This window comes from Protofrankia sp. CiP3, from assembly GCF_917627345.1.
In the GTDB taxonomy this organism is placed as follows: Bacteria; Actinomycetota; Actinomycetes; order Frankiales; family Frankiaceae; genus Protofrankia.
In genome coordinates, this window is record NZ_CAKJTM010000015.1 from 11,948 (window position 1) to 61,620 (window position 49,673).

Sequence of the window (49,673 nt, forward strand, 5' to 3'; positions counted from 1 at the left end):
CCCGCGCTGGCGCCGCTGCCGTGGCGAGTGCCTGTGGTGGGCGTGGGTGGCCATGTTGACGACCAACCGCCTGGGTGCCGCCCGCTTGGAGCGGGCCATGTCCGGCTGCGTCGGCGGACTGGGTGTGCCCGCGGACTGCTGTGCCCGCGGACACAGCCGGTCGTCAGCTATGCCGGGTGGTCTGCCGGGCACGCGAGTTTCATGGGATGATGTCACTCTGTAGTCAGTTTTGTACGGAGAGAACTGATGGGGGGTGTTGAGTCTCGTTGCCGCGCCCGTCGGAAAAGGTTGCGCGACGGTTGTCACCTTCTGCGACAGGATGACCGGGTGCCGATCCGACGCCAAACCTCGTCAACCCGCACGCCGCGGCGTGCTCAGCCGATGCTGCCACTGCCGATCCGCAATGCCGGCCAGACAGCCAGGAGCCGTGATGTACCAGCGCCGGCATCATGCGGTGGCTGTAGCGCCCGGTGGACCGAGCCGGACGCCACACATTGCCGGATCTGTCATGCCACCTGGCAGGACCTGCAGGGGTTCGATGCGCATCTGGCGGAATGCCAGCCAGGACTCGTGATCCGTTCTGGTCGGGCGCCGCGGCGCTGACCATCGGATCACCTGCCGGGGCGGCAGCCCCGCAGGGCGTCCCCTGTCAGGGCCGACCGCTTCGCTGAGGAGTGGACGGCTCGACCGCGTCCGAAAGAGACCTCATCGACGTGACCCGCGGATGTTTTGTCCGTACCAGGGCGGTTTTCTGTCGCATCCAGGCCGGTTGGCTCGCCGAGCGCGTGGAAAAGGCGCTATCCGCCTGCCGGCCCGGTGCGCCGGATGGCGAATTCTGGCTCGTCGGCGCTGCCTGTCCTGCCATTGTCGGATGTGGTCGACAAGCGGCCGGCAGTCATATTTGTAGCATTTTGTCCACCGCTGGTGAATGAAAGGGCTCGTTGGCGGCCAACGGCTGGCGGCCAACGGCTGCGGTCGTGATTCCTGCGCGTGCTTGGCGGCGCCTGGATTCTGGCACCCCGTCACCAAGGGTCACAGCTGGCGTGTCGACCCGCAGCGAGAAGCAACATACGCCCATCTGGAGTTGGTCAGTGCCACAACTGTCCAGCGATTTGACGTGACTCTCCGTCGTTGTTCGTCGAGGCAGCTGTAGCGTCCAGCGATCACCTCGTCCACAGTTGCGTGGGCGCAGTCCGGGCTCTGATACCAGCACCAGGGTCCGTTCTCGCAACTGGAGAGGCGGATCAGGAGCTGGTAGCCAGTTGCCGGGCCGGACCGCAGGTTGAGGTGGCAGCCGTTGGCGGCGGTGGGGAGCGCATACCAGTGCGTCGCGGACAGCGGGATACCTGCCCGCCGGCTTTCGGCGGTCGCGGGCGAGCCCCAGGACACGGCCATGGACGAGAGCAGGAGGCCTAGCGCCAGTATGAAACTCTGGGCGAGCCTGCGTCCGCCGAGCTTGAGCGGCTCCGGCAACAGGACTGGATTGCCGGGCGCTCTTACTCCGCGAACCGTGAGTTTGACCGTCTCGGGGCGGAACGCACCGACCGGGAACATGACACCTCCAGGACCATGGATCATTCACATGCCGATGGAGGAGGTTCTATCGTGGTTATCGCTCTGTGTAGTGCTACGGCACGCCGTGTGCTCTGAAAAGAGCCTGGTCAGCGTGCGGCCTCGGGCAGCGGGCCCACTCGCTGCTCACCTATGGCGAAGGCGGCGAAGTCGATGGTGGTGCCCGTCTCGGGCGCGAACGACCGGTCCCCGCCGCCGTACACGGCTGAGAACATGATGCCGCCGATGCGGACCTTGTCGGAAATACGTGGGTTATAGCCGTGTTCTTTGACGGTTTCCTTGTTGTCGATCCAGACATCCAGCAGCCCCTGAGAGAATGTCTCGAAGTTCATGCGGACACCCTGCTCGACACAGATCCACTTGTTAAGCTCCCATGTCCATGACTTCTTGCCGGAAACTTTGACCGGTGCGTCTGGGCGGGCGGTGTTCGAGTAGACGATCCCTTCGCCTTCCTTGCGCCAGGCGAACCGGCTGGCGAAACCGCTCCGGTCGGAGTCGGTACGTTGATCGTTTCCTTTGTTGTAGATGACTCCGTAGAACCCGGGGAGCTTCCCTCCTTTTCTAAAATCAAAATCATGTGGGAAGCGCACATAATAGCGCAGGTACATTTCGAAGGTCGGTCGGCCCTCCATGGCGACGAAGAGCTGGCTGCCGCCGTAGGTGTTGCCATCGTTGTAAACCTGGGCCTTGGGATCGTTGAACGTGTCGCCCGCCGGTAGTGAGACCCGGACGATCTGCTGGAAGCGGGGGTCGTCGGAGGGCAGTATCTGCGCCCGGTCCAGGCCGAAAGTCGCGCGTTGCTGCGGAGTGAGGCCCTTGCCGAAGAAGTCCGCCGCGCCAGTGTCCAGGAACCGCGGTGCCGCGCTCGCGCTCGGCGTCACTGAGGGGTCCGGCGGGAGGGTCTCGCTGGCCGGGTCGAAGGGGCGCTTGGGTTTCGAGCAGCCCGTCGCGGCCACGCCCAGCAGACCGAGTGCCGAACCGAGGACGGCCCGTCGGGTCCGGGCCGGTGGTGACGGAAGAACGATCGTGCTGTCAGCGGACCGGACGGCTGGCGGACCAGATGTTCCAGGCTGGCAAAATCCGTTCTTGTCGTTCATTTGTCGACCCCCGGCGGTCCGCCACTGAACTCACAATTAAGTGTGACTGATAATGGGGGATGCGGTATTGCGGGGCTGGGGCGCGCGGCTCGCGTTATCGCTCTCTGGGCATCGCCGCGTGGTGCCCAGGCGCCCCGCCTCGTCGGTCGACGCCCAATACCTCCGGCGCATCCTCCGCCGTCTCGCGATGCACGCACCCCAACCCCGCTCTTTGATTCACGCCTCTGTTGCCGGGCGCTCTAATTCCGGAATTATTTTACCAATTATACCAGTGTGGCGAACTCATCAGATATCGGGTCGCGGGGGCTGCCTGCTGGGCGGCGATCTCAGCATGCCGATCTGGGATTTTATGAGCGCGACCGGCAACAGGGGATGCGGCATCGCGGGGCTGGGGTGCGCGGCACCGGGTGGGAATCCGCGGCGCGGACCGCGGCTGGTCGGGATCCGGGTAGGTATCTCGCGGCGGGCGCGGGCGTCGCGCCCTGTCTGCCGGGCAGCCAGGCCGGAGCGCCGTTGCGGTCATCACATGGCGCTCCGGCTGGTGCCGACAGACCCGCCGAAGGGGCTTGAGGTGGAACGGGCTGGGGTGAAGCGAGCCTACGGCCGGCCGAGCGCGTGGTAGTCCCACCCGGCGGCACGCCACTGGACGGGGCTGAGGGCGTTACGACCGTCGATGATGACGCGGGCCGAGACGACCGCGGTCAGCGCGGCCGGGTCGAGCTCGCGGAACTCCATCCATTCGGTGAGGTGCAGGACGATGTCCGCGTCGGTCGCGGCATCCACGGCGCTGTCGGCGTACGTGAGATCAGGGTAGGCGCGCCGGGCGTTTTCGATGGCGGCCGGGTCGTGCACCGCGACGGTTGCGCCAGCCTGGTGCAGGGCGCTGGCCACGGCGAGGGCCGGGGAGTCACGGATGTCGTCGGAGTTGGGCTTGAAGGCCGCGCCGAGGACCGCGACCTTCTTGCCGGTGACGTCACCACCCAGGAGCCTGGTGGCGAGCGTGACGGTGTGACTGCGCCGCCGCAGGTTGATGGCATCCACTTCGGCCAGGAACTTCACCGACTCGCCCGCGCCGAGTTCGGTCGCGCGCGCCTGGAAGGCACGGATGTCCTTGGGCAGGCAGCCGCCGCCGAAGCCGAGGCCGGCGTGCAGGAAGCGGCCGCCGATCCGGGTGTCGTAGGAGATGGCTTTGGCCAGGTGGGTGACGTCGGCCCCGGTGACCTCGCAGACTTCGGCCATGGCGTTGATGAAAGAGATCTTGGTGGCGAGGAAGGCGTTGGCCGCGACCTTGACGAGCTCGGCGGTCGGGTAGTCGACGACGACAAGGGGAGTCCCGGCCTCGAGTACCGATCCGTAGACCCGGCGCAGCGTCGCCTCGGCCGTGCCATCGGCTGTCACGCCGAAGACGAGCCGGTCCGGGCGCAGGGTGTCGTCAACCGCGAAGCCTTCCCGCAGGAACTCGGGGTTCCAGGCGAGCTCGACCCCGGGCGCCTCGGCGGCCAGCCAGTCGGCGAGACGGGCAGCGGTTCCGGCCGGGACCGTGGACTTGCCCACGACCAGCGAACCGGGGCGAAGCCCGCCCGCGATCAGCCCGCTGACAGCGGAGTCGACGTAGCGCATGTCCGCCGAGTTCGAGCCGGGGTGCTGCGGTGTCCCGACACAGATGAAGTGGACGTCAGCCCCGGTGGCAGCTTCGGCGAGGGAGGTCGTGAATGACAGCCGGCCGGACTCCAGGTTCTTCCGGAGCAGCTCCTCCAGCCCTGGCTCGAAGAAGGGCACTTCACCAGCGGCGAGACGCGCGATCTTGTTTGGGTCAACATCAACGCCGATGACCTCGAACCCGAGCTCCGCCATGCAGACCGCGTGGGTCGCGCCCAGGTAGCCGGTCCCGATTACGGAAATTCTCAACGGACTAACAACTGTTGTCTCTTCCATGATATAACGTAAACCCCCAGCTGGCAGTAATGTTACTTTGGGTGTCGCGGATTTGACATGATCCGTTAACGTTAGGCAAGTCCGGGTCATGTGCCGCGGAGAAGAAAGATTATGCTTGCATCTGGTGGAGCTAAAGTAAAACTACTCAACGTGATCGGCGTTTTTTGTAGCAGGGCAAGTGCGTTCGGTAGCAACGAGACCCCCGGTGTGTCTGCGATTTGCATCACACTGCTAGCGTCCTTCCAGCACTGCTATGGGGGGTGGGGGTTGTTTGGCCCGCACACCTGACGACCATTCTTTTGGCCGACATGATGAGGGCGGGCCGGCGGACATCTACTTTCTCGGGTAGGTCTTTCGGCAAGCCTCCGGAGGGAAACCGTTAGGCAATGGACGCGCTCAGTTCCGTGATCGACCGCATCGGATCGTACTGGGGGCTTGTTCCTCTCGGGATCGCTGGAGTGATCTCGTGGTCGGTGTGGTTGTTCCGACGGGTATTGTCTTCTCGCTACAAGCCGACCGAGAACGACTTCCGCGCCTCGACGTCCGTCGTCGTCCCCTCCTTCCGGGAGGACCCTGACGTCATTGAGCGTTGTCTCAAGACGTGGCTCGACCAGGATCCCGATGAGATCATCATCGTTCCAGACGTCGAGGACACCGAGCTCATCAGGCGACTGACCAGACACGCCCGCGACAATCCGGTCATGCGGGTGATTCCGTTCGTGCACGAGGGGAAACGATCAGCGCTGGGTGTCGGTATCTCCGCGGCAACCAAGGAGATCGTGGTCCTCTGCGACTCCGATACCGCCTGGGAGCCGGGCCTGCTCGCCGCCGTCCAGATGCCCTTCGTCGATCCCAAGGTCGGCGGGGTCGGTACCCGCCAGAGCGTCTACAATGCGCGTACCAGTGTCTGGCGCAGGGTAGCGAACTGGCTGGTCGACATCCGTTACCTCGACTACGTGCCGGCGCAGGGCAGAGCCGGGGCCGTGGCCTGTCTGTCCGGCCGGACGGCGGCTTACCGCCGCGAGGCCATTCTCCCCGTGCTCCACAATCTGGAGAACGAGTTCTTCCTGGGCCGGCGCTGTATCGCTGGGGACGACGGCCGCCTCACCTGGCTCACCCTGGCATCCGGTTACAAGACCATGCACCAGGATTCGGCCCGCGCGATTTCGATGTTCCCGGACGGGCTGAAGCCGTTCATCAAACAGCGGGTGCGGTGGAGCCGTAACTCCTACCGCTGCTATCTCACGGCCATCTACAAGGGCTGGCTGTTCCGGCAGCCGCTGATCTGCCAGATCAGCGTTCTGCAGATCCTGCTGACCCCGGTCACCATGGGGGTGGCCATGACCTACCTCGGGTTCTGGATAGCGCGCCCGCAGGCGAACGCTCCGCTGATTGCCATCGCGTGGCTCCTGGGTGGACGTGCCGTCCGTGGGTTCTCGCACCTGCGGGAGCATCCGCGGGACATCTTCATCCTCCCGGTAGTTGTTTTGATGATCGTAATTGTCGCCCTTCCGATCAAGACATGGGCGTTCATCTCCATGAACAAGCAGGGCTGGCTGACCCGCCGCGCCGACCTGATCGGCGGCGAGGGGCAGTCGGACGCGTCTGTTCGGATGAGTCAAAAATGATCGGAGTTTCATGATCACCCCGATGTCCGGACTCTCCGCTGCTCGGCGTTTGCTGCCCGATGCCCGTCGCCGTCCGCGGCACGGCGCGCACGCGCGAGCCGGTGGCGCGCTCGTCGGGATGTTTATGGCGGTAGTCTCAGGTCTCGCGTTCACTCCTGGCATTGTGGGCACCGCGGCAGCCGCGCCGCTGCCACCGCTGCCACCGGTCACCTCCGCGGATGCCAAGCAACAGTCCAACCTGGTCGATACCGAGGACCTCCGGCTGCGGTCGATGTTCGCGAAGTTCGGCGTGCTGAAGGCGCCGTCCATCGTGCAGACCCAGGGCAGCCTGCCCACCCTGCTGCTGCCGGGCCGCCCGGCTCCCTACACGGTCGAGGACGTCGTTGCGGCCGGTGGCATGCGCAAGGACGTCGACGGCGCGCTCCTTGAGCTGACCAGCATCGTCGTCGGGCCGAACGCGCGCTTCATCATCGACCAGCGCTTTGGGACGCTGCGGCTCGCCAGCAGCGCGGCTGGGTTCGTGGCGCTGACCAGTTGGCGTGGTGCCATTGAGATCAATGGTAATCCCCAGCAGCCGATGAATGTCATCTCCTGGGATGTCAAGGAGCTCAAGCCCGATCTCAATCCGGTTGACGGGCGTGGCTACATCCGCACGATGGGTGGCGAGCTTGTCGTGCGTAATGCGCGCGTGGCCAACCTCGGCTTCTGGAACGGCCGTACCGGTGGGCTCGCCTGGACGGGCAGCAAGGGGCAGCCCAGCACCGGCGGAGCGGCCAACTCCACGTTCATCAACAACGTCTGGGGTGCCTACATCTCCGGTAGTGAGGGCATTCAGATGATCAATGTCCGGCTGGAGGGCAACGACCGGGCCGGTCTTGCCGTTCACCGGGACGCGGTCAGCACCCTCATCTCCGGCAGTACCGCCATCGCGAACCACGGTGACGGCATCACCATCGACCGTGCGTCAGGCTCCCGGGTGATGCGCAGCACGATCTCTGGCAACAGCGGTGACGGCATCACCTTGGACGGCCGCGGCATCGGCCTTGTCGCCACCGCCACCGGGGTACAGATCAATCAGGTCAAGGGCACCGTCATCGAGGCCAACAAACTGACCGACAACGGCCGCTACGGCATTCGCGTCCTCGGCGGTGAGGATGCCTCCGTCCGTGGTAACACGGTCGCGGGCAGTACCGTGGGAATCGTCATCAAAAGTGGCGCGAACGGCACTCAGATCGTCGACAACACGGTCAGCGGTGTCACCGAGTCCGCGATACAGGTGGGGCCGGACGCCAAGCGGACGGCGATCACAACCAACAAGTTGTCCGACGGCCGGATGGGGATCATCACCCAGGACGCGCCGACGAATATCATCAGCCGGAACACGATATCGGGGGCGACTGAGTTCGCTGTCTCGATCCGGGGCCAGGCCGACGGGACGACGATAGGTAACAACACGCTGTCCGGCCGAGGCTGGCGTGCGGTGGACATCAACAAAGCTACTGGGATCACCGGCGCTGCCCTTACCGGTAACGATGTCTCGAACTGGATTCCACGGGTCGAGCGGCCCTGGTATTCAATCTTCGAGCGGCACCCCGCGTTGTTTGTCTGGTCCTTCATGGCGCTGCTGCCGATTCTGGGCTGGCGCATCCGGCGCCGCTGGCGCAAGCGGGCGGCGGAGCATCCCTATCCCGAGTCGGATCTGCTCGTGCAGCGGATGAACAAGGTGAGTGATCCGAAGAGATCCGCATTGGCAGCCGTTGGCGTCAAGGATGCGGCGGTGCCCGTTGGGGCAGCAGCTGCCATGCCGTCCGCTTCGCCGCCGGTTTCGGCGGATCCCGAACGGATGCCGATGGTTCCGGGGCAGGCCAGGCCCCGTGTGCCGAGCCACCGCGGAGCGGCCGCGGAGCAGCGGCCGGGGGGCAGCCAGCCCCGGCCCGCCGACGCGCCCTGGTTCGATCCTGGTACCTCCGCTGCCGATCCCGGCGCCGCACTGGTGCCTGCGGCCCTGCGGACACCGCTGGACGGCCCGACGGAGACGTTCCAGCGCCGGATACCGGAGCGGGCGCATGCCCCGTTCAGCCAGGATGACAACCCGACCATGGACGTGCGGTTTCAGCGTGACCGGATCCGGGGGTACCAGGACGACCCGTTGAACGGGCACGGGAATGGGAACGGGAGTTTTTATGGGAACGCTCATGGTTACGACGACGACTTCCAGCCGGCGATCCGGCCGGAGCTCGCTCCGTCAGCTGACCGATTCCCGCAGTGGAACGCTCACCCAGCTGAACCGCAGGGCTATCCGAATGCCGTTGATGAGGACACCACGACCATAGTCAGTGACGAAGGCGTGTCAGTGGTCAAACTCGACGCCGTCGGGCCGGCTCGGGCGATGATTTCCTACAACAATGGCCGGAGCCGCGACCGTCATGGGCGAAAGGACCCGGAGTGACGCCTGTCGCCATACGCCAGGGGCGGTTGCGGCTGTTTGCCACGGCCACCGCGGCCGTAGCGATCGCCACGGCGACCGCCTCCTGTCATGGTGACGATGCGAAATCGGTCGTGCCGGAGGCGCCCACCGCGCTGGCGGACGGGGTCGCGCTCTCCGGCCAGGCGCAGCAGGCTGTCTGCCCGCCGGGCGCTCCCACCGTCCACGACGCCGCCGACCTCGAGAGCGCACTGGCCTCGGCGGGCCCAGGCGCTGTCATCCGGATGGCCGACGGGACGTATACCGGCAGGTTCGTCGTCACAAAGGCCGGTACCGAGGGCGCGCCGATCTGGCTGTGCGGTTCGACCAACGCGGTGCTGGACGGCGGGGATGACGCCGACTACGTTCTGCATCTCGATCATGCGTCTTTCATCCGGCTGGTCGGTTTCAGCGTCCGCAATGGCAAGAAGGGCGTGATGGCGGATGCCACCCAGCACAGCGTCATCGCCGGGCTGAGCGTCAGCGCTATCGGGGACGAGGCCATCCACCTGCGTGACGCCAGTTCGGACAACCTGGTGACCGGAAACACCGTGCGCGACACCGGGCACCGGTCCGCGAAGTTCGGTGAGGGTATCTACATCGGCAGCGCCAACAACAACTGGTGCAAGATTTCGAACTGTAACCCGGACGCCAGCGACCGTAACTTCATCATCGGCAACAACATCGCTGGAACGACCGCCGAGAACATCGACGTCAAGGAGGGAAGTACTGGCGGTCTTATCTCGGGGAACGTGCTGTCCAGCGACAGGATGACCGATGACGGCGGTGACTCGTGGATTGACCTCAAGGGTAACGGGTGGATCGTCGAGAAGAACACGGGCAAGGGCGGCGGGGCGCTCAAGGACGGCATCCAGGAACACGTGGTGAAGGAGGGATGGGGCCGCCGCAACATCATCCGGAACAACACGCTCGTGGTGAACGCGACCGGCTTCGGAATCTACCTCCATGACAAGGACGTCGGGAACGTGGTCGGCTGTGACAACCAGGTTGTGGGCGCGGTCGCGGGTTTTTCCAACGCCACCTGCTCCTGACCGTGGCCCCGGCTGACCGTGCCCTTCCCTGCTGCGCCCAGCCTGACCATCTCCGGTCCGCGGGCTGACCCCCGGATTCACCGCCAGGACCGGACGCTCAGGGGCAGGACAGCTGGCCGTCAACTCAGCTGGTTCCGCCTCCCAGCACCTGCCGGGTGACTTTTCGCTCGGCCACGAACGACAGGAACGGCACGGTTCCCGCAATCATGATCGCAAGAGTGTGGACGGGGCGAAACCGGCAGCGCGATGCCAGGTCCACGGTCAGGGCAAGATAAATCATGAACAGGAACCCGTGTAGCGGACCCACGGTTTCGGCCACGACCGGCGTGCCCGCCAGGTACTTCAGCGGCACGCCGATCAGCACGAGGGTGATCAGCCCCACGCCCACCACGTATGCCAGTACCCGGAAACGCAGCAGTGCGCCACGGATCGCCTGCTCGCTGTAACGGCCTGTCCGGCCGCTGGCTGTCGACAACGTGGGCGAAGCCCGGAGGGCATCGAGCGCGGTGTCATCGGCCGGGCTGCTCACCGCGTCCTCGGCCCTGATGACGTGTCCCGTTCGTGCAGCGCGGCAAGATAACGGTTGTACGAGGCCAACTCCGCTTCACCCTCCTCGTCGTCGATGGTGCTCTCGGTCATGTCGTCGATGGTGAGCCGGTAGGCATCGGCGCGAGCCGCGCCATCCGCTCCCAGCGGGGGCGCGCTTCTCGGTTCGGTTTCCGGTGCCGGCGTCGGGTGAAGTTCCTCACGCAGCATCTGCCACCAGCCGAAGACCACGGCAGCAGCGAAGATCGGCCACTCTACTCCGTAGAAGAGGTTCTGCAGCGTACCGCGTGCGGACTGCCCCTTCTCCCACTGCCACCAGCCGAGTCGGGCGAAAAGGCCGATCAGGAAGAGCGCGAGCGCATGGCGGAACAGCCACGAGGGTGAGAAGAGGACTCGGCGCACGTCTGTGACGCTACCTCCGGTCCATGCCCGGTGGGGCGGCCTGCTCGCCCCGGCTGGGGGGGGTTAGCGAGGAACGAGCAGGCCGAAACGCACGGAACGGCGTTCTGGTCGATCATGAAGATCTCCAGGGACGAACCATCCGTACGTTCACATGTCCAGTCGCTCCAGCTCGCTGGATGGTTGCCGCGTCCGGGACATCTCTTTGCGGTTGTGGGACGGGCCGGTTCGGCCACTGTTGCCCGGCGCTCCTAATCCTCGAGGAGTACGGCCGCGGCAAGTGCGATCTGTCCCGAGGACGCCGCTCCTGACGGCCACCGGGACGAGGTCCCGCCGTCGCGTTGGAACCCCTGGAACTGGCCATCACCGTCCCTGTCCCCGGCCGCGGCCGACACCGTGACCGTCAGGCTGCGCGGCCCGGTGACGGCGCCGAAGCTGATCCGGACAACCGTGTCGGCCCAGCGGCCCGCCGGAGGTGCCGCCAGCGACGCCGGGGGGCCGGGCTGTCCGTCGAGGGTGGCTTGGACCTCGCCGCGGACTCCGAGGGTGCCGAGATACAGGTCCAGGTGGCCGTCCGCGGCCGCCGCCAGCGAGACGGTCAGTTTGAGCTCACCGGAAGCCGGTACGGCCAGGCGGCCGGTGTAATCCCTGCCGGTCGCCTGCGGCCTGCCGCCGCTCCAGTCGAAACGGCCCCTCGTTCCGGTCACCGCCGTCGGGCTGGCCCCGACAATGCCGAGCTGGCCGATGAGGGGGTTGCGAAGGTCCGCGCGCGCTTGTTCCCGGACGGGGAAAGTGTTCCCGAGCCCGTAGAGCACCCAATCTCTACAGTTTCGCAATGGAAGGGTGATTTTTTGTGTTGGAATTGCGAATGAGGAGATTTCGATCTGTTGATCGTCGGTGATCGATGTCGTTGCCGTGGCCCGGGGGGCGGCGGGCGTTGTGGTATTTGTCGCGAATGGCGCCGCGGTCGGCTCAGCCTGGTCCGGCCCGTCCAGGGGGGAGTTCGTGGGTGACGCTGGCAGCGCCGGGGAGTGGGGCGATGCTGAGGTCGAAGGCACTGGTGCCGCTATCGCGGTGATGGGTCGGCGGTCGTCGAACGGTGGGATGGCCCGTGCGCCGATCAAGGTGATCGCGGCGATGCTCAGCATGCCGGTGGCCATGCCGATGACGATCATAGTTGGGCGGCGCGGAAATGGCCACGCGGAGCGGCTCAGCCTCGATCGCCGGCCGCTGCGTGGCGCTGAGCGCGCGCGTTGCCGGCTGGTGTGGGGAGCACGGGCGCGATCGCCTGGCGATGGCGTGCCGCCAACCGCCCTGGCCATGCGTCCGCGGATTTCGGCGGTGTTCGGCTCGTGCGTCAACGCCGCTCTGGTCAGCGCGGCCGGCAGCCATGACTCGGCCTCGATGTGGGCGTGGCTAGCGCGGTTGGCGCGGCTGCCACCGTGCCCGCGACGGGCGCCTGTCACGTGGCTTCTCCTCCCCGCAATCGCGCCGGTGGGTCAACGTCCCGCCGCGGGCGCGACAGCCCCTTGCGCGCGCCTGTTTTCGTCCCTCCTCTGGCCGGGGGGGTGGCCACCGGTGGGGACGGCGCCGCCCACGCGGTCTCATGGGCGCTTGCCGCCAGCAGCCGTTCCAGCTCGCCCGCGCCCTTGGACGTCTGGCTCTTGACCGTGCCGACGGATATTCCCAGGGTGCGCGCGGTCTCATGCTCTGACAGGTCGAATGCGTAACGGAGCACCACGCATTCCCGTTTGCGAGCGGGAAGCGACATCAAGGCGGCCCGGACGTCGACGACGGCCGGTACGTCGGTGTCGACGCTGTTGGTCTCGGCCATGTTGCCGAGCATCCCCAGACCGCGCCGTTCGCGCATGATCCGCCGCAGTCGGCTGGTTGCCATGTTCGCGACGGTACGGCGCATGTATGCCAGGGGATTGTCCACCTGCCGCACCCTGGCCCAGTGCCGCCAGGCCGCGGTGAAGGCGTCGGCGGTGATGTCGTCAGCCGCGTCGTGATCGTTGGTCAGCAGGTAGGCGAGCCGCGCGAGCTGGCGATGATGCTGTTCGAAGAAGACGTGGAACTCCGCTTCCGGGCTGGCGGACCTGTCACCATCGGTGTAGTTGTCCCGTTCCAACCGGAGTGCTCCTGTAGCTCGTCCGATGGCCGACGCGTTCCCGGCGGTTCGATGATGATCGAGGGGTAGCCCCGCGGGCAACGCAGTCGAAGTATGTCTGACCGCCAGGGCGCGGTCTCGATCGGGTTGGCGTAACTTGGCAATCCGACAACATGGTATGATCAAAATTTTTCTTATATAGAGCTACGTGCCGTAGCTAGATGTTTACTTTATGTAGCTACATGTAACGTACGCTCGTTCGCCGCCGCGGTGAGCGGGGTCCTGATGAGTGGGCCGCGGCCGTTTTTGGATCTCGATGGTGATGTTTCCTCGCACCGCCGGCTAGGGTACTCCCGCGCATATGGTTGCGCCGCGCGTCAACGTTCAACCCAAGCAGGCTGTTCGTCCCCACCAGCCTGGCACGCCACCCCCGCTTGATCCGGACGTTCCCGTTCCGGACGATCCGGGCCCCCTGCTGCCGGACGCCCCAGACCTCCCGCCCGCGCCGCACGAACCGTCGCCGTACACCACGCCCGCTCCGGCGGAGCCCGAGCCCGAGCCGGCATGCTTGCCCGCGCGGGATGCCCTCGGTATCCCGCGCGGGCCCTGGCCTCTGGACTGGTTGTGGCCTGGGTTTCCCGCGGCGTAAGAGCGACCGGCAACAGGGGGCGCTCTTATCGCGGGGCTGGGATGCGCACCTCGCGTCATTCAGCGCCATGAGCCCCAGCCCCAGCCCCAGGCTGCGGCGCGCGGAGGATGCCGGCGGCTCGTGCCCAACCGCCGGGTGTTGGGATGATTCGTCGTCTGTTACTCTGGGTACAGTATTTATGTTCATAGAGTAATGCCATGGGGTGCTGGAGGTTCACGGATGTCGATGGTGAAGATTGATCCTGTCGGTACCGGCGAGAACGGATACGCCTGGCGCCTGTTGGCCGCGGCCAGCGACGCGGCAGGTATTCCGGTCGCCGATTTCGTGATCGCTCATGCCACCAGGGCGGCGACCGACGTCCTAGCGGACCGTCGGCTCTTCTGCCTCTCGACCGAACAGGAAGATAGCCTCGGCGCGCTGGTTGCGAAGCCCCCGCGACTGCCGGCGGGGCTTGCGAGCCTTCTTCAAACAGCCGGGCACGGCAGCGGCGCGCACGGGTTCGATGATATTGAAACGCTTGCGTCTCATCATCGCTGTTCGGCGTTCGACTGCGGATCGTTGCCGACAACGACCTGGTTGCGGGAACAGGCACTCGCCGCGGCGCGGAGCGGGCGTAACCGGGTGCGGGTCATCCGGCGGGGCTCCGGAGACGATGTCGCTGGTTATTACGCGCTGTCCAGCGGCAGCCTGGTGGGGGATGGCGGACAGACACCGGTATTGATCATTTCTAGGGTTGGTGTCGACCTCGCGGATCGCCACCGCGGCGTCGGCCGGGTACTTGTGGCTGATGCTCTGCGGCAGGCCGCGTATGCGGCGGGACCAGCCCACACACCCATCCTCATCATTCATGTCGAGGACGCCTCGGCTCGGGAGTGGTGCCGAAAACTGAAGATTTTCTCCGGCTCGCCGTCGGACCCCTACCATCTGTTGCTGCGTGTCTGTGATCTGCGGCTGGCGATCCCGTCCTGAGCGTGGCGCCGGAGCGCCGCCGCACACGGATACCGTGTATCTGTGCATGCCGTGACAGTGATGTCGCCAGGTGGCCCTGAGGTCATGTCCTGGGCCGAGGTGGCCGATCTGCCCCTCCCTGGTCCGGGTGAGGTGGCCATCGAGGTGGCCGCCTCCGCAGTCAACCGGGCTGACCTGCTGCAACGACAGGGTCTCTATCCGCCTCCGCCAGGCGCTTCCCAGGTGCTCGGGCTGGAGTGCTCCGGCCGGGTCGCGGCGGTTGGTGACGGCGTGACTGCCTGGCGGGTTGACGACGAAGTCTGCGCGTTGCTTTCCGGCGGTGGGTACGCCACCAGGGTCAACGTGCCCGCCGCCCAGGTGCTGCCGGTGCCGGCTGGTGTGTCGCTGGTGGCGGCGGCCGGGCTGCCCGAGGTCGCCGCCACCGTCTGCTCGACGGTGTTCGGGCTGGCCGGCCTGAGCGACGGTGAGGTGTTCCTCGTGCACGGCGGAGCGTCGGGGATCGGCACGTTCGCGATCCAGGCGGCGCGGGCGCTCCGGCCGTCGACGACCATCGTGACCACCGCGGGCAGCCCGGTGAAGCTCGCCCGGGTCCGCGAGCTCGGAGCCGACTGTGCTGTTTCCTACCGGGACGAGGACTTCGTCGCCCGCCTGAAGGAGTTCACCGACGGCCGCGGAGCGGACGTCATCCTCGACAACATGGGTGCTTCCTACCTGGCTCGCAACGTGGCCGCGCTGGCCGTCGAGGGGCGGCTCGTCGTGATCGGGCTTCAGGGCGGCGGCAGGGGCGAACTGAACCTCGGGATGTTGCTGGCGAAACGGGGCGTCGTGCACGCGGTGTCATTGCGTGGCCGGCCGGAGGCGCAGAAGGCGGCGATCGTGGCGGCTGTCCGCGAACGTCTCTGGCCGGCGGTCGAGGCAGGGGCGATCATGCCGATCGTTGATCGGGTGTTCCCGATTGAGCGGGTCGCTGACGCGCACCGGCACGTCGAGGCTCTCGGGCACGTGGGCAAGGTCCTACTGGCGCTGCCGGGTTCCGAATACTCCGAATACTGCTGAAAGTGGCCAGGTCGGGACTCATCTCCATCCTGCTCGCATGTTTGCCGGAGCGACCAGGCAGGATGGACCCATGGCAGATCAACCGGACCCACAGATTGTGATCATTGGACCGGACGGTGCTGTGAACGCCGCTACGGCGGGTGCCAGCTCACGGATGGCGCCGGCTGACGTCGGTGGCGACACGGCCTCGTCCCCGGTCCCCGGCGGCGGCGCTGACGGCGGCAGCGGCGGTGACGGTCACGGCGACCAGTCGAACATGCTCATGGAGATGGTGTCCCAGCCGGACAAGGTTATGCGGATAGGCTCGATGATCAAACAGCTGCTGGAGGAGGTGCGGGCGGCACCGCTGGATGAAGCAAGCCGGCTCCGCCTCCGGGAGATCCACCGTAATTCGATCAATGAGCTCTCCAGTGGCCTCGCGCCTGATCTTCAGAACGAGCTGGGCCGGCTTACTCTCCCCTTTGACGAGACACAGACGCCGAGCGACGCCGAACTCCGGATCGCTCAGGCCCAGCTCGTCGGCTGGCTCGAAGGACTCTTCCACGGCATCCAGACGGCGCTGTTCGCCCAGCAGATGGCCGCGCGGGCCCAGCTGGAGGAGATGCGGCGGCGGGCGCTGCCGAGCGGTTCCCAGTCCGGAGAGCAGTTCGGTCGCGGCGCCTATCTGTAGACGCCGGCTGTATGCAGCCGGCTGGACATATCCATAGGTGATATATCCATAGGTGCGGTCCGCGCGGCCGGACTGGGCCCGTGTCATGGGTTTGCCACCCGGTCAGCTGGCGGGGCTGACCGAGCTCATGTTGAAGTCGGGGATGCGCACAGCTGGCATCCGCGCAAGCGTGAACCAGTCCGCCCATTCGCGTGGAAGCGTCCGGACCGTGGTCCCCACCTCGGTAAGCCGGCCCAGCAGGTCCACCGGGCTCTCGTTGAAGCGGAAGTTGTTCACCGTGCCGGTGACCTCGCCGTCCTCGATCAGGTAGACGCCGTCACGGGTGAGCCCGGTCAGCAGCAGGAGCCGCGGGTCGACCTCGCGGATATACCACAGGCAGGTCAGCAACAGCCCACGAGAGGTTTTCGAGATCATCTCGTCCAGCGAGGCGGTCCCGCCGCCATCGAGGGTCAGGTTGTCGATGAACGGGGTCACAGCCTGGGCGCTGGCGCGGGCCGACGCTCGGGTCTGGAGCAGCGCGGTCAACGTGCCGTCCGTGATCCAGTCGGTGCGCCGCAGCGGCAGCCCGTTGTCGAACACACTGGATGTCGCGGATGAGGATGTCGCGATGACGAACGGTGTCGCTGACAGCTCCGGGTCGAACGGGTCGCTGAACAGGTGCAGGCCGGGCGGGCCGAGTGGCTGACCGATCCTGGTCCCGCCGCCGGCCTGGCTGAAGACCGTGCGTCCCTCGGCCGCGTCGCGGCCAGCCGCCGACCAGTAGGCATAGCTGAGCAGGTCCGCGACGGCGGACGGTGGCAGCAACGTCTCATAGCGGCCGGCCGGCAGATCCACCGAGCGTGCGGCCCAGGCCAGGCGCTGGCGCAGGAGGGCGTCGGTGTCCGGCACGGACACGTCGGTGAAATCGTGTGTTGACTGGCCATGCCACACCGAGCCGCCGGGCGTTGCGCTCTTGGCGTTCCATTCCACGGAGCCGGACGGCTGGCTGTGGCGTAGCCGAAGCCCCGCGGAGGTGCCGAGCCAGGTGGTGGTCAGCTCGTGCTGAGCGAAGCCGAACAGGCGGCGCCCGTCGGCCCGCGCCGCGTCGAAGGCGTCGCCGAGGTCGCGGGCGAACTCGGCGAACACACCGGTGCTGGTGCGCTGCGCGGGGTCGGCGAAGGTCGCCGCGGCCTCCGCCACCGCGCGCGCGGCCGCCGCTGTCCCGCCGTACGAGCCCGCCTGGGTGGTGCCGGCGTCGGAACCAAGCAGCTCGGCGTAGTCGTCGGCGTTTTCAGCCTCGCGGGCGTCAGCCTCGGACAAACGCAGCAGCTTCGTCAGGGCGTCGCCGTCGGTGACATCGCTCGCGGAGCGGACCCCGAACGCGCGGCCCACCACGCTGATCACGGTGACGGAGCGATCCCGGGCCGCGCCGTTGGTGGTCAGCGTGTTGTTGGCCCAGCGGAGGTTCACCGTGCTCGACTCGTCGGCGATCACTACGCAGCCGTCGGCCCGTGACGACGCCAGCGCCTGTTCAACAACCTCGTGGGACCGCAGCGGGCTCACCGGCCTGCCTCTCGCTGGGTGTTAAGGACGTTGACGCCCCGCAACAGCACGGACGGACAGCCGTGGCTCACCGCGGCGACCTGGCCGGGCTGGCCCTTGCCGCAGTTGAACGCGCCGCCCAGGACATAGGTCGCCTCGCCGCCCACGGCTTCCAGCGACCCCCAGAAGTCGGTGGTGGTCGCCTGGTAGGCGACGTCGCGCAGCTGCCCGACGAGCTGGCCACCACGGATCTCGTAGAACCGCTGGCCGGTGAACTGGAAGTTGTACCGCTGCATGTCGATCGACCAGCTCTTGTCGCCAACCACGTAGATCCCGCGCTCCACCCGGGAGATCAGTTCCTCCGTGGACGGACCGTCCGGTGCCGGTTGCAGTGACACGTTCGCCATCCGCTGGATCGGCACGTGCCCGGGGGAGTCCGCGAACGCGCAGCCGTTAGAACGACCAGTGCCCAGGGCTGCGGCGTTCTGCGCGGCCATCCTGCGGTCAAGCTGGTAGCCGACCAGGGTTCCGGCGCGGACGATATCCCACTGGCCCGCCTGCACGCCTTCGTCGTCGTAGCCGATCGTCGCCAGGCCGTGCGGGGCGGTGCGATCGCCGGTGACGTGCATGGCGGGGGAGCCGTAGCGCAATGACATGATCTTGTCGAGGGTGGCGAACGAGGTGCCCGCGTACGCGGCTTCGTAGCCGAGCGCACGGTCGAGCTCGGTGGCGTGGCCGACCGACTCGTGGATGGTCAGCCACAGGTTGGACGGGTCGATCACCAGGTCGTAGTGGCCTGCCTCCACCGAAGGCGCCCGGCTCTTCTCCGCCAGCAGGGACGGGATCAGCGCGATTTCGGCGTCCCAGTCCCAGCAGCCCGCGGCGGTGCCCGCCACCAGCCATTCCCAGCCGCGGCCGACGGGTGGCGCGATCGTGCGCATGGTCTCGAACCCGCCGGCGGCGCGATCGACACAGGTCGCCTCGAGCTGGCAGATCACTCTGACCCGTTGTTGGGTGGTGGTCGTCCCGGCCAGGTCCGCGTAGAACTTGTTCTCCATCACCTGCCCGAGCCTGCCGTCGACATGGTCGACCTCCGGGGCGGCCAGCAGCGTGCGGCACAGCCCGCCGACCCGTTCGATCTTCTCGGCGGTCTCGATCGTGAACGGGTCGACCGTGTAGGCCGACACCCATACCGCGTCGGTGTAGACGGGTTCGTCGGCCAGCTCCACCGGTTCGCTGTTGAGCGGCCGGGCCACCCGCGCGAGTTCAACGGCCTCCTTGGTCACCCGGACCGCTTCGTCGGTGGTGAGGTCGACGCTGGCGGCGAATCCCCACGTCCCGCCGTGGACGACCCGGACGGCGAAGCCGGCCGACTGGCTGTCGCCACGGCTTTCCAGACCGCCGTCGCGGAACGACAACGACGCGTCGCGGGTCCGTTCGATGCGGATGTCGGCGTGGGTCACGCCAAGGTCGCGGGCGGTCTGCAGCGCGGCGTCCGCGAGCGCCGCGCGGGGCAGCGCCAGGAAATCGGGATCAATGTCATGGGACGGTGGATGGGAGGCGCCCGGGCCGGTGCCCGTGGCACCGCCCATCCCAGCGCCCCCCGCCGAGGTGGTGGCAGATGTGGCCATGACCTCATCCTGGCCTCCATCAAAATGATCTTCTTCAATGGGCAAGCTCAGGGGAAGATGCGTTCGATGACGTGGGCGACACCGTCGGCGTCGTTGGAGGCGGTGATCTCATCGGCCGCCGCGAGGACGTCTGGATGGGCGTTGGCGACCGCGACAGCGTGCCCGGCCCAGGCGAACATCGGTAGATCGTTCGGCATGTCACCGAAAGCGATCGTGTTCCGCGCGGGCATGTTGTACTGTTCCGCGATCTCCGCCAGGGCGACACCCTTGGAGACACCCGCGCCGGCAATTTCGACGAGATCGTGACTTGATGTGGTGACCTCGGCCGCCGAGCCCGCGATCCGTACGATCGTGGCCCGGGCGCTGGCCAACATGATCTCACACAGCTCCCGGCGGACCAGCAGCTTCGTCGCGGGCATTGTCAGGAGAAGTTCGGTTATATCCCCGACACGCTCGTGCGGATCGGGCCATATCGTGGTGAAGGCTGGTTCCCGTCCGAACTGGCTGCCGCTTTCCACCGCGAAAGACGCGTCCGGTATGGCGGCCCGGATTTCAGTGGCCAGGCGCAGCGCGGTGGTGACGTCCAGCGTGCGATGCCTGACCACGCGATGGCTGTCCAGATCATAGGCGATTGCGCCGTTAGCGCAGATTGCCAGGCCCGACGCGCCGGTCTGGGCCACGATCTCGGCCATCACCCGTGTCGGGCGGCCGGTGACGAACACGACGAGCGCGCCGGCGTCGCTGGCCCGATGCAGCGCGGCTCGGGTACGAGCGGAGACCGAGCCGTCTGTTCGGATCAGGGTCCCGTCGAGGTCGGTGGCGACGAGCGCGGGATGGAACACAGTCGTTCAGTAAACCGCATGCGGATCGGGGCCGGCGGCGGATTGTGGTGGTCGGGCGGTGGATTCGTGCACCCGCTCCCGGGCTGGCCCCCGCCCGCTCGGGGCGGTGGTGCGTTACCATCTGGGTGGTCTCCCGATATGTTCACGTCCGGCTGGACGAGGCTTCCTGGCTGCGGGAAGCTCCGTCGTGGTGCTTGTCGAGCGCGGGCCTGCCGGATTCCGGACAGCCCGGACAGCGGACAGATCCTTTCAGCGGCCAGAATGATCATTTTTGTGACCGGTGGGAAGGCAGGGTCTCCGCGACGATGAAAACGTACGATGAACTGTATCTGGAGCTGGCTGGAAAATGGCGTGAACGAACGCCTGGATCGGGTAGCGTCGCAGCCCTTGAGAAAGGGATTCACCATATCGGGAAGAAACTGCTCGAAGAGGCTGCTGAAACCTGGATGTCGGCCGAGTACGAGGGGTCCGAACGGGTCGCGGAGGAGTTGTCACAACTGCTGTACTGGAGCCAGTTGGTGATGATTTCCGCGGGTCTCACCCCGGCCGACGTATACTCAAGGCTGTAACAGTGGGCCTGCTGTGCGCAGCCGGTGCCAAACCGTGACACGGGGGCTATGATGCTTCGACTAGCAGTGCCCAACAAAGGGGCACTGGCCACGGCATCCAGTCAGCTGCTCGTCGATGCCGGCTACCGGGCGCAGCGAGAATCGGCGGAACTTGTCATCGCTGACGGCGAGAACGATGTGGAGTTTTTCTTTCTCCGGCCCCGTGACATCGCCGTCTACGTCGGGGCGGGGCACCTTGACATCGGCATCACCGGCCGCGATCTCCTCATCGACAGCGGCGTCGCCGCTGACGAGCTGCTGCCGCTCGGGTTCGGATTCTCGACCTTTCACTATGCCGCGCCACTGGGCACCTTGGATGATCTCGCAGGCCTGGCCGGGACGCGCATCGCCACGTCATTCCCCGGGCTGGTCGCGGCCGACCTGGCCGACCGTGGCATCGACGCCCGCATTGTCAAACTGGACGGCGCGGTGGAGACGGCTGTCCGGCTCGGAGTGGCCGATGTCGTCGCGGACGTGGTGGAGACCGGGCGTACGCTGCGTGCTCACGGGCTGGCTCTGGTGGGTGAGCCGGTGCTGCGTTCTGAAGCCGTCGTCTTCGTGAAGAAGGGCCTGGAGCTCGTCCCCGCCCACGAGCGCCTGTTGCGCCGGATCCAGGGTGTGCTGGTCGCTCGGCGTTATGTGATTATGGATTACGACGTCCCCAAGTCTTTGCTTGAAAAAGCATGTGGGATTACCCCGGGCTACGAATCGCCGACGATTTCACCGCTGCAACGCGAGGACTGGGTGGCCGTGCGAGCGATGGTGCCACACGCCGAGGTGAACCGAGTGATGGATGGCCTGTGGGAGATCGGCGCCCGAGGCATCATCGTCTCCTCGATCCGAGCCTGCCGCCTTTAGCGCGACCGGCAACAGGGGCGTGGATCAGCGAGCGGCTCATCCACGCCCAGGAGGCAGGGCAGGGACCGAAACAGCAGGGAAACGGCCCTGACAGGCCCGGCCTCTCTGCCCTGTCAGGGCCATCAGGGCTGTCAGGGTCGGCGTCGGACAGCCCGCGATGAGCCCTCACTCAGCGATGGCTGAGGATCAGTGACATCCCCTCACCACGGGTCGCGGTGTTCAGGAACTGGCCACGTACGGCTGAGGTGACCGTACGGGCTCCTGGTTTACGGACTCCGCGCATGGACATGCACAGATGTTCGGCCTCGACCACGACCATGACTCCACGGGGTGACAGCGCCCGCTCGAGCGCGTCGGCGATCTGGGTCGTCAGCCGTTCCTGCACCTGCGGACGGCGCGAGTACAGGTCGACGAGCCTCGCCAGCTTCGACAGCCCGGTGATCTGCCCGCTTTCGTTCGGGATGTAGGCGACATGCGCTTTGCCCGCGAACGCGACCAGATGATGTTCGCACAATGACGTGAAGTCGATGTCGCGAACCAGCACCATCTCTTCGTGACCTTCGTCGAAAACGGTGGTGAGCACCTCGGACGGGTCCCGCCCGAGGCCCTCGACCGCCTCCTGATAGGCCCGCGCGACCCGTTCGGGGGTTTTACGCAGGCCTTCTCGATCCGGGTCCTCCCCGATGCCGATCAGAAGCTCACGAACAGCGCGAGCCACCCGGTCGTGATCGAAGGGACGGATCAGCCGTGATTCCGGCTCCAGCCGCTGCCGCTCGGATACGCCGATCCCAGCTGCATCCACGGGAATGTCGACGGGAGCTGAAGATGTGTACCCGGTAGGTGCGAGACCGTAATCGGCCGTCAACGGCGTCCCCTGTCGTCGTTCGGCAGTGTCGGCGGTGCCCATGGATTGGAGATCTTCGGGGTGTTCGAAGCTGGCTCCGCGGGGGTCGCGCCACCGTCCGGGTTCTGCTCCGCCGTTCTGGCCGAGTCATCAGGGGGAACCTGAGCGGTCCCGGAGCCATTCCCACTGCTCGCCGACAGGCCGCCGCCGTTGCCGTGCGCGGCACCGTTGGTGCGGCTGCCCTGACCGGCTGTGGTGCTGGGGATCAGCTCCGTGACGCCGCCGGGTTTGGTCAGCCCCAGCTCGGCTGGGGTCATCACCGGCGGCCGGTCGGACGGGAGGCGCTTGCCGACACCCGTGTACGAACCGCGGCTGGGCCGCTTCTGGACCGTCGCGAAGATCTCCAGGACCTCGTCCTTGCCGAGCGTCTCGACATCCATCAGCCGCAGGACGAGATTGTCCAGCACGTCCCGGTACTGGACGAGGATCTCCCAGGCCTCGTCATGCGCCGTCTCGATCAGATGCCGAACCTCCGCGTCGATCTCCGCGGCGACCTGTTCGGAATAGTCGCGCTGGTGGCCCATGTCGCGCCCGAGGAACACCTCGTTGCTCTCGCCGCCGAACTTCAGCGCCCCCAGCTTGTCGCTCATGCCGAACTGGGTGACCATAGCGCGGGCGATCTTCGTTGCCTTCTCGATGTCGTCGCTGGCGCCCGTGGTCGGCTCGTGGAAGACAAGCTCCTCGGCGGTCCGTCCACCCAGGAACATCGCGAGCTCGTCCAGCATCTCCGATCGGGTGCGCAGGTAACGGTCCTCGAGCGGCAGCTGCATGGTGTAACCGAGCGCCCGGCCGCGGGGCAGAATCGTAACCTTGTGGACGGGATCGCTGTTCGGCAGGGCATGCCCGACAAGGGCGTGTCCGCCCTCGTGGTAGGCGATCCGCTTCTTCTCCTTGTCGCTCATGACCCGGTTCTTGCGTTCCGGCCCGGCCATCACCCGGTCGATCGACTCCTCCAACAGGGCGGGGGAGATGAGCTTCTGATCGGACCGCGCTGTGAGCAACGCGGCCTCGTTGAGCACGTTCGCGAGGTCCGCGCCGGTGAACCCCGGGGTGCGGCGCGCGATGATGAGCATGTCGACATCGGGTTCCATCGGCTTGCCCTTGGCGTGCACCTTCAGGATCGCCTCGCGGCCGAGGAGGTCGGGGCGGTCGACAACGATCTGCCGGTCGAACCGTCCCGGCCGTAGCAACGCCGGGTCCAGGATGTCGGGCCGGTTCGTCGCCGCGATGAGAATGACGCCGCCCTTGACGTCGAACCCGTCCATCTCGACCAGCAACTGGTTGAGGGTCTGTTCGCGTTCGTCGTGGCCACCGCCGAGCCCGGCGCCGCGGTGGCGTCCCACCGCGTCGATCTCGTCCACGAAAATGATCGCTGGCGCGTTGGTCTTGGCCTGCTCGAACAGGTCCCGTACCCGGCTTGCGCCGACACCCACGAACATCTCGACGAAGTCCGAGCCGGAGATCGAGTAGAAGGGCACCCCGGCCTCACCCGCGACCGCTCGGGCCAGCAGGGTTTTGCCTGTTCCAGGCGGCCCGTACAGCAGCACACCTTTGGGGATCTTGGCTCCCATGGCCTGGAACTTGCCAGGGTTCTCCAGGAACTCCTTTATCTCCTGGAGTTCCTCGATCGCCTCGTCGGCACCCGCGACATCAGCGAAGGTCGTTTTCGGCGTGTCCTTGCTGACGAGCTTGGCCTTGGACTTGCCGAAGTTCATGACCCGGTTGCCGCCGCCCTGCATCTGGTTCATGAAGAAGAACAGCAGGAGAACAACGAGCAGTACCGGGAGCAGGTTCAGCAGCAGCGACAGGAAGATGTTGCCCTGTTCGACCTTGACCTCGTAGGCGATCCGCTGGCTGTGCAGTTCGCCGGCGAGCCCGACCGCCTGGTCGGTGACGTAGGACGACTCGTACTTCGAGCCGTCCTTTGTCTTGATCTGAATGCGTTGTTTGGAGTCCTGGATTGTGGCGCTGGCAACCTGGCCCGATTCGATCTGTTGCTGGATGTAGTTCAGGTCACGCTTGGAGTACTCGCTTGACCCCGACAACACCCCGGTCGTGAGAATGATCACAAACAGGGCCAGGAGCAGCAGAGGCACCCAGCTGCGGAAGATTCTTCTTGGAGTCATCTGCCTGGAGCGCTGGACACGCGCGCTCCACCCTCCTGACGTGTGTGCCGCCCTCGTTCGGGATTCCCTTGTGCCGAGGGTACCGCCGGTACGCGCGCCCTACCGCGCGTACATCCGAGCAACGGGCAACGGAAGCGTCCCGTTCCACCGCGGTGCCCTGAATGGGCGATTCGTTGAACAGGCCGGTGGCTGACGGAGTACGTGGCGCTCAGTAGGGCCTCCCAGTGCGCGGTAGCCTAGGTCTCTCGACTCGGCCGGCCGCATCCCGGTTGACGCTGGCGGTCTGCCGGGTCCTTGCGTCACCGGGCACCGCGCTCGATCGCCTCCTGGGTCAGCGTCCCGACATATGGCAGGGTGCGGTAGCTCTCGGCGTAGTCGAGGCCATAGCCAACCACGAAGGCGCTCGGGATGTCGAAGCCGACATAGCGGACGTCGATGTCAACGGCCAGCGCCTCCGGCTTGCGCAGCAGCGCGAGTACCTCCACGGACGCGGGTCCTCGCGAGCGCAGGTAGCGCAGCAGCCACGACAGGGTCAGGCCCGAGTCGATGATGTCCTCGACGACCAGGACGTCCTTGCCCTCGATGGGCTGATCCAGGTCTTTGAGGATGCGCACCACACCAGAGGACGATGTCGCCGAGCCGTACGACGACACGGCCATGAACTCCATGGTCAGCGGTATCGTCAGGAGCCGGGACAGGTCCGCCATCACCATCACGGCACCCTTGAGGACACCGACGAGCAGCACCTCGCGGCCGGCGTAGTCGGCATCGACCAGCGCCGCCAGCTCCCTGAGCTTGCTGGCGATCTCGCTGGTGCTGACAAGGATCTCGTCGATGTCCGGGTGCGGGCTGGCCGGCGGCCGATCCCCGGTTCCGGTTCCGTCCGGTCCGGCTCGGTGGGGCACCGTGTGCGCATTGGTGATCACCTGAGTCTCCCTGGTGTTTCCATGCGGCTCGCCGCCGTCTGCGGCGTGCGCGGTGGGGATGCCTGGCCAGGTCCGCGGCCTGGCAGTCGCAGGCACCGGTTGACGGCATCGGTCGCCCTGGCCCGCGGCATCGGATCCGGATGTCCGGGCGGCCGGCGCCTGGAACGCCGACGTCTCGGAGCCGGCCGCCTGTGACACCGAGATCCTGCTGTTCGTGCGTGTGGCGATGACGCCTGAGGGCAGTGGGACCGGCTTCTGCCCGCGCCATCTCGTCACCAGCTCGTCCATGGCCCGGATGTGATCAGCCCGTAGCCCGGCCGGTGCGCTTCCCAGCGCGAGCGCCGCTCGCCGCATCACCCGGCCCCGCAGCGCGGCGCTGAGGGCCGCGAGACCGGCGAGGTCCAGATCAATGCGGACCGGTGCGCTGGAGGGCAGGACCAGCTGGTCGTAGACAACCGCCGTGTCGGCGTCGAGCGCCTCGCTGTCCGCCCGCAACAGGTCGGCGGTGCGGGCCAGAGCCTCGGCGATACCCGGGCCGAGGGCATCCTCCAGCATGGGCAGCACACGGTGGCGAACCCGGGCGCGGGCGAAGGCCTCGTCCGCGTTGGTCGGGTCGTCCCACGGGGTGAGGCCGTCGGCAAGGCAGGCGCTTCGCGTCGCCGACCGGCGGATTTCCAGCAGCGGACGCCGGAACAGCCCGTCCGAGTGCGGCATACCAGCCAGCGTCCGTGCGCCGGAGCCGCGGGCCAGCCGCAGCAGCACCGTCTCGGCCTGGTCATCGAGGGTATGGCCGAGCAGCACGGCGCTCGCCCCCAGGCGTTCGGCCGCGCGGGTCAGCGCCGACCTGCGGGCGTCGCGGGCGGCTCCCTCCGAGCGCCGGGAGTGCGCCGTCAGGACCTCGACGGGGTCGAGCCCGAGCTCCCGCCCCTGCGCGGCCACCGTGTCCGCCCGCGCCGCGGAGCCCTCGTACCAGCCGTGGTCGACGGTGAGAAGCCCGCCGCGCAGCGCTCGGCGAGGTGCGAGGAAGGCGAGCGCGGCGGCCAGCGCAAGCGAGTCCGGCCCACCGGAGCAGGCCGCCAGCACCAGGCTTCCCGGCGGAAGGCCGGCGATCGACCGGCGGACAGCGACCCGGACCTCGGCCACGCTCCCGCATCCCCGCATGGCGGCTACTCCCGCGTGGCGTTCATGCGCGGGTACGACCGGCGGCATGACGCGAGACCTGGAAAAGGCGCACCTTATGCCGATATGGACGGGCGCGAGCCCAGGACACGTTGCATCCACGCGCCTGGATCGACCAGCTCCGAGCGGGTCGGCAACGTCTCGGGAGATTGCCAGACCAGGTTGAACGCGGCCACCCCCGCCTCGGCGACGACAGCCCGGACAAAGGCGCCACCCTGCCGGTACTGCAGGAGCTTGAGATCCAGCCCGAGGAGGCGCCGGACAAAGCGGTCGATCGGTGAGCCGCCACCGCGGCGGTTGTCGAAGCGGGACCGGATTTCGGCCACGGTCGGTACGACCTTGGGGCCGACCGCGTCCATGACCTGGTCGGCGTGTCCCTCCAACAGGGTCATCAGCGCCTGCAGGCGATCCAGGACCTGTCGTTGGGCGGGGGTCTGGAGCGCTTCGACGATGCTTGGCGCGTTCGGCCCACGGTCGAGGACAGCGCCACGCAGCGCGGAGACGGCTGAGCGCACCCGTTCAGCGAGGACCTCCGGGTCGATATCGGTCGCCTCGATGAAGGAGGCGATCTCGTTCTCCAGATGCTCCCGTAGCCAGGGGACCGCGGTGAACTGGATGCGATGGGTCTGTTCGTGCAGACAGACCCACAGCCGGAAGTCGCGTGGGTTGACCGCCAGCGCCTGCTCGGCATGGGCGATGTTCGGCGCGACCAGACTCAGACGTCCCACCGCGGGGAGGAGCGATGGGGCTGTGGCGGAGTCATCCCGGGCGGGATGCCGCTCGGGTGCCGGGCCCGCCGCCGGGACCGTGACCGCGCTTCCGGCCGCGTCGGCTCCCCCGGCCGCGTCATTCTCGCCGGGAGGGAGAAAGACCTCATACTGCCCAAGAACCTTACCGGCGAGGTAGGCCAGCGCGGTGCCGAGCTGAACCCCGGTGACCCTGCGCCCGACGGCGGTGGACAGCTTGTTCCGGTCGCGGTCGGCAAGCTTGTCGAGCAGCGGGACGCTCACCACCCGCAGGCCCGCGACATTCGACCGGACCCATTCCGGCCGGTCCACCACGGCGATCGGGGTGGCCGGACCGGCCGGTTCCAGCCGGGTGTATGCCTGGACATGGTCTTCCGCCTCGACAGCCAGCCGTCGCAGCTCCGCAACCACCGTGTCCGCTTCGGAGCGGGCCAGGGGCGGGCCGGGCCGGACAAGCCGGCGCGCTGTCGCTACCGCGAGATCCCAGTCGACTAGCTCGGCGTCCACATCCGCCAGCCTATGTCCCCTCCCCCACCGATGACAGGCATTGTCGCCGGCGCGTGCCTGTCATCGTGTGCCGTGGCCGGCCGCGAGCGGCCATCCCCGCCTCCGCCGCGGCGTGCGCGTCCGCCTCAGCATCCGCATGACGCGAGCGCGACAGCCACCCGGTCGAGGGCGTCGCGGGTGGCTCCGGCCTCCTCGACCGGGGCGAAGAAACCGAACAGCAGGAGCCGGCCGTTGACGTCCACGACCTGGCCGGTGAGGCTTGTCACGATCCGTAGGCTGCCCGTCTTCGCCCGTACGGCGCCGGCGCCGGCGCGGGCGTCGGCCGAGTCGTAGCGGTCGTTGAGCGTCCCGGAGAAACCGGCCACCGGGAGTCCGGTGAGCAGGGTCCGCAGCGCTGGATGCCCGGGTAGGACGGCTGTCCGCAACAGCGCCACCAGCGTCGCCGGGGGGATCCGGTTGGCCGTTGACAGCCCGCTCGTGTCCGCCAGGTAGGTCCCGGCCGTCGGCACGCCCAGTTCGCGCAGGACGTCGAGTACCGCGCTGACCGCGCCGGCGAACGAAGCCGGCAGGCCACGGGCGTGGGCCACCAGCCGTCCCAGGCTTTCGGCGAGGTCGTTGTCGGAGTAGGTGAGCATGCGCTCGACCAGCAACGGGATCGGCGGACTGTGGACCGTGGCAATCTGCCGTGCGCTGACCTGGCCGGCGCTGGCCGCGTCGATGGCGCCGGCAGCGGGCAGGACGCCGATCTCGGTCGAGTTGACCTGCACCCCGTAGCGCCGTAGCGCCGCCGCGAAGGCGTTTGCCGCGGCCATGGCCGGAGTGGTCGTGCGCGGGCCGGTCGCGCCCGCGGCGGCGCGGCCGCCGTCCACTTCGAGCGCGGAGACCGGCGTGACGTTGCCATCGGTGACATAGCTGTCGCGCCATCCCTCGCCGGTGGGCGGTCCGGTGAACAGGGCCTGGTCGGCGACAAGGTGGTCGACCTGGGTGATGCCGGTGTTACGTACCTGCGTGGCCAGGTCCGCCAGGCGGGCGAAGGCGGGGTAGCCCGCCGGCCCGGTCGCGGCGGTGAGCGTCGGATCGCCCCCGCCGACCAGCCACAGCGTCCCGCCGCTGGCCGCGCTGGTGGCAGTACTGGCCGCAGCACCGGCCGCAGTACTGGCCGCGGCGGCGGGCGGGCTGTAGAAGACCCGGGTCGTAAGCGTCTCCCGCGGGCCGAAGGTGGTCAGCGCTGCCGCGGCCACCACGGTTTTCAGGGTGGACGCCGGCGCCGTCGGCACGTCGGAACGGCGGTCCAGCAGTACGGCCCCGGTCAGCGCATCTACCACGAGCCCCGCCGGGTTGCCCAGCGCGGGATTCGCCAGCGGGCCGGCAAGCCGGGCGTCCAGCGCGGCCGGATCGGCGGTCCGGGCCGCCGGGTCGAGCGAGGCGAGGGGAACCGCCGCTGGTCGGGAGGCGGTGGTGGTAACGCCCGGTTGCTGTACCGGGGCGACGGACAGCTGGCCGGCAAGCAGCGCCCCGGCGATGGCGGTGAGCCCGCTGACCCGGCCCGGCGTCGCAGGGGTCACGTGCGCGAGACTACGTCGGGTGAATCCGAGTCGCGCCATCGGCGTGGGGAATATCCCGAACAGACCCCATGGCCGGTCGGCGCCGGGAACTCCACCGATGGGCAGCCCCATCCGTGGACGCGCGATCATACATGATCCTCTTAACGCCGTCCTGGGCGACGGTCATGAGTGCCGACACTGGTAACAAGTACAGAACACGCGGGCGCTCCGGACGGGACGCGCCCATCGACATGACAGGGGACGGTGTGGACCTCGAGTTCGATGTGACCATCGAGATCCCGAAGGGGCAACGCAACAAGTACGAGATGGATCATCATACCGGACGTATCCGGCTAGACCGGATGCTGTTCACGTCCACTCATTATCCCTCGGACTACGGGTTCATCGAGGGTACGCTGGGCCGGGATGGTGATCCTCTGGACGCGCTCGTCCTGCTGGAGGAGCCGACCTTCCCGGGCTGCCTGGTGCGCTGCCGCACGATCGGCATGTTCCAGATGAGCGACGAGAAGGGCCCGGACGACAAGGTGCTGTGCGTGCCGGTCGCGGACGTCCGGCAGGAGCACCTGCGTGACATCAGGCACCTTCCCGAGTTCGACCGGCTGGAGATCCAGCACTTCTTCGAGGTCTACAAGGACCTGGAGCCAGGCAAGTCGGTCGAGGGCGCGTCCTGGGTCGGCCGGACCGAAGCGGAACGGGAGATTCTTGCCTCGATCCTGCGCGAGAAGGAGTCCGGCGCCTTTGTGGAGCCGCATGACGGTGACTTCAGGCCCGATGTTGCGGCTGACGATGACTCCGTGCGGGAGGTGAAGTCCGCGTGATGCGCGCCTGACGCGATCAGGACGCAGCCGTGGCAGCCGTTGAGTGCGGTCGTGGTGGGCGATCTTTGATGGTTGATCGCCACGACCGTGATCAGCGGCTATTAGAAGATCACAAAATGATAAGTAGCTCTCCGTAATCAGAGGTTTTTCCGTAGTGGCCCGACCGGCACGCTGGGGCCCTAGGCGGCCGACGTCGTCCCACCTGTTCTGTGAGTGAGCGGGCGCAGAGCGCGTTTGAGATCGTCATTCCGGCTCGCCGCGTCCAGGCGGCCCCTGGCCGCGTTGTCGGCCACACCGATACAACTCATCCGGTATCGCTTCGGCCTTCCGCCTTGCCAGGGGGCGCCTGGACGCGGCTCACTGATCGAAAGCCCGATCTCAAACACGCTCTCACGCTGGGCGCGCTCGTTCCCGCGCTTCCCGCCGCGAGCCGTCCCGGGAATTCTCGTCCCCAAACATCCTCCCACGGCGAGGGCTGGTCGCCGTCTTGTCCCGGCGTGGGTATGTCGGGCACCAGACAGCCGCGTCGCGCGGAATACCGGCAAGGCGGCAAGGCAGCTCCTCTGTCGACGCTGCGGGTGCCGTTGACCTGCGAAGGAAGGCGTCCCGGGAAAACATGTGCCTCGCCGGCCAGCGGCCGGCGGCCGGGAACGATACGACGGGGATACGCACAACTGCGTATGGCACCACCGGCCCGTTGTTGGTGTTCTGTATCCCAACGTCTTCCGGCCCGGCTGGTAAGCGGTGGGGAACATCGCAGCTAATCATCCGGGCCAGTCTGAAAGGGGCCGCCATGCCTATCGCGCCAGTACCGCTCGTACCCGCGCCCAGGGTCCCCATTCCCACCAGCCGACCGGAGGGCGGGGGTGATTTCGGGGCGCAGGTCAACAGCAATCAGACAGACGCGCTATGGGATTTCTTTCGCGGGAATCTCGATGAGCTGCGGCGGAGCGGTCTATACCGCGACTTCGTTCCCTGTTCGCATATTACTGCCGAGCGCGGATATGCGATGCACGGTGGGCGGAAGGTGCAGATCTGGTGCAGTAACGACTATCTGGGCCTGAGTCAGCATCCTGCGGTCGTGCAGGCGCAGGTTGCCTCCACCCGGGAGCACGGCACCGGCAGCGGCGGGTCGAGAAACATCGCGGGCAGCAGTGCGGCGCACGTCGAGCTGGAAAGCAGGCTCGCCGCCTGGCATGGCAAAGAGCGTGCGCTGATCTTCTCGAGCGGCTACGTGGCGAATTTCGAGACGCTGAGCACGCTGATTGCCGCGGTGCCGGGCATTGTTGTCTTCTCCGACGCGAACAACCACCGTTCGTTGATCGAGGGGATCAGCCGCTCCGGCGCGCGGAAGCACGTCTTCCCGCACAACGATCTCGACGCGCTCGAGAAGATGCTCGCCGGATACGGCCGCGATCATCCCAAGTTGATTGTTTTCGAGTCCGTGTACTCCATGGACGGTGACCTCTCGCCCGTCTCCGCGATCTGCGATCTTGCGGAGCGGTACGGTGCGATTACGTTTCTGGACGAGACCCACGCGATCGGGATCAAGGGAGACACCGGCGCTGGTCTGTGCCAGGAGCTGGGCGAGCGCCGGCCGACATTCATCCAGGGTGTGTTCGGTAAGGCGATCGGCACCGTCGGTGGGTACGTCGCCGGACCGGACAGCGCACTCGACTATGTCCGCTCCCACGCGCCGGGGCTCATCTTCACCACCGCATTGCCCCAGGCGATTCTGGACGCGACGCTCAAAGGCCTGGAACTCATCCAGCAAGGGGCTGATCTCAGAAAAAGCCTGCTGGATAATGTGCGGTACCTGAAGAACGCACTGCGTGTTGCGGGTATCGAGTTCATCGACGCGGACAGTCATCTTGTACCGGTCATGGTGCGTGGGGAAGAACGCGTGCGGCGGGTATCGCAACGGCTGCTCGATGACCACGGAATCTACCTCACCCCGGTGAACTTCCCCTCTGTTCCCAGGGGGGCGGAGCGTTTCCGGGTCACGGTCGCTCCATATCGGACGGCGGAGCAGATCAATCATTTTGTCACCGCGTTGCAACATACCCTGGCTGACAGCTAGCAGCTAGCAGCCAGCGGAGGAGGAATCATGCGGATCAGCGACATCACACCGTTCATCGGCGCCGAACTCGCCGACACCACCTATGCGGAGCTCAGCCAACCGGATGTGTTCGCCGAGCTTGTCAGGGTGCTGCGGGAGCGTGAGCTTGTTGTGGTCAGAGGCCTGGAGCTGACGCCGCGGCAGCAGATAAACCTGGCTTCGTGCCTCGGCAGACCGGTGCCCTTCGTCATCGAGAAATACCGGCACCCGGAGTTCATTGAAATCATGATTTCCTCGAACGAGGTCAAGAACAACAAACCGGTCGGGGTGGCCCGGGTGGGCAATTTCTGGCACCAGGACTCGTCTTTCATCGCGAACCCAGCGCCGTACACGATGCTGCATGGTGTGACTGTCCCGTCGACCAGCGGCCACACCCTGCTTGCCAACGCGGCGGATGTCTACGACCGCATGCCGCGGGAGTGGCAGGAGAAAATCGAAGGACGTAGCGGGCTGGCCTCGGTCGCCAAACGTCTGCGGATCCGACCGGAGCACGTCGGTCTGTCCGTCGCCGAGTTCCGGGCGCTCGCCGACATCGAGCACCCGAAAGTGGAGCACCCACTGGTGAAAGTGGACCCGTTCACCAAGCGCAGGTACCTCTACGGTTCGCCGGAGTACCTGGATTCGGTCATCGGTTTCGACGCCAACGAGAACGAGGCGTTCTTCGCAGTGATCAACTCGTTGCTGCGGGATGAGGAGTACGTCTACACCCACCGCTGGACGCGGAACGATCTCGTTATCTGGAAGACCGCGACGACGTACCACGCGGCGACCGAGGTCGAGCCAGGCGTGGCTCGGACGGTGCACCGGATCAGTATCGAATCAGCAGATTGATGGGTGGCATCGTCGACTTCGAGATCCGGCTGGCGCGGTCTCGGATGAGTGTGCACGACATGTCCGCGGCGTCTGGGGTCAGTGTTGCCGATATTCGGGAGATTACGCACTGCGAAGAGATTCCTACGCTTGGGAACAACGAGCAGGCGTGGCAGCTCGCGGTCGAGGCGGCCAGGGCGGTGATGCATCGCACGCCGGCCCCGCTGGCGGAGATCCGACAAGTGATCTTTGCCGGTTCCGGCGAGTGGGACGTCTCGTTCTGGTCCCCAGCGGCCAAAGTCGCCAGTGTGCTCGGGATCGACCGGGCGCACTGCTTTGAGGTGGCGAACTTCTGCAACGCCGGGATGACCGCGATCCAGATCGCTCTCGACAAGATCGCGACGCGGGGCTCCGGGCGCAGTCTGGTTCTCATCGGCGACCGGTTGAGCAGGATGGTCGACTACGGCGACATGAGTTCGAAGGAGCTGTTCAACTTCGGTGACGCCGCGGCCGCGGTGCTGCTGTCCGGTGACGGGTTTCTGTTCGAAGTGCGCCACTCGGCGATGCGTACCGATCCGGGCTGGTCTGACTACTATTTCGCTGAATACCAGCGGGATCGCCTGACCATTCGCCGGAGCGAATACCGTCCGGGCCTCGCGGCAGCCTACGTGGAGAACTTCACGTCGTTGATAGACGAGACACTGGATGCGATCCACCTGCGGAAGAACGACGTCGCCCACTTCCTCATCAATCACGGCGACCGGAGAATGCACGAACAGTTGCTGCGGGCTGTCGGCATACCGGAATCCAGGAGCGCGTTCAACTACGACCGGCTGGGGCACATGGGCGGCGCGGACACCCTGATAGCCCTGCGTGACCTTCAGCTGGCCGGTGCGCTGCGAGGAGGTGACCTGATCCTGCTGGCAACGAGCGCCATGGGTTTCAGCTGGGGTATCACAGCATTGGAGTATCTCGGATGAAGGTGCTGATTATCCACCAGGTTCCCTACCGGAAGATCGATTATTGTCATGGAATAGATCATGACCGTCATGACGTGACCTATATCGGATATCCGCAGCGGATGGCGGATCTGCCCGCGGATCTCCGGTGCGCTCGCATCGAACTTGCCACCGATGATGATCTCGTCCTGGGAATCGTCTCCCGGGTCTCTCGCGCGGACGGTTTCGAGCATGTCCTGGCACTGTCGGAGTTCGGGATACTGGAGGCGTGCCACGTGCGTCGGCAGCTGGGCCTGGACGGTCCGTCAAAGGAACAGCTGGAACTGGTACGCGACAAGGTAAGAATGAAGGAGGCGGTGGCCGGAGCGGGTGTGCGGCATCCGCGTTTCGCGGCGGCTCCGTCGCCGGACGGTACGCTGCCCTGGTCGGGGAGGACCGTGCTCAAACCTCGCCAGGGCGCGTCCAGTGAAGGCGTGCGCATCCACGCCACAGCTGCGGAGGCCGTCGCCGCCTACCGCGAGCTGGCCAACTGTGACGACTTCCAGCTCGAGGAGTACATCGAAGGCGACATTCTGTTCGCCGACGGTCTGGTAGACGGCGGAAAATTAATCAGTTTCGCCGTCAGTAAGTACATCAACACGCCTCTTGACTTTATCGATGGGAAACCGCTCGGGGCTTTTCACGTCCCGGCCGGTGAACAGTACCGTGAGTTCGTGCTGAGCGTGCTGGCGGCGCTTGACGTCCAGGCGGGCTGCATTCATCTTGAGTTCTTCCGGACGCCGTTGGGGGAGCCCGTCTTCCTTGAGATTGCCAACCGGGTCGGCGGGGCCGGCGTCGTGGACGCTTACCTACGTCACACGGGTATACATCTGCCATCGTACGAGATTGCGATCCGTATGGGCACGACGTTGCCGGCGCCCGACCCGCCGAGCGGCAAATATCACGCCTGGCTGGTGTTTCCCGGCCATCACCTGCCCGCTGGCTCCATGGTGTCTCCCGTGATCCCAGCACACCTGCGGGAACATCCCTGTGTGGACCGGCTGCACATGCTCGGGCCTGCGGACCCTCTTCCCGACCGCGTGACCTACCAGGAATGGCTGGTGCCGCTGTTCATCGAGGCGTCGCACCGTGACCCCGGCGTGCTTGCGGATTTCCTGCGCGAATGTGCCTGCTCCATCACGGTCGGGACAAAGGTGAAGCTGTCATGAGGTACTACCCCACCGACCTCATTCTGGCTGTCGAGCTGGTCGAACGGGAAATTTCGGCCGAACCTGGCTCACGCGCGGCCCGGTTGCTGGCGGACGCGGGTTTACCCGGTCTGCGTGGCTTGTTCGACAGCGCGGGGCTGGCCGAAGGACTCGACGAGCTTTTCGGCGGCCTGAGCCAGTACCCGTGGCAGCCGTTGATCGACACCAACGACGTCTACGAGTTCTCGCCGATCGGCACACTGGTTCTGGATGATCGCGACGCGCGCGACACGCTGCGCGGCCTGCTCCTTGGATGGGCGACCGGCAACGAGATCGTTATCCGCACCCACCGCCAGCCGTTCTGGCATGAACTCATGGATCTCCTGCGGCAGCAGGGATTGCCGTTGCCTGCTGGTCGGGCTGTTGACGCGCACGCGCACGTCCCTGACGGTCACCTCGTCGAGGTGCCTGCCGTGGTGACCGTCCCGCCGAACACCACCGCGGCTGCCGCCGCGGGCCCGGACACGAACGCCGTACGCGTCCGGCTGGACCCGGAGCTGGCCGGGGACCGCGCAGCTGCCACCGGGGCCATCTTCACGCTCGACTGCCGAGCCGCATGGGTCCACCGACTGTTTCACCGCGACTACCTGATGGGTACCCGCCTGTCCGCGGCACGCAGCCGCGACACCGACGAGGAGACCGGCCGGCTCGGTGCCAAGCTGCGCTACCTCGTTCAGCGGGCGCGGCGGACGCCCTACTACCGCGATCTTCCCCCGGTCCGGGGCCTCGAGGATCTGCCGCTGTTGCCGATTATGGATAAGGCTGATCTGGAACAATATTCGCTGCCCTTCAGCCGTGCGCTGTGCAGCGGCGCGCCACCCACGGGGGAGGTCCTGCGCAGCGGCGGCTCGAGCGGGGCGCCACGTTACGTCGTCTATTCCCGTACCGACTGGCACAACATGGTGCGGGAAGCGATTCCGCTCTTCTACGAGCTCGGCCTGGACAAAGGCGACCGATTGATCAACATGCTGTACGGCGGAAAGCTGTACGGTGGTATGACCACCACGGTTGCGGAGCTGTCGCGCATGCCGCTGGAGTGCTACACGACGGCTCAGCTGGCATCCGTTGACGACATTCTGATGCTGTGCGCGAGTTTCCAGGCCAATGCCGTTCTCGCGCAGCCCGCGATGCTCCTTCCGCTGCTGCGGGACGCCAAGGCCTGCCAGCCGGATCTCAAGATCGAAAAAGTGATCTACGGTGGCACACCCATGGCCCAGTCCGATCGGGCCTGGCTTCGGGAGCAACTGGGCACCCATGTTATCTCCAGTATCCTTGCGGCCAACGATGGCGCCCAGCTGGGCTACCAGTGCGGTGAGCTGAGCGGGACGCTGCACCATATCTGCGCGGACTACAATTTCATCGAAGTAGTTGATCAGGATGGTAACCCGGTACCGGTGGGCGAATACGGTGACCTCCTGATCACCAGTATGCAGAAGTTCGAAGGCCCGCTGATCCGCTACCGGATCGGCGACTGCGGCCGGATTTTCCAGCACGACTGCGGCTGTGGCGTGTCGGGCCAGGTACTCGAGTACACCGGCCGCTCCGACGGGCAGATCGAGATGATGGCCAGGCGGGTGCTGTACAGCGACGTGCTCACCGCGCTCGACGTTTTCGGCGTGTCGCGGCTCCAGCTGGAGATCACCTCTCTGGCGGGTAAAGAGACCGTGATCGTCCGTACCGAGTCGCCGACGGCGTTGGCTGCCCGGGAAATAAAGGACTTTCTTGCCGAGAAATTTCCGGCACTTGCTGAACGTCATGACGTCGATGCCGATCTCGACATGTTCGAACTCGTCGTGGAATGCCTTCCTGAGGGCCGGCTGCCCCGTGACGCCGTGAGCGGGAAAATCAAGACTGTCATCGACCGGCGGCTGCGGTGACCAGCACCCGACGAGCCCAGTTCCGGCTAATCATGAAAGAGAGCCGTACGCATGGCTGATCGTGTGACGGAGTTGTTCAACAACGAGCTGGCCGGCGTGGGCTCCACGCTGCTGAGTATTGATCTCAACGGGGCGCGGTTCTCGAACCTGGCCGCCCTCGGCTACGACTACCTGGCGCGGCCGATGTTCGTCGGGAAAACGGAGATGGACAGGTTCATCGACGACACCAATCGTGCCGCCGACCTGATCTTCTCGTTGCCGGAACGTCTTTTCCACGGCGATTTCGACCGGTTTCATGACGCGCTGCGGCTCAGCCCCGCGCGGGCCAGGCTCATGCGCCGGATCGGTGTGGTGAAACCACCCCGCTTTGGCCGTATCGACGCCTACCACGACGGTGCCAGTCTCAAGATCCTTGAATTCAACGTGGGTAGTGACTGCGGCGGGCAGGACTGGGTCGGCGCGGTTCCGCGTGCCCTGCTCGACATCGCCGCGTTCCGCTCGTTCGCCGAACAGCATGAGCTCACCTATATCGACACCGGCGGCCTGGTCGCCGAACTGCTGCGCCAGGCGGGCTCCACCGTCACGGGCGGCCGAGATCCAGTCGTGGCCATGGTGGGGGAACCGGGGGACCTCGCCGTCGGGCCAGGCCCTTGGCAGCCCTTCCAGACGCTCCTGCGGGACGCCGGCCTCGAGACCCATTTCTGCGGGATCACCGATCTGCGGCTGCGCAACGGCCGGGTGCTGTTCGGCGACATCCCGGTCGATCTGCTCTACCGGCTCTTCGTAGCTGATCATATCGTTGATGACCCGGCGGCCGTTGAGATCACCGAGCAGGTCATGACGGCGCACGCCGAGGGGCGGGTGGTGTTCTGGACGTCGTTGGAGACCGAGGCTTTCCGGAACAAGAGCTGCATGGCCTTCCTGTCCGACCCCCGGCTGCGGACGTGGCTCCGCGACGACGAGCGGCAGCTGATCGATCGTCTCCTGCCGTGGACACGCTCCTTGCTCGGCGAGGCGGCACTGGAGGACCGCGAACTGGTGGAGCGCTGCCGTGACAGCCGGGAAAACCTGATCCTCAAGCCGAACGGGCTCTACGGCGGGCGTGGGATCACGGCCGGCTGGGAGGTGGACGACGACGAGTGGTGGCAAGTGGTGCAGGCCGGGGCGGCGGCCGGCGCGGTCCTGCAGGAGAGGGTGCTTCCGCGCCGAGAGCCCGTGGTCAATCCCGCGACCGGGCAGGTCGAATCCTGGGAGGCCTGCTGGGGGCTGTACTACACACCAGACGGCGGATATGCCGGTGGCGGCTGCCGGTTTCTGCCCTTCGGGAAGGCCACGATCAGCGACGTGGCACCGGCCGGGAGGCCGCCAGGGAGCAGCATCTTCGAGTCCAGCCGTGCGGGCATCTTCCTGTACCCGGACGGATCGGATGCTGGCGGATCGGATGCCGGCAGCCGCGGCGCGGCCAGGGCGAGCTCGTGGTGACCGACACCAGCACGGGGAGCAGGACAAAGAACGGCACGGGTGTGCGGCGCCGGGAGCTCGGACACGACTTCGGACTGCTGTCGTCGGCCTACGCGATGCAGACCCTCGGCGAGGGTGTCCTGGTCAGTGCTTTGCCGTTGACGGCAAGCAGGCTCACCAGCGACCCGAAGCTGATTTCCTGGGTTCTGCTGGCGTGGGAACTGCCCTGGCTGTTGCTCGCGCTGCCCGGCGGCCTGATCGTGGACAGGTCCAACCGGCGGTGGTTGATGATCGGCGCCCAATCCGCGCAGCTGCTGCTGCTCGTCCTTCTGGCGACAGCCACGACGCTCGACGTCACGCGCATGTGGATGCTCTATGCCCTCGCTTTCGGGCTGGGCTCCGGCGACATCATCTTCATGGGCGCCAGCCGCGCGCTCATCCCGGATATCGTGCGGAACAAGGACCTGGAAGCCGCTAACGGCCGGAACATGACGGCCGAGACGCTGGGGCGGAACTTCCTCGGACCACCCCTGGGCTCCGCGTTGTTTGTCTTTTTCCTGCCATTGCCGTTCTGGCTGAACGCCGTGACCTATCTCGGCTCGATCGCGCTGATCGCCCGAATCCGCTATCGTACGCCCCAGCCGGCGCCAGCTCTCGCGGCCGGGGAGCGGCCCGAAACACCTGAGCGGCGTGGCCTGCTGGCCGAGCTTACCGCGGGCCTGCGGTGGCTGGGGCGCCACCCGGTGCTTCGAATCGTCGTGCTGCTGGCCGCCGTCAGCAATTTCTGTGTCCTCATGGGGCAGTCCGTTCTGGTGCTCTTCGCCAAGGACGTGCTCAACATAGGGGACAGCGGTTACGGGCTCCTGGTTGCCGCGATGGCCGTCGGAGGCGTTGTCGGCGGTCTGTTCAGCCGCCGGATCGTGAACGGATTCGGTGCCCGCGCGGTCGCCGTCACCGTGTCGATGGCCAGCGCCCTGAGCCTGCTGGCCATCGGCTGTTTCGGCAGGCAGCCGGTCGTGGTCGCGGCAATTTTCTGCGTGTGGTCGACCGGCCTTGCGCTGTGGAACGTGATGGCCCAGTCGCTCAGCCAGCGGCTGATTCCCGCTGATCTGAGAGGCCGGGTGAACTCGGCCAGCCGGATGATTTGTTTCGGCGCGCTTCCCCTGGGCGCTCTCGCCGGTGGTTTCGCCGCGGACGGTTTCGGGCTGTCCGCGCCCTGGGTCATTGGTGGCGTGATCAATCTTGTGGTGGTCATATTCACGATACCGACCCTGCTGCGGTGGCCGGCAACGAACGGTGACCACCAGAAAGCCCCGGCGGCCGCCGGGGAGACGACTTCGAAAAAATGATCGTCCGGATATCGGTGGGGAGATTCCCGGCCGGGCCGCCGAAGCCGTCGGCGGCTTGAGAGCGTGTTTGAGATCGGGCTTTCGATCAGTGAGCCGCGTCCAGGTGCCCCCTGGCAAGGCGGAAGGCCGAAGCGATACCGGATGAGTTGTATCGGTGTGGCCGACAACGCGGCCAGGGGGCGCCTGGACGCGGTGAGCCGGAATGACGATCTCAAACGCGCTCTGAGGAACTCCAGCGGAAACTAAGGAGGAACCATGCAGGTTCGCGGACCGGCCCTGGCCGCCGCCATCTCACTCGCGCTCGCTGTCGGGCTGGTGGGCTGCGGTGCTGGCAGGAGTACCGACAAGGATGGCGATCGCGGCAAGAATACCACCGCCAGCATCAACCGGGTGGTCAGTATCGGTATCGGTGAGCCGAAGCACGGCCTGGTGCCTTCGGACACCGGGGAGACGCAGGGCTTACTCGTGCTCTCAGCGCTGTTCGTCCCGTTGGTGAAGGCCGACAAGGAGGGCAGGCTACAAGAGGTCGCCGCCGAGTCCGTCACGACCAGGGACAACAGGGTCTGGACCATCAGGATCAAAGACGGATACACCTTCCACAACGGGGAGCGGGTGACCGCGGACAGCTACATCGAGGCGTGGCACCGGGCGGCGTACAAACCCAATGCCCAGGACACCAGTTACCTGTTCGCCAAGATTGATGGTTTTGCCGACGTCAACCCCGGCTCGGAAAGCGCGGTGCCGGTCACGGATCGGCTGAAGGGCCTTAAGAAGATCGACGACCGCACGTTTCAGGTCACCCTGTCCGCTCCGTATGTCAACTTCAGAGCAATGTTGATCAATCTGGCCTTCGCGCCGTTGCCGACGGCCGCCTTTGAGGGCAGTGGCTTCAACAAGGCCTTCGGAGAGGCACCCATCGGAGATGGCCCGTTCAGGATGAAGGGTGTCTGGCAGCATGACAGGTCCGTCGAAGTCGCGCGTTATGATGCCTTTCCGGGGGAGAAACCCAAGGTTAACGGCGTCCTTTTCAGGATCTATCCGACTCTCGACGCACAGTATGACGACCTGCTCGCGGACAAGGTTGATATGGCCCCGGTGCTCCCACTCGGGAAATTGGCCGAGGCCAGGCGGGTTCTGGGCGAGCGGTTCCAGCTGAGCCCGCGGGCGGGGATCGGTTCTCTCGGTTTCCCGAGTTTCGATCCGAAGTACGCGGACCCGGCGGTGCGCCAGGCCATCTCGATGGCGATCAACCGTGAGAGTATCGTCGAGACCGTCTTTGACGGCACTCGCGTGGCGGCACATTCGTTCCTCCAGCCGGGCATTCCGGGTTATCGTGAGAACACCTGCGGTGAGGCGTGTCAGTTCAATCCGGCCAAGGCGCGGGAACTCCTGCGGCAGAGCGGCTTCGCTGGCCCGGTGGAGATCACCTACAACGTCGACGGCGGTTCCAGGGACTGGGTCGATGCCGTCTGCGGCCAGCTCAAGGAGAATCTGGGTGTCGACTGCGTCGAGAAGGCTGAGGCGAAGTACAGCGACTTGCTCACCAAGCTCAAAGCCAGGACCCTTGGGCTCGGTGTGTTCCGCAGCGCCTGGACGTACGACTACCCAGCGCCGGAGAGCATCCTCAGCCCGCTTTACACCTGCAGCAGCCCGTCGAACTTCTACGGATACTGCAACCGGGATGTCGACAGCCTGATTTCCGCGGGCGATCTGGCCGGTAGCCCGGATACGGCGGTCAAATTCTACCAGCAGGCCGAGGACATCATTGCGAAGGAGCTGCCGACTGTGCCGCTGTGGTATCTGCGACATGTCTACGGCTATACGAACAAGGTCAGGAACATCGAGGTCAACGACCTGGGTATGGTCGATTTCGGCAGAATCGAAGTCGTCTGACAGAACATCATCGGTGGGTACCCCGGCGAGGGCGGCCAGCCGAGCCGGCACGGGAAGCCGTGTATCGGGCCGGTACGCCGCCATCGGCCCACCGTCGTCCGGAGCTGATGATCATTTGTTGCGAGAGGCGCGCCAGATCCTGGCTTGCCGCCCGGAAACGGTCTGTCTGAAAACAGACAGCTCTCACCGTTCCCCGACATTATCACCAGCCATGTGCCCATGGTATTTTCAAGCTGAATCGATCACCTTCGGCGAGAGAATTCTCGGGCACCACGGAGGGCGGCTGGCGATGCTGGGCGCGAGGGACTATCAAGCGGCACTCGATCTGATACACACCATCAACGCGGATGATGACGGGCCGACCAGCCCGGCCGTGCTGGCGGGGATGCAGCGCCTGATCGGAAGCAGCTCGGCGGCGATGACCATCATCGATCACCGCAGGAGGCGCCTGGTCGGCGCGGCGGTGCAGCGCCCGGAGGACAATTTGTCACTCGTGCCGTCCTTCGGGCGGGACTTCACCCACCACCCCGCCTTCGAGGCGCACGATGCGGGCCGGATCCGGCAGGGCACGGTGCTGTCGCTGTCAGACCTCATGGATGCGCGGAGCCTGCACCAGAATCCGCTGTACGCCACCTGCTACCGCCCGATCGGCATCATGGACCAGTTGCTGGCCTTTATCGGTGTGGACGTTTCCCGCGGAGTGGTGGCGATTTTCAATCGTTCCCGGCGCGGGGTGTCGGCCCGCGACCGTGAGATGATCAAAATAATCATTCCCCATGTCGGCCAAGCGATGGAACGGCACCGTGAACGTCAGGCGCTGCTCGCCGCCGCGCACACAGCGGGCCAGCGCGCCGAGCCGCTGCCGCGGGCTGCGCGGCAGTTGCGGGGCCTGACTCCGCGGGAGCGCGAGGTGGCCGAGTCCCTGGCAGAGGGTGCGAGCGACCGGCAGATCGCCCGTGCGCTCGAGATCGCGGAGCGCACGGTGAACAAACATCTGGAGAACATCTACCGCAAGCTTGGCGTCAACAGCCGTACCGCGCTGCTGCTCCTGCTGCAGCGCGGTACGTGTTGACCGGTGTTGACCGGTGCTGCTCGCGCCGGGCGCCAGCCCGAAGCGCCACCCCGAGCCTTTGGATCTTCAAGAGCTGGCAGGTCCGGCAGCGGTGAGCTACCTCGCGGCGATCGCTGCCGACCAGGGTTTCCCCTGGCGGGACTGGGTTTGAGCCGGAGGCGGGGATTGAACCCGCGACCTATCGCTTACGAGGCGATTGCTCTGCCACTGAGCTACTCCGGCATGTTGCTGGCCCGCCTCCTGAGTATGCCAGACCGTGTCAGCTCCTCCGGGGTGGTGGCGGGCGCGGGCGAACCGGCTGCCGGCGCGGCTGCCAGCTACCTCTGTTCGCGGGCACCGGGAGCCTCTTGCGTCGCGCATCGGCATCTGTTGGGCCACGCCCCCCGCCGGTGACAGACGTTTGAGTACTCTTCGTAGTCGCGTTGGGTAGTGGTGATCCCTGGAAGATCAAATGTGAGTGCTGATCCGGTGTGTTTCCTGTGGCCATTTGTTGACGTCTTGTAATCTTTCTGTTACAGAAATATGTTCGAATCTCGAGTACAGGCCTCGCCCACCACCCCGCTCGCAGCGGTTCCGGAGAGCGTGCGTAGGGTTTCGGCCATGACCGGGGACGCAACTGTAACCGCAACGAGGGGGGCTTCCCTGCTCGTCGCCGAGGATGACGAAGCTTCTCGAGTTGCGCTTGCCCGAAGCCTTGAACGGTTCGGGTATCGAGTGCTGGAGGCGGCGGATGGGGAGGCCGCGCTCAAGCTTTTTCAGACCACCGAGGTTGATCTTGTTGTGCTCGACGTCGCGATGCCGCGCATGGACGGATTTGCTGTCCTGAGCCGGCTGCGGCAGACCAGCGAAGTGCCTGTGATCATGTTGACTGGAAGAGCCGAGGAAGTCGACCGTGTCGTCGGCCTTGAACTCGGCGCCGACGACTACGTGGTCAAGCCGTACTCGCTGCGGGAACTCGTCGCACGGGTCAGGGCGCGCCTACGCCGCCGCCCGCTGGAACCGCCACCGCAGCGTACCGGGGACGGAAACGACCCGCTCGTTTATGGCGACGTTTCGATCGACTTGCGCGCACGCGAAGTCGCGGTCGCGGGCGAACGTATTGATCTGACCGCGCGGGAGTACGAGCTGCTGGCCTTCCTGGCCAGTCATCCCCGTCGTGTCTTCAGCCGTGAGGAGCTGCTGGAGCAGGTCTGGGGCACACGTTTCCAGGATCCGGCCACCGTCACCGAACATGTTCGCCGGGTACGGACCAAGGTCGAGGGGCGGCCACCGCAACGCCGGCTTGTCACAACCCTCCGCGGTATGGGATACCGCTTCGATCCCTGAGCGCTGAGCTCGGCCCCGGCGGATCTTCTTCACGAAGGCACGTCGGGGTCAGGCTGGCCGTGGGTTGCCTGCCGGCGTAGGCGGCGGCGGGTCCGGGCGTTGTGCGGTGCCGCGGCCATCGCCGCTGTCGTCGGGTCCCGCGTCGTCAGCGGTGCCGCGGCGATATCCGTCAGGGTGCCGCTGCCGGCTTCGGCTGCCGCCGCCTCGGCTTGCGTCGCGTCCGGTCCGTCCGGTCCGGGGTGGGCCGCCTCATACGCCTTGCGTGAACCGCAGACACTCGCCCGGCTGCAGGAGCATCGTTCGCCGCCGGCATCCAGTTTGACTGTGACCTGGTCACGCGGTACGTCATGGGAAATGACCCGGCCATCGCCAGCGGGGGTCCGCACCCTGGTGCCCACGGCTGGGGCTTCCGCCTTGAACTGCTCATAGAGCGGATGCTCGTACCGCAGGCAGCACATCAGCCGGCCACAGGCACCGCTGATCTTCATGGGGTTCAGGGGAAGATCCTGGTCCTTGGCCATCCGTATGGTGACCGGTTCGAAGTCGGTGAGGAAGGTGGCGCAACACAGATCACGTCCGCAGGAACCGATGCCACCCTGGATCCGGGCGCTGTCGCGGGCGGAGAGCTGACGCAGGTCGATACGGGCAGCCAGCGTCCGGGCGAGATCGCGTACCAGCGCTCGGAAGTCGATTCGATGATCAGCGCTGAAGTAGATGGTGAACATGCTGTCGGCCTGGATGTAGTCGACGCCGACGACTTTCATGGGCAGATCGTGCTCACGGATCAGCCGCTTCGCCGCGACCCGCGCCTCCGCTCGGCGGCGCCGGGAGACCGCGTGCCGTTCGAGGTCCGCCGCTTGCGCCATCCCCGTGAGAACGGGCAGCCCGCCGATGTCCTCGCTGACCCACTGCGGTGCCCATATGCATTCGGCTACCTCTGGCCCGGCGTCGGTCGGGATGAGGACCTTGTCTCCGATCTTCGGTGAATACTGTCCGGGGTCGGCGTAGAAAAGCCGTCCACGCGGAGAAAAAGTCACGGCGCACATCATCGGCATGCCGCTCGCACCGCCCTCGACCGACTGGAATCATGGTTGCCGGCCGGACCGCGCGGGATCGCCGCGACGGGACGCCGCACGTTCGCCAGGTTACGCCGGACAGGTGTGACGACGTCGGTGTACGGGCGGCCCAGGTCGGCCGAGCGGCGCCCAGCCGCAGCGGCGGCAGGTTATTCCGCCAGCTCAGCGCAGCCGGACGATGTCGGCACCAGAGTCGGTGGGCAGCTGGTAGAGCGCGTAGGGAGCCGCGATCACCGGCGCGGCGACGTTGCGGACTGGTGTCCCGCCCGGGGTGGTTCCCCGCTCGCGGCCGTAGTGGGCATGCCCGTGCACGGCGAGGGCGACGGGCACGGTGGCTGAGTCGATGGCGGCAGCCAGATGATGACTGCCCAGGAAGGGGAACAGCTCGAGGGGCTCACCCTCCAGCGTGTCCCGCACGGGGGCGTAGTGGGTCAGCGCAACCACCCAGCTGGTATCGAGATCCGCCAGCGCGGCGTGTAATGTCAGCGCGCACTGTTCACTGTGGCGGGCGAAGACCTTCATCTCGTCCTCACCGAATTTTTCCGCGCTGCGCCCGGCGAAGCCGCCGCCGAATCCTTTGGCGCCGGCGATACCGATCGTCTTCCCGCCGGTGGTGACGGTCACCGTCGATCCATCAAGGACGGTGACCCCCGCGCGGGCGAGCATCTCGGCGATGACAGCCTGCTCGCCGTTTTCGTGGTCGTGGTTGCCGAGGACAGCGATCACAGCCAGGCCGAGGCCGCCGAACACCTCGCACACGGCGTCCGCCTGGGCGAGTTCGCCGCATTCAGTCAGATCACCGGCGAGAAGAAGTACATCAGCCTCGTCCGCGGCCCGTTCGAACAGCGGTCGTAACCTCGGTCCGGTCCCCGCTTCGATGTGCAGGTCGCCTACGGCTGCGATCGTGACCATGCTGCCACCTTCCGAAGGAGCCGGGTACGGTTGTGCGGCTCGATCTTCTCAGCCGCACGGGCGGCTCTCCATCGTCCTCCAGCGACGGGGATGGCTGCGACCGGTTACGGCGTGTTTCGAAAGCGATCTGTCCGGCTCCCTGCTCGAACGACGACTTCCGAAACACGCCGTAGCGCTGGTTAGAGCGACCGGCAATAGGGGACGCGGCGTCGCGGGGCTGGGGCACGCACCTCGCCACATCGCTCCCCATCCATCGCTGCGCGATGCACGGGTACCCCGGCTCGTCGGTCGCCACCCACCACCAGGGTGGCTCCCTCCGCCGCCTCGCGATACACGCACCCCAACTCCGCTCCTTGATCCACACCCCTATTGCCGGGCGCTCTTACTTGGCTGCCTCGCGCAGCAGGTGCCGCGCTATGATCAGCTGCTGGATCTGCGAGGTGCCCTCGTATATCCGGAAGAGCCTCGCGTCCCGGTAGAAACGTTCGACCGGGACCCCTCGGATGTAGCCCGCGCCGCCATGGATCTGTACCGCACGGTCGGCGACCCGGCCGACCATCTCGCTGCAGAAGTACTTCGTCGCGGACGGCCCGACCTTGGTGTCGCTACCGGCGTCAAAAGCACGCGCGGTCTCGATCACCAGGGCGCGGCCGGCGTACAGATCCGTCACCGAGTCGGCGATCATGCCCTGGATGAGCTGGTAGTCCCCGATGGGCCGACCGCTCTGGTGCCGCTGCGCCGCCCAGGACACCGACTCATCCACCAGACGCTGCGCGAGACCCACACACAGCGCGGCGATGTGGATACGGCCGTGGGCGAGGCAGCGCATGGCGGTCGCGAAGCCGTACCCCGCGCCATCGTCCCCACCGACGAGATGGGTGTGCGGAACACGTACCTCGTCGAGGTACACGTCTGAGCTCCACGCGCCTGCCTGCCCCATCTTGTGGTCCCGCGGCCCGATCGTGAGCCCCGGCGAGCCCTTCGGCACGATGAAGTTGGAGATGCCACGGGTCGCTGGGACGGCTGGGTTCGTGCGGGCGAACACGAAGATGGCGTCGGCGATCGGCGCGTTGGTGATGTAACGTTTCGCGCCACTGATCACCCATGTGTCGCCGTCGCGGTAGGCGCTGGTGGTCAGGGTGGACGGGTCGGAACCGGCGTCGGCCTCGGTGAGCCCGAAGGACGCGGTCACCTCGCCGGAGGCCAGGAGGGGCAGCCAGTGCCGCTTTTGTTCCTCCGTGCCACCCTCAATGATCACATGTCCGGCGATGCCGTTGTTGGTGCCGAACATCGACCTCAGCGCGGGTGTAGTGTACCCGAGCTCGAACACCAGCCGTGCCTCTTCGCTCATGGACAGCCCGAGGCCGCCGTACTCCTCGGGGATGGCAAAGCCCCACAGGCCCATCTCCTTGGTGGCGTCCCGAATGTCGAGCGGGACCTCGTCCTTCTCGTCGATCTCGTTTTCGACCGGTATGACACGTTCATGGATGAACGTCCGCACGGTCGTAAGGATCTCGGAGAAGTCCGCCGCGTCCATGCCGTTACCTCCGCAGGGTTCGGGATCTCAACTTCGGTTCGGGATCGCTGCTGGGCCCCCGCCGACGCGCTCGTGCTCCTTCCGCGTCGCCGGAGCTTGAACCGCTACTGGGGCGAGGCCGGGTGGGACCGGCGGTGTTATGCCCGCGATCATATTGATGATATACACGATGAATCTACTGTTGCATCAGTCAACCATGCTGCGCGAACACGTGCGCCAGCCCGTGTGACCAGCAATGATCCGAGTAGGGGTGGACTCCGTCGGACCGGCTACGCCCCCAGCGACCGTGAGGAGCATGACGAATGCCTGATGCCGTGATCTGTTCGCCGCTGCGCACACCGGTCGGCGGTTTCGGCGGTGTCTTCACCGATACCCCCGCCACCGAGCTCGCCGCTACCGTGATCCGTGCGCTCGTCGAGCGGACCGGTGTGCCGGCGGACGCGATTGACGACGTCGTGTTCGGCCAGTGCTACCCGAACGGGGAAGCACCGGCGATCGGACGCGTCGCGGCTCTGGACGCGGGCCTGCCGATCGAGGTCCCGGGCCTGCAGCTCGACCGCAGGTGCGGTTCTGGCCTGCAGGCCGTCCTGCTCGCCGGCATGCAGGTGCAGACCGGCGTGGCCGATCTGGTCCTGGCCGGCGGGGTCGAGAGCATGAGCCAGGCGGAGTTCTACACGACCGGGATCCGGTGGGGGACGCGCAGGCCGAGCATCGATCTTGTCGACCGGCTGGCCCGCGGCCGGGTCACCGCTGGCGGAAAGGACTACCCGGTACCGGGAGGGATGCTCGAGACCGCGGAGAACCTCCGCCGCGAGTACGGCATTTCCCGTACCGAGCAGGATGAGCTTGCTCTGCGGTCACACCAGCGGGCGGTCGCGGCACAGCGGGCCGGCCACTTCGCCAGCGAGATCGTGCCGGTGGCTGTCACCAGCCGCAAGAAGGGAACGGTGCTCGTCGACACTGACGAGCACCCGCGGGCGGACTCGAGCCTGGAGCGGCTGGGCGCCCTGCGGCCGGTGATGGTGCGCAGCGATCCGGAGGCGACGGTCACGGCGGGCAACGCCAGCGGGCAGAACGACGCCGCCGCCGTCTGCCTGGTCACTCATCCCGCGCGGGCCGAGCAGTTCGGGTTGCGTCCCCTCGGGCGGATCGTCTCGTGGGCGGTCGCCGGGGTGCCGCCGCGGACGATGGGAATCGGACCGGTTCCCGCGACCGCGCGGGCACTGGACCGCGCGGGCCTCAAGCTCGCGGACATCGACCTGATCGAGTGCAACGAGGCATTTGCCGCCCAGGTGCTGGCGGTGACCAGGGAGTGGGGGTTCGCCCCGGCCGACTTCGACCGGTTGAACGTGAACGGGTCCGGCATCTCCCTGGGCCATCCGGTCGGTGCGACGGGCGTACGGATTCTGACGACCTTGTTGAACGAGATGCACCGGCGCGGTGTCCGCTATGGCCTGGAGACGATGTGCATCGGTGGCGGCCAGGGCATTGCGGCGGTGGTGGAACGTATCGCGTGATGTCCCGGTCGGCCCTGCCGGATGCGGCCGATCGGGAGATCTGGGCAGGAGACGCGGGCGCCAGGGCCCGTCCAGGCAATCTTTGATCACGTGGATCGATCGGACCGGCCCTAGAGCGCCCGGCAATAGGGGCGTGGATT

General features: G+C 66.4%; 38 protein-coding genes and 1 tRNA gene. 20 read left to right on the forward strand and 19 right to left on the reverse strand.

What is annotated here, in order from left to right; genetic code table 11:
• Nucleotides 1-1,032 precede the first annotated feature (1,032 nt).
• The 3 genes from MJ797_RS08215 to MJ797_RS08225 all read right to left on the reverse strand — a co-directional run bounded on the left by MJ797_RS08215 (nucleotide 1,033) and on the right by MJ797_RS08225 (nucleotide 4,604).
• Nucleotides 1,033-1,554, reverse strand: coding sequence for a hypothetical protein (locus MJ797_RS08215; protein ID WP_239333387.1), 522 nt, complete (start codon nucleotides 1,552-1,554; stop codon nucleotides 1,033-1,035).
• Nucleotides 1,555-1,661: 107 nt separating this feature from the next.
• Nucleotides 1,662-2,528 (reverse strand): DUF3558 domain-containing protein, encoded by an 867-nt coding sequence (locus MJ797_RS08220; RefSeq protein ID WP_239333389.1) that lies wholly within the window; start codon nucleotides 2,526-2,528, stop codon nucleotides 1,662-1,664.
• Between the two features lie 738 nt (nucleotides 2,529-3,266).
• Nucleotides 3,267-4,604 carry a UDP-glucose/GDP-mannose dehydrogenase family protein gene (locus MJ797_RS08225; RefSeq protein ID WP_239333391.1) on the reverse strand — a complete coding sequence of 446 codons (1,338 nt, stop codon included), beginning with the start codon at nucleotides 4,602-4,604 and terminating at the stop codon, nucleotides 3,267-3,269.
• Between the two features lie 386 nt (nucleotides 4,605-4,990).
• On the opposite strand from MJ797_RS08225, the gene MJ797_RS08230 reads away from it, so the two are divergent.
• The 3 genes from MJ797_RS08230 to MJ797_RS08240 are packed head-to-tail and all read left to right on the forward strand — an operon-like array spanning nucleotide 4,991 to nucleotide 9,748.
• Entirely contained in the window at nucleotides 4,991-6,232 is a 1,242-nt protein-coding gene (locus MJ797_RS08230) for a glycosyltransferase family 2 protein (RefSeq protein ID WP_239310423.1), read from the forward strand.
• A 10-nt stretch (nucleotides 6,233-6,242) separates the two neighbouring features.
• The gene (locus tag MJ797_RS08235; protein WP_239333393.1) at nucleotides 6,243-8,681 is read left to right on the forward strand and encodes a nitrous oxide reductase family maturation protein NosD; all 2,439 of its coding nucleotides are present in this window, start codon (nucleotides 6,243-6,245) and stop codon (nucleotides 8,679-8,681) included.
• Nucleotides 8,678-9,748: a right-handed parallel beta-helix repeat-containing protein gene (locus MJ797_RS08240; RefSeq protein ID WP_239333395.1), complete on the forward strand. Its 1,071-nt coding sequence runs from the start codon at nucleotides 8,678-8,680 to the stop codon at nucleotides 9,746-9,748. Before MJ797_RS08235 ends, MJ797_RS08240 begins: the two co-directional genes overlap by 4 nt.
• A gap of 124 nt (nucleotides 9,749-9,872) precedes the next feature.
• On the opposite strand, the gene MJ797_RS08245 is transcribed toward MJ797_RS08240, so the two are convergent.
• The 4 genes from MJ797_RS08245 to MJ797_RS08260 all read right to left on the reverse strand — a co-directional run bounded on the left by MJ797_RS08245 (nucleotide 9,873) and on the right by MJ797_RS08260 (nucleotide 12,824).
• The gene (locus tag MJ797_RS08245) at nucleotides 9,873-10,277 is read right to left on the reverse strand and encodes a DUF3817 domain-containing protein (protein WP_239333397.1); all 405 of its coding nucleotides are present in this window, start codon (nucleotides 10,275-10,277) and stop codon (nucleotides 9,873-9,875) included.
• Entirely contained in the window at nucleotides 10,274-10,696 is a 423-nt protein-coding gene (locus tag MJ797_RS08250; RefSeq protein ID WP_239333399.1) for a hypothetical protein, read from the reverse strand. The genes MJ797_RS08245 and MJ797_RS08250 overlap by 4 nt, the downstream gene beginning before the upstream one ends.
• A gap of 248 nt (nucleotides 10,697-10,944) precedes the next feature.
• Nucleotides 10,945-11,508, reverse strand: coding sequence for a hypothetical protein (locus tag MJ797_RS08255; RefSeq protein ID WP_239333401.1), 564 nt, complete (start codon nucleotides 11,506-11,508; stop codon nucleotides 10,945-10,947).
• A gap of 647 nt (nucleotides 11,509-12,155) precedes the next feature.
• The gene (locus MJ797_RS08260; protein WP_239333403.1) at nucleotides 12,156-12,824 is read right to left on the reverse strand and encodes a SigE family RNA polymerase sigma factor; all 669 of its coding nucleotides are present in this window, start codon (nucleotides 12,822-12,824) and stop codon (nucleotides 12,156-12,158) included.
• Nucleotides 12,825-13,671: 847 nt separating this feature from the next.
• Between MJ797_RS08260 and MJ797_RS08265 the strand changes: the two genes are divergently transcribed.
• The 3 genes from MJ797_RS08265 to MJ797_RS08275 all read left to right on the forward strand — a co-directional run bounded on the left by MJ797_RS08265 (nucleotide 13,672) and on the right by MJ797_RS08275 (nucleotide 16,147).
• Nucleotides 13,672-14,421: a DUF1778 domain-containing protein gene (locus MJ797_RS08265; RefSeq protein WP_239333405.1), complete on the forward strand. Its 750-nt coding sequence runs from the start codon at nucleotides 13,672-13,674 to the stop codon at nucleotides 14,419-14,421.
• A 42-nt stretch (nucleotides 14,422-14,463) separates the two neighbouring features.
• Complete coding sequence (locus MJ797_RS08270; RefSeq protein WP_374581739.1) at nucleotides 14,464-15,477, forward strand: NAD(P)H-quinone oxidoreductase; 1,014 nt, start codon at nucleotides 14,464-14,466, stop codon at nucleotides 15,475-15,477.
• Between the two features lie 70 nt (nucleotides 15,478-15,547).
• Nucleotides 15,548-16,147: a bacterial proteasome activator family protein gene (locus MJ797_RS08275; RefSeq protein ID WP_239333409.1), complete on the forward strand. Its 600-nt coding sequence runs from the start codon at nucleotides 15,548-15,550 to the stop codon at nucleotides 16,145-16,147.
• A gap of 102 nt (nucleotides 16,148-16,249) precedes the next feature.
• Here the strand turns inward: MJ797_RS08275 and MJ797_RS08280 are convergent, their stop codons facing one another.
• The 3 genes from MJ797_RS08280 to MJ797_RS08290 form a co-directional block, all read right to left on the reverse strand.
• Nucleotides 16,250-17,689 (reverse strand): metallopeptidase TldD-related protein, encoded by a 1,440-nt coding sequence (locus MJ797_RS08280; protein ID WP_239333411.1) that lies wholly within the window; start codon nucleotides 17,687-17,689, stop codon nucleotides 16,250-16,252.
• Entirely contained in the window at nucleotides 17,686-19,260 is a 1,575-nt protein-coding gene (locus tag MJ797_RS08285; RefSeq protein WP_239333486.1) for a TldD/PmbA family protein, read from the reverse strand. The genes MJ797_RS08280 and MJ797_RS08285 overlap by 4 nt, the downstream gene beginning before the upstream one ends.
• An 86-nt stretch (nucleotides 19,261-19,346) precedes the next feature.
• Nucleotides 19,347-20,141, reverse strand: coding sequence for a Cof-type HAD-IIB family hydrolase (locus tag MJ797_RS08290; RefSeq protein WP_239333413.1), 795 nt, complete (start codon nucleotides 20,139-20,141; stop codon nucleotides 19,347-19,349).
• A 305-nt stretch (nucleotides 20,142-20,446) separates the two neighbouring features.
• On the opposite strand from MJ797_RS08290, the gene MJ797_RS08295 reads away from it, so the two are divergent.
• Complete coding sequence (locus MJ797_RS08295) at nucleotides 20,447-20,710, forward strand: phosphoribosyl-ATP diphosphatase (RefSeq protein ID WP_239310411.1); 264 nt, start codon at nucleotides 20,447-20,449, stop codon at nucleotides 20,708-20,710.
• A 51-nt stretch (nucleotides 20,711-20,761) separates the two neighbouring features.
• On the forward strand, nucleotides 20,762-21,607 hold the full coding sequence (gene hisG / locus MJ797_RS08300) for an ATP phosphoribosyltransferase (RefSeq protein ID WP_239333414.1): 846 nt from the start codon (nucleotides 20,762-20,764) through the stop codon (nucleotides 21,605-21,607).
• Between the two features lie 169 nt (nucleotides 21,608-21,776).
• Here hisG and folE read toward each other — a convergent pair whose 3' ends face one another.
• From folE to dacB, 5 genes are all read right to left on the reverse strand, one after another.
• Nucleotides 21,777-22,514 (reverse strand): GTP cyclohydrolase I FolE, encoded by a 738-nt coding sequence (folE, locus tag MJ797_RS08305; protein ID WP_374581743.1) that lies wholly within the window; start codon nucleotides 22,512-22,514, stop codon nucleotides 21,777-21,779.
• Nucleotides 22,469-24,637: an ATP-dependent zinc metalloprotease FtsH gene (gene ftsH / locus MJ797_RS08310; protein WP_239333416.1), complete on the reverse strand. Its 2,169-nt coding sequence runs from the start codon at nucleotides 24,635-24,637 to the stop codon at nucleotides 22,469-22,471. The genes folE and ftsH overlap by 46 nt, the downstream gene beginning before the upstream one ends.
• A gap of 299 nt (nucleotides 24,638-24,936) precedes the next feature.
• Nucleotides 24,937-26,724 carry a hypoxanthine phosphoribosyltransferase gene (hpt, locus tag MJ797_RS08315; protein ID WP_239333488.1) on the reverse strand — a complete coding sequence of 596 codons (1,788 nt, stop codon included), beginning with the start codon at nucleotides 26,722-26,724 and terminating at the stop codon, nucleotides 24,937-24,939.
• 74 nt (nucleotides 26,725-26,798) lie between these two features.
• Nucleotides 26,799-27,995 carry a zinc-dependent metalloprotease gene (locus tag MJ797_RS08320; RefSeq protein WP_239333417.1) on the reverse strand — a complete coding sequence of 399 codons (1,197 nt, stop codon included), beginning with the start codon at nucleotides 27,993-27,995 and terminating at the stop codon, nucleotides 26,799-26,801.
• Between the two features lie 125 nt (nucleotides 27,996-28,120).
• Entirely contained in the window at nucleotides 28,121-29,599 is a 1,479-nt protein-coding gene (gene dacB / locus MJ797_RS08325; protein WP_374581760.1) for a D-alanyl-D-alanine carboxypeptidase/D-alanyl-D-alanine-endopeptidase, read from the reverse strand.
• Between the two features lie 206 nt (nucleotides 29,600-29,805).
• On the opposite strand from dacB, the gene MJ797_RS08330 reads away from it, so the two are divergent.
• The 10 genes from MJ797_RS08330 to MJ797_RS08375 all read left to right on the forward strand — a co-directional run bounded on the left by MJ797_RS08330 (nucleotide 29,806) and on the right by MJ797_RS08375 (nucleotide 43,165).
• Nucleotides 29,806-30,378: an inorganic diphosphatase gene (locus tag MJ797_RS08330; RefSeq protein WP_305039693.1), complete on the forward strand. Its 573-nt coding sequence runs from the start codon at nucleotides 29,806-29,808 to the stop codon at nucleotides 30,376-30,378.
• Between the two features lie 793 nt (nucleotides 30,379-31,171).
• Nucleotides 31,172-32,458 (forward strand): 5-aminolevulinate synthase, encoded by a 1,287-nt coding sequence (gene hemA, locus MJ797_RS08335; RefSeq protein ID WP_239333419.1) that lies wholly within the window; start codon nucleotides 31,172-31,174, stop codon nucleotides 32,456-32,458.
• A 27-nt stretch (nucleotides 32,459-32,485) separates the two neighbouring features.
• Entirely contained in the window at nucleotides 32,486-33,328 is an 843-nt protein-coding gene (locus MJ797_RS08340) for a TauD/TfdA family dioxygenase (RefSeq protein ID WP_239333420.1), read from the forward strand.
• Nucleotides 33,328-34,287 (forward strand): 3-oxoacyl-ACP synthase III family protein, encoded by a 960-nt coding sequence (locus MJ797_RS08345; RefSeq protein ID WP_239333421.1) that lies wholly within the window; start codon nucleotides 33,328-33,330, stop codon nucleotides 34,285-34,287. The genes MJ797_RS08340 and MJ797_RS08345 overlap by 1 nt, the downstream gene beginning before the upstream one ends.
• A complete protein-coding gene (locus MJ797_RS08350; RefSeq protein WP_239333422.1) occupies nucleotides 34,284-35,474 on the forward strand; it encodes an acetyl-CoA carboxylase biotin carboxylase subunit family protein in 1,191 nt (396 codons plus the stop codon). Before MJ797_RS08345 ends, MJ797_RS08350 begins: the two co-directional genes overlap by 4 nt.
• Complete coding sequence (locus tag MJ797_RS08355; protein WP_239333424.1) at nucleotides 35,471-37,390, forward strand: phenylacetate--CoA ligase family protein; 1,920 nt, start codon at nucleotides 35,471-35,473, stop codon at nucleotides 37,388-37,390. The genes MJ797_RS08350 and MJ797_RS08355 overlap by 4 nt, the downstream gene beginning before the upstream one ends.
• Before the next feature lie 51 nt (nucleotides 37,391-37,441).
• Nucleotides 37,442-38,872 (forward strand): hypothetical protein, encoded by a 1,431-nt coding sequence (locus MJ797_RS08360; RefSeq protein ID WP_239333426.1) that lies wholly within the window; start codon nucleotides 37,442-37,444, stop codon nucleotides 38,870-38,872.
• Entirely contained in the window at nucleotides 38,869-40,200 is a 1,332-nt protein-coding gene (locus MJ797_RS08365; RefSeq protein ID WP_239333428.1) for an MFS transporter, read from the forward strand. Before MJ797_RS08360 ends, MJ797_RS08365 begins: the two co-directional genes overlap by 4 nt.
• Nucleotides 40,201-40,455: 255 nt before the next feature.
• Nucleotides 40,456-42,093, forward strand: coding sequence for an ABC transporter substrate-binding protein (locus MJ797_RS08370; protein WP_239333430.1), 1,638 nt, complete (start codon nucleotides 40,456-40,458; stop codon nucleotides 42,091-42,093).
• Nucleotides 42,094-42,382: 289 nt separating this feature from the next.
• On the forward strand, nucleotides 42,383-43,165 hold the full coding sequence (locus tag MJ797_RS08375) for a LuxR family transcriptional regulator (protein WP_239333431.1): 783 nt from the start codon (nucleotides 42,383-42,385) through the stop codon (nucleotides 43,163-43,165).
• Nucleotides 43,166-43,315: 150 nt separating this feature from the next.
• Here MJ797_RS08375 and MJ797_RS08380 read toward each other — a convergent pair.
• A tRNA-Thr gene (locus tag MJ797_RS08380) sits at nucleotides 43,316-43,387 on the reverse strand.
• Nucleotides 43,388-43,765: 378 nt separating this feature from the next.
• Between MJ797_RS08380 and MJ797_RS08385 the strand changes: the two genes are divergently transcribed.
• Nucleotides 43,766-44,491 carry a response regulator transcription factor gene (locus MJ797_RS08385; protein ID WP_239333432.1) on the forward strand — a complete coding sequence of 242 codons (726 nt, stop codon included), beginning with the start codon at nucleotides 43,766-43,768 and terminating at the stop codon, nucleotides 44,489-44,491.
• Nucleotides 44,492-44,520: 29 nt separating this feature from the next.
• On the opposite strand, the gene MJ797_RS08390 is transcribed toward MJ797_RS08385, so the two are convergent.
• From MJ797_RS08390 to MJ797_RS08400, 3 genes are all read right to left on the reverse strand, one after another.
• Nucleotides 44,521-45,546: a regulatory iron-sulfur-containing complex subunit RicT gene (locus MJ797_RS08390; RefSeq protein WP_239333433.1), complete on the reverse strand. Its 1,026-nt coding sequence runs from the start codon at nucleotides 45,544-45,546 to the stop codon at nucleotides 44,521-44,523.
• A gap of 183 nt (nucleotides 45,547-45,729) precedes the next feature.
• Nucleotides 45,730-46,479: a metallophosphoesterase gene (locus tag MJ797_RS08395; protein WP_239333434.1), complete on the reverse strand. Its 750-nt coding sequence runs from the start codon at nucleotides 46,477-46,479 to the stop codon at nucleotides 45,730-45,732.
• 382 nt (nucleotides 46,480-46,861) lie between these two features.
• Nucleotides 46,862-48,016 carry an acyl-CoA dehydrogenase family protein gene (locus tag MJ797_RS08400; RefSeq protein ID WP_239333436.1) on the reverse strand — a complete coding sequence of 385 codons (1,155 nt, stop codon included), beginning with the start codon at nucleotides 48,014-48,016 and terminating at the stop codon, nucleotides 46,862-46,864.
• 302 nt (nucleotides 48,017-48,318) lie between these two features.
• On the opposite strand from MJ797_RS08400, the gene MJ797_RS08405 reads away from it, so the two are divergent.
• Nucleotides 48,319-49,533: an acetyl-CoA C-acetyltransferase gene (locus tag MJ797_RS08405; protein ID WP_239333438.1), complete on the forward strand. Its 1,215-nt coding sequence runs from the start codon at nucleotides 48,319-48,321 to the stop codon at nucleotides 49,531-49,533.
• Nucleotides 49,534-49,673 lie beyond the last annotated feature (140 nt).

Coding starts and splice junctions, on each gene's coding strand:
- MJ797_RS08215 (WP_239333387.1), bottom strand. CDS start 1,554: ATGTTCCCGGTCGGTGCGTTCCGCCCCGAGACGGTCAAACTCACGGTT.
- MJ797_RS08225 (WP_239333391.1), bottom strand. CDS start 4,604: ATGGAAGAGACAACAGTTGTTAGTCCGTTGAGAATTTCCGTAATCGGG.
- MJ797_RS08230 (WP_239310423.1), top strand. CDS start 4,991: ATGGACGCGCTCAGTTCCGTGATCGACCGCATCGGATCGTACTGGGGG.
- MJ797_RS08235 (WP_239333393.1), top strand. CDS start 6,243: ATGATCACCCCGATGTCCGGACTCTCCGCTGCTCGGCGTTTGCTGCCC.
- MJ797_RS08265 (WP_239333405.1), top strand. CDS start 13,672: ATGTCGATGGTGAAGATTGATCCTGTCGGTACCGGCGAGAACGGATAC.
- MJ797_RS08275 (WP_239333409.1), top strand. CDS start 15,548: ATGGCAGATCAACCGGACCCACAGATTGTGATCATTGGACCGGACGGT.
- MJ797_RS08285 (WP_239333486.1), bottom strand. CDS start 19,260: ATGGGCGGTGCCACGGGCACCGGCCCGGGCGCCTCCCATCCACCGTCC.
- MJ797_RS08295 (WP_239310411.1), top strand. CDS start 20,447: ATGAAAACGTACGATGAACTGTATCTGGAGCTGGCTGGAAAATGGCGT.
- hisG (WP_239333414.1), top strand. CDS start 20,762: ATGCTTCGACTAGCAGTGCCCAACAAAGGGGCACTGGCCACGGCATCC.
- folE (WP_374581743.1), bottom strand. CDS start 22,514: ATGGGCACCGCCGACACTGCCGAACGACGACAGGGGACGCCGTTGACG.
- ftsH (WP_239333416.1), bottom strand. CDS start 24,637: ATGACTCCAAGAAGAATCTTCCGCAGCTGGGTGCCTCTGCTGCTCCTG.
- hpt (WP_239333488.1), bottom strand. CDS start 26,724: ATGCGGGGATGCGGGAGCGTGGCCGAGGTCCGGGTCGCTGTCCGCCGG.
- dacB (WP_374581760.1), bottom strand. CDS start 29,599: ATGGCGCGACTCGGATTCACCCGACGTAGTCTCGCGCACGTGACCCCT.
- hemA (WP_239333419.1), top strand. CDS start 31,172: ATGCCTATCGCGCCAGTACCGCTCGTACCCGCGCCCAGGGTCCCCATT.
- MJ797_RS08340 (WP_239333420.1), top strand. CDS start 32,486: ATGCGGATCAGCGACATCACACCGTTCATCGGCGCCGAACTCGCCGAC.
- MJ797_RS08345 (WP_239333421.1), top strand. CDS start 33,328: ATGGGTGGCATCGTCGACTTCGAGATCCGGCTGGCGCGGTCTCGGATG.
- MJ797_RS08350 (WP_239333422.1), top strand. CDS start 34,284: ATGAAGGTGCTGATTATCCACCAGGTTCCCTACCGGAAGATCGATTAT.
- MJ797_RS08355 (WP_239333424.1), top strand. CDS start 35,471: ATGAGGTACTACCCCACCGACCTCATTCTGGCTGTCGAGCTGGTCGAA.
- MJ797_RS08360 (WP_239333426.1), top strand. CDS start 37,442: ATGGCTGATCGTGTGACGGAGTTGTTCAACAACGAGCTGGCCGGCGTG.
- MJ797_RS08370 (WP_239333430.1), top strand. CDS start 40,456: ATGCAGGTTCGCGGACCGGCCCTGGCCGCCGCCATCTCACTCGCGCTC.
- MJ797_RS08375 (WP_239333431.1), top strand. CDS start 42,383: ATGCTGGGCGCGAGGGACTATCAAGCGGCACTCGATCTGATACACACC.
- MJ797_RS08385 (WP_239333432.1), top strand. CDS start 43,766: ATGACCGGGGACGCAACTGTAACCGCAACGAGGGGGGCTTCCCTGCTC.
- MJ797_RS08390 (WP_239333433.1), bottom strand. CDS start 45,546: ATGCCGATGATGTGCGCCGTGACTTTTTCTCCGCGTGGACGGCTTTTC.
- MJ797_RS08395 (WP_239333434.1), bottom strand. CDS start 46,479: ATGGTCACGATCGCAGCCGTAGGCGACCTGCACATCGAAGCGGGGACC.
- MJ797_RS08400 (WP_239333436.1), bottom strand. CDS start 48,016: ATGGACGCGGCGGACTTCTCCGAGATCCTTACGACCGTGCGGACGTTC.
- MJ797_RS08405 (WP_239333438.1), top strand. CDS start 48,319: ATGCCTGATGCCGTGATCTGTTCGCCGCTGCGCACACCGGTCGGCGGT.